Genomic DNA, 54,798 nt, shown 5'->3' with positions numbered 1-54,798 from the left:
CCTGGGTTCATCCTCCGGGACGGCGGGCGGGCTGATCGACATGCCTCGAGGAAGGAGTAGCCGTCGGATGAGCACGATGTACGCCGTGAGAGCTCACACCAGGGGCGGGCCGGAGCAGCTCGTGTACGAGGAGGCGCCGCGGCCTGAGCCGGGGCCTGGTGAGGTGTTGGTGGCCGTGAAGGCTGCTTCCATGACACCCACTGAGCTCACCTGGCCGCAGACTTGGACGTCCAGCTCGGACGGGTCAGGACCTGAGCGCACTCCGATCATCCCGTCGCATGAGTTCTCCGGAGTCGTCGCGGCGTCCGGGGCGGGGGTGGAGAGGCCGGCTGAGGGGGAGGCCGTCTACGGGTTGATCCCTTTCACCCGCGATGGCGCGGCGGCCGAGTACGTCACCGTGCCCGCGGCCGTCCTGGCGGCCAAACCCGCTACCGTTGACCATGACCACGCCGCGGCGCTCCCATTGGCTGCGCTGAGTGCCTGGCAGGCACTGGTGGATCACGCCGACCTGCGGGCCGGCCAGCACGTGCTGGTGCAGGGCGGCGCCGGCGGCGTGGGGATCTTCGTGGTGCAGCTCGCGGCCGGTCTCGGTGGTCGGGTGAGCGCCACGGCGGCGGCGGCCGACCTGGAATTCGTCAAGGGTCTGGGTGCCGAGCAGGTCATCGACTATGCTCACGACCGCTTCGAGGATCATGTTCGCGACGTGGACGTGGTCGTTGATCTTGTCGGAGGAGCGACGCAGTCGCGGTCCTGGTCGGTCCTGAAACCGGGCGGTGTCCTGGTCACCCTCGTCACCCCACCCGACCAGCAGGAAGCAGCCCGGCATGGCGTCCGCGGCGTGTACTTCATCGTCGAGCCCGACCAGAACGCGTTGCGTTCCATCGCCGAACTCGTCGACAACGGCCGGTTGAGGCCGGTGCTGGACCGCGTGCTGCCCCTCACTGAGACGCGCTCCGGTTACGAGGCGCTCGAGACGGCCAAACGCCGCGGCAAAATCGTCATCCACGTCGCCGAGTAGGTGTATCGCCCAGCACCGTTGCTTACGCAGGTGACGGGTGATTTGCCGCCGACTGAGGTGTGGCTGCGGTGGTGGTTGTAGGTCGTATCCAGGCGGGTAGGGCGTCGGCCGGGTGCTGGTTGCTGGTGAACGGCTGGGCGTAGGCCCCATTCGTCACACAGGGTGCGGTGGAAGCGTAAGCGTGCTCAGACGAAACTCCAACGCTGACTGGGCGGGTGGCAACTCCTGGCTGGATGCCCGGACGAAGTGCCGGGCGGACCGGCCGGGTGCGCCGACGTAGTGGTGTGCGCGCATCAGCCCGGATCGGGGTCACTGGCGACAAGGATCCGGCCTTTCACTCCGGCCTGCATCTGGCGATGAGCCTGGGCGGCCGCCGTTAACGGGTAGGTGCCGTTGATTCGCGAGATGAGCTGGTTGGTGGCCAGCAGGTCGTTGATGACGGCGGCCGCCTCCGCGAGGTCCGCGGTCGAGGCGTTGCTGATGACGAACCCCCTGATGCTGGCGTCTCGCGTGTACAGCGCGCCTATCGGCAGCACTGGCCGGGCCGCCATCCCGGCCAGCGCGATGATCCGTCCACCCCGCGTGAGCAGGGGTACGGCAAGGTCCAGGTCGTGGCGTCCCGAGTTGTCCCACCACAGGTCGATCCCCTCCGGTGCGGCCTGGTGCAGCAGTGCGGGTAGGGCAGCCTGGTCGTGGTAGTCGATCAGCAGGTGAGCGCCGCACCGTCGGCACCAGTCGAAGTCTTCTGGCGCCGCCGTGGCAATGACGCGAGCACCCGCCGCCACCGCAAGCTGTACGGCCGCGCTCCCGACTCCGCCCGCCGCCCCGGCGACGAAGACCGTCTGACCGGGTCGCAAGGAGCCGGTCCGGAACCGACCAGGTCGCGACCGATCACGAACGGGAACGGTGTGTGAGTCCGCCGGAGCGTACGAACGTGTCGACGTGGTTGACCGCCAGCTCCGTTCGCACCAGGACGTCGGTGGGGCCCGGAACCGGCACCGGGAGGGGGCCGATCCGGATGCGTTCTGGGCCCCCGAGTTCGGTGAGGTACGCCGCCAGCATCGTGTCAGGCAGACCCGCCATCGGTGTCCATTCCCACCGGACCGGCCGGGTCCTGGCGCATGGCGCAGCGCGCACGCCAGGACTCGACGAGGTCGGTGTCCTCGGCGATGCCGCACGTGTAGGCGGGCAACATGATCGGCAACACCGCTCCACCCTGCTGCCTGGTCAACGACGGCCAGCGTGTGCATTCTCGTGGGAAACATCGGTGGTAACTGCTCGGGCGTGAGGGCGGTCGGCCCGAAGAGCCAGCCGGCGTAGCTGTATGAACCGCCCTAATCCTCACCCCATCGGTATGTTTGCGGCCGCCGTCAACGGGTAGCACGCGCCATGTCTGGCCTGTCACTGGTGCCCCTCGGCGCCAGCCTCGTGCTCGCCGATCCGGCGCAGCTGCTGCCGGCGCGCGAGCAGATGGCCTTCACTCTCGGCTTCCACATCATCCTGGTGCCGTTCGGGGTGGCCTTCACATTCCTGATGCTGATCGCGAACGCCCGCGGCATTCGCCGGAACGACGAGACTGCGCTGCTGCTGGCCCGGCGCTGGTCACAGGTGGCGGCGGTGCTGTTCGCCGTCGGCGCGGTGTCCGGCACGATGCTGTCGTTCGAGCTCGGCCTGCTCTGGCCACGACTGATGGGCAACTACGGCGCGGCGTTCGGCATCCCGTTCGCGATCGAGGGTCTGTTCTTCTTCTTGGAGGCGATCTTCGTCGCCATCTACGTCTACGGGTGGCGGCGGATGCGCCCATGGCCACACTTCTGGACCGGGGTGCCGGTGGTGCTCTCCGGGATCGGCGGCACGCTGTCGGTGGTCGCGGCGAACGCCTGGATGAACCAGCCGGGCGGATTCACCATGCGGGACGGCAAGATCGTGGAGGTCCGCCCACTCGAGGTGATCTTCAACGACGCGTTCTGGTACGAGGCCATCCACATGCTGCTGGCCGCGTACGTGGTCGCCGGGTTCGTCGTCGCCGGCGTGTACGCGGCCGGGATGCTGCGCGGCCGCCGCGACCGGTACCACCGGCTCGGCCTGCTGATACCGCTGACCGTCGCGGCGCTGGCCACCCCGCTGCAGGTCTTCGTCGGCGACATCGCCGCGCGCGAGGTCTACCGGAACGAGCCGGCGAAGTTCGCCACGATCGAGGCCCTCCCGACCACGGGCACCCACGTGCCGGAGGTTCTGGGCGGCTACTACGCGAACGGGAAGGTGCACGGCGGCCTCAAGGTTCCCTCGGGGGCCTCGCTGCTTTCTGGTTACTCACCGTCGACCCGCATCCAGGGCCTGGACGCCATACCCGCCGAGCTGCGGCCGCCGGACCGCCTGGTCACAATCGTTCACCTGAGCTTCGACGTCATGGTCGGTATCGGCTCCGCGCTGCTGGCCCTCTCCACCTGGTACGCGCTGGCCTGGTGGCGCCGCCGTGACCTGCCGCGCAGCAGATGGTTCCTGCGAGCGACCACGATCAGTGGCGTGCTCGCGGTGGTGGCGCTGGAGGCGGGCTGGGTGGTCACCGAGGTCGGCCGGCAGCCGTGGACGGTCGTCGGTCACCTCCTCACCCGGGACGCGGTCACCACCTCCGGCAACCTGTGGCTGTTCTTCGCCGCCACCGTCGCGCTCTATGCCGCGGTCGGCGCCACCACCGTGTACGTCCTGCGGCTGCTGCGCCGCCGCTGGCGCGACCAGGGCGGGGCTACCGAGACGGACGTGCCCTACGGCCCACCCCGGTCCTCGGAGTCCGCGCCCGCGGGAGGGCAGGCGTGAGTACGTTCGCCGCCGTCGTGCTGTTCATCGGCGTCACCGCCTACGCCGTGCTCGGCGGCGCGGACTACGGTGCAGGCTTCTGGGACCTCACCGCCGGTGGTGCGCGACCCGGGCAGACCCCCCGGCACCTGATCGACCACACGCTGGCGCCGGTGTGGGAGGCCAACCACGTATGGCTGATCTTCTGCCTGGTGATGCTCTGGACCGGCTTCCCGTCCGCCTTCGCCGCGATCATGACCACGCTCTACATCCCGCTGGGCCTCACCGCGCTGGGCATCGTGATCCGCGGTTGCGGGTTCGCATTCCGAAAGGTGGTGGTGAAGACCGACCAACAGCGGGCGACCGGCGCGGCGTTCGCCACCTCGTCGGTGATCACACCGTTCTTCCTCGGCACGGTCGTCGGCGGAATCGCCTCCGGGCGGGTGCCCTCGGACGGACACGGCAACCCCGTGACCAGTTGGGTCAACCCGACGTCGCTGCTCGGCGGGGTGCTCGCGGTCGGGGTGTGCGCGTTCGTCGCCGCGGTGTTCCTCACCGCCGAGGCCCGTACCCACGCCGACGCCCACCTGGAGCGCTGGTTCCGCCGTCGAGCCCAGGCCAGCGCCGTGGCGACTGGCGCCGTGGCGCTGGCGGGCATCGCCATCCTGCACGCTGACGCCGGGCGCCTGTTCTCCGGGCTGACCGGCCGCGGCCTGCCCCTGGTGCTGGTCTCCGCGGCATGCGGGCTGGCCAGCATCGCCCTGCTTCACCGGGCCGCGCCCCGGTTGCTGCAGGCGCTCGCCGTCAGCGCGGCCGGCACGGTGGTGGTCGGCTGGGGCGTCGCGCAGTACCCGTACCTTCTAGGCACCCACCTACGCATCGACGAGGCCGCGGCTCCCGACGCCACCCTGGCGTCGCTCACCCTCGTCGCCGCCGCGGCGCTCCTGCTCGTCGTGCCGGCCATGGCGCTGCTGTTCGTCCTGCACCAGCGCGGTCGGCTGGACACCGCCTGACTCCCTTCACGCTGGCGCCGTGCCGGACCGCGGCCGGTTCAAGATTCGTTGGTGGTCTCGCGGACCGGCATTGCGTTAGGGCGACGTAGGCTCCAGCGGATGGAGGAGATGGCGTGTCGGCGTTTGGGGTAGCGCCAGGTGACCTGTTCCTCGTCGGGCACGTGCAGGTGCGTGCCGTCGATAGCCACGGTGCGCAGCCCCGGTAGAACACGCCGGGCTGGCACAGCAGGCCGACGACACCGGCCAGGGTCTCGAACAGCCGGCGCAGCGGCGCCGCTCCGATCCGGCGGCGGGCGCGTGAGAGTGAGGAGACGCTCGGCCGGGTCAGAGACAACTGCGCCAGGGCAGCGGTCAGCTTCCCCCAGGTCGCCCGGTAGGAACACTGCTCGAACAGGGCGAGCGCGAGGACGAAGTACACCACGACCCGAGACGCCAGCAGCCGCAGCCGCTTCTCACGTGTCCCGGTCTCCTCCAACACTGCGTCGACCAGGTCGCTTCAGTCCGCCGTCAGCGACCTTGGCCGCGGCGAGCTCGTCATCAGCCGGGGCTCAGCCCGTGCACGGCCGCCTCCCGGCTTGCCGCCGTCTTCGATGCCACACTGGCACGAGTACACCGGCCACCACCCCCGCAGGACAAGTTGGTCATCAGCGGTCTCCCGGCGGATCGGGAGTTCGTCGCGTTCTCGCTGCGGGAAGGCCCGGTCCAGGCCAGGATGGCGGTGAACACCTGGGACCGGATGGGCGAGCTGAGCGCCCTCATCCGCTCTCGCGACCGGATCTCCGGCGCGGCCCTGGGGAGGTTCGCCGCGTAGGGCTGTCACAAACAGGGAGGCCGTCTTGTCCTTCCTGTGGACAGTCCCTGTTTGGAGGAATACATGAGCGCTGAGCACGCACACCTGCCCCCAGGTGTTGAGGTGATCACGACCCTGCCGGAGGCGGCGGCCCGGATCCCGGCTGGCGCCGAGGCCAGGACCATCCGGGTCACCCTGTCGCCCGGTGACCCCGGCGCGCCGCCGCACCGGCACCCCGGGCCGCTCTTCGGTTACGTGACCCAGGGCGAGATCCTCTTCGAGCTGGAGGGGCAGCCGCCCCGGGTGCTCAAGGCCGGTGACGCCCTGTTCGAGCCCGGGGGCGACGTGATCCACTACCAGGGCGCCAACAACCTTCCGGACGCGCAGTCGCAGCTGGTGGTGACCATGTTCGCGCCGCCGGGTACCCCGATTCTGACCGTGGTCAGCGCGGAGGAGCTGGCCGAACGACGACACCTACGGGTTACCCAGCGATGATGACCACCACAACCGTTGCGTTTGGTGATCGGCGGCTGAGTCAAGGGCCTTGAAGAGGCGAGCGGGACTTCTGATAGATCAGCTTGTGTCGAGCAAGGTGATCATGTGTCAGGAGTCCCGTTGCAGGAGAAGCCTCATGTCTGTCATCACTCGATCGGTCGCGGTGGCCGGCGGTGTGTGCGCGCCCGGACATCTGGGCGAGTTGACCCAGATCATCGACTTCGACCTGGTCGACGCAGTGTTGGAGGAGACCGGGACACGTGAGAAGCCGCTGCGGCTGCTGCCGTCTCGGTTCGTGGACCGCACGATGCTGCTGCTGGTCGACGCAGGCTGCGACGCCGCGCAGTTCCTGCGCGACGTTGCGCCAGCGGCGCCCAGTTCCTGGTGCGCTCATCCGCCCGCCGCTGCCCGACCATCCAGCACCGCCTGCCCGACGGCTCTTACCTGGCCCGCATCGGCTACGGAGTGCTACCCGTCCCGGTCCTGGTACGGGTCATCGAAGCGCAGGTCACCGTCACGCTGGCCGACACCAAGGTGCGCCGCGAGCAGTGGCGGCTGGTCGCCAGCCTGCTCGACCACTCCCGCTATCCCGCCCACGAACTCGTGGACCTCTACCACGAGCGCTGGCAGGCCGAAACCACCTACTCGCTTTCCTGACCCGACCACGCCCACCTTGCAGAGCACTAGCGTACTCAGTGTGACTACCTCTCGTGTGGTAGCTGTCACTCTGTGCGCAGCCGTAGTCATGCCCGCTGTGGCGGTCGTGCCATCAGGGCCGGCGGCAGCCGCGCCGGACGTGGCGTGCCCGAGGGTGACGCCGCCGGTTCCTCCGCCCGCCAAACCGTCGCCACCACCGGTTGACCCCGCCCAGCGGAAGGTCGGGGGGGAGGCGCTGGCCACGGCGGGATTGGCCAGCCCACCGAATGCGCCGACGGCGCCAGCAGTGACCGCCACTTCATGGCAGGTGGCGGACCTCAACAGTGGCGCGGTTCTCGGTGGGTGCGGTCCGCACGAGCGCCGAACGCCGGCCAGTGTGCAGAAGCTGCTGCTGGCCGCGGCCCTGATGCCCCGCCTCGATCCGAAGCAGGTCGTCGAGGTGAAACGGAAAGATCTGGCCGATCTCGACCCGGCCAGTTCGGTGATGGGCCTGGTCGAGGGCGGCCGGTACCCGATCGAGTCCCTGTGGCTGGGCCTTCTCCTGAAGTCGGGCAACGACGCGGCAAACGTGCTGGCCCGCTCCGGCGGGGGCGACAAAGGCAGGCAGGGCGGAGTCGACGCAATGAACGAGGAAGCCCGCCGGCTGCACGCGAACCAGACCCACGCCGCAACGCCCTCGGGCCTGGACGGCCCCGGCCAGTACACCAGCGCGTACGACCTGGCGCTGATCGCCCGGGCCTGCTTCGCCCGCGAGGACTTCCGGCGATACATCGCCACCCGGGTGGCGGAGGTACCGGCACAGCCGGGAAAGCCGGCCTTCCAGATCGTCAACGACAACACTCTGCTGGACCGCGTTCCCGGCATCCTCGGCGGGAAGACCGGCTTCACCTCACTGGCTCGGCAAACGTACGTCGGCGTCGTGGAACGCGACGGGCGACGGCTCGCGGTGACCCTGCTCGGGGCGGAGACCGCCCCGCTGGGGAGCTTGGGGGAGGCGATTGCCCTGCTGGACTGGGGCTTCGCTCTTCCTCCCGACGCCTCCGTCGGTCAACTGGTCACACGCGAAGAGAAGAAGTCATCGTCATTATCATTGTTGACCGGCCTTGGCCTCGGCGCTGCCGCCGGACTGGTAGTCATGATCGTCGCGGTCCTCTGGTGGCGTAGAAGGGGCGTCAAGGACGTCCAGACCATCATCAACAGGCCCAGCGGCTGACGGCACGACGCATGATGGTGCCATGCCATCCCCGCCTACGATGGGAGCTGTCCGCGCTTGCGGCCGATGTGCTGCAGTGTCTCTTGCAGGGCGGCGATCTCCCGAGCCACTGCTCGCCCTTCGCCTCGGCAACCCGGTCGAGGATGTTCACCCTCGATCGCCTCGAGAAGCACCGAGCCAATCGTGATTCGACGCATGGCTCGGATCTCGTCCAGTCATCGGTACCGACCGTCGTAGCGGACTCCGCTCCGGGTATCCGTGAAGCTGACGCCCACCCGCACTCCGTTCTCGATGATCCACCGAACCGTGTACGTCGCCCGATAAGTCGGCGGCCAGAATGAAGCGAAGGTCCCGTCACCCGTAACAGACCACTCGCCAGCTGACGGCAGGCCTCCGTCGACGTAGGTCGTTCGACCCTCCGCCGTGAACGATTGAGTTGCACCGTCTTGGAATACGAACTGTGCAGCGGTGAGGGCGGCGATCATGTCCGCCGCATCGACCGGCTGGCCATCGACAACGTCCCCAACGGAGGGAATAGGGCCCATCGAACGCTCCTGACATCGGGCAAGACACTGGTGGCCGACATCTCGCAGTGGCGACGACATGTCAAATGATCAACTCGGAACAACCTATTAGTCCCACTTCCATGGACGCTATCGTCCATTATAGTCACGCTACAGAAGCATCCGGCCAGACAAGGATGCACCGCCACGACCGTCAGGCGCGCTGCTGCTCCAAACCACTGATGGCCAGTGGAGGCGCTTGCCAGCCAATGCCACGCCAGTCTAGTCTGGACGTGATGGTCCAGTTACTTGACGCCGGATTGCGGGCAACTACGTCCTCACCGCGGAGAATCTCATCACCGGGCACTCGCTAATGATGACGTCATGGGCGGGTACCACATCGACATCCACCGGCCGAGTGGAAGCACGGGTGGCAGCGGGATCGCGGCCGCCTGGCCACATGGGGAGGGGCGCATGGCAGTGATCACACGCGGCTTCGGCGGCCGCAGACGCGACGACACCGACCTTCCGCCCGGCCAGTACCGCACGGACGACTTCCCGGTGCTGTCGGCGGGACCGACACCGCGCATCGGCCTCGACGAGTGGGAGCTCGCCGTCGTCACCGAGACCGGCGAGCGGAGCACGTGGTCATGGGCGGAGTTCACCGCCCTTCCTGCCGACGAGCCGACCGTGGACATCCATTGCGTCACGCACTGGTCGAAGTTCGGCACGAGTTGGCGAGGCGTCTCGGTGGACACGTTGCTGGCCGACGTCGAGACTACGGCCGAGTACGTCGTCGCCCACTCCTACGGCGGCTACACCACGAACGTCCCGCTCGAGGACCTTCTCGACGGCCAGGCCTGGGTGGCGTACGAGTTCGACGGCGAGCCGCTGGTGCCGGTGCACGGCGGGCCAGCTCGTCTCCTCATTCCTCACCTGTACTTCTGGAAGAGCGCGAAATGGCTGCGCGCACTGGAGCTGCGTCTCGACGACGAGCCCGGGTTCTGGGAGACGGCCGGCTACCACAACTACGGTGACCCATGGCGCGAGCGGCGGTACGGGGCAGACTGACCTGGCAGCCGGCGACCGTCGCCGCCACCCGGGCGGAGACTGCGACGGCGCGGACCCTGCTCCTCGACGTCGACGGCTGGACAGGTCACGTGCCGGGCCAGCACGTCGATGTCCGGTTGACGGCTCCCGACGGCTACACGGCGTACCGCAGCTACTCGATCTCGTCCGCCCCGGGGCCCGACCGGCTCGAGGTGACCGTCCAGGCGGTGACCGACGGTGAGGTCTCGCCGTACCTCGTCGACGTGGCAGAGCCGGGTGACCAACTCGAGATCCGTGGGCCGCTCGGCGGCTGGTTCGTACGCCGACCCGCCGATCCGCGCCCGGCGTTGCTGATCGGCGGCGGGTCCGACGTGGCGCCCCTGATGTCGATGGTGCGTGCGGCGACGAATCCCACCAGGCTGCTCTACTCGACCCGATCCCCGTCCGATGCGCTGTTCTCTGCGGAGCTTGCAACTGCAGAAGCCGCAGGCGATGGTCGCGTCGCAGTCACACACACATATACCAGGGTCGCGCCCCCCGGCTGGCCGGCCCCACCCCGACGACTGGACGCGGACGCCCTCGCCCGCGTCGCCTGGCCCCGCGATGCCGACGCTGTGGCGTTCGTCTGCGGGCCCACCGGATTCGTCGAGACCGTTGCCGACCTCCTCGTCGACATCGGCCACGATCCCGCGAACATCCGCACTGAACGTTTCGGACCCACCGGAGGATGACCATGTCGACCACCAACGTCGGAGCCGACGACGCACCCTGGGTGGACGGTAACGCCCTCGCCGGACCGCTCGGCGAGATCATGGGGACCGACCTCACCGTTGCCGAGCTCACCTGCGCCGGGTGCCGGACGCCCCGTCCGCTGGCCGCGATGCGCGTGTTCGACCGAGCGCCCGGCCTCGTCGCCCGATGTCCTAGCTGCGAGGACGTCGTTATGCGCGTGGTGCGCACGGCCGGCCGGGTCCTGGTCGACCTGCGTGGGTCGCTCGTCCTCAGCCTCCCGATGCCGACTGTCTGAGCGCTAAATATCCGGTCAATCGTGGCGCAATCCGGACGATGCCAACGTCTCCGACGTCGGTGGCAATAGTCCGAGGCGGGATACTCCTGCCACTTCATCCGACGTGACTGGGCGCTCCCAGGTCGCTGACCAGACGCGAGATTCAGGAGGCAACATGGCGGGCAACGCCGAGGACATGATCACGTTGACCAGTGCCGAGCAAGATTTGAGTGGCTCGAACCTGTGGGGAGCCACCGCGCCCGACGTCGTGCCGCTCGAGCGCGACCACGTGCGGGTCGGCCGAGCCAGGCCTCGCCGAATTTGCTGGTGGTTTCCCTGAGGGCGCGGGCTGCGGACGCGTACGGGCACGTCCGCAGCCCAGTCGGCGTGATCCCGGCGTTACGTTTCGAGGGTCAGTTGCGGCGGCCATGATGTCGACGTCGGCGATGGCGCCGGTCATCCAGCTCGACTTGTCCGACAGCAGGAACGACACCGCGTTCGTGATGTCCTCCGGGCTGCCGGGAGCTGGTTTCGCCGGGTGCCCACCCGGGTAGCGGACCAGTCCGATGACGTCTTCCGGTACGAGTCGCCCGACCTGGCCACGCCGTTGACGCTGATCCGCAAGGAGGGCCGGACCGCTCGCTGTCCCCGAGTCCTCACGGACGAACGCGGATGATCGTCTTCCCGGTGATCCGCTCGGTCGGGTTGAGAGCGGCGACGGCGTCGTCGAGGGTCGCGACGTTGCCGATGTTCGTCCGCAGCCGACCATCCCTGATCCGCTGGACGATCTCACCGAGTTGGGCGCGATCGGACACGACGACGAAATCGACCGCCAGGCCGTCCGCGGGCCGCGCCTCGGGTGGCCCGACGACGGACACCAGGGTTCCTCCGGCTCGAATCAGGCCTGCGGACCGCTTCCCGATGTCGCCGCCGATGACATCGAAAACCAGATCGACTCCGCCGACGTCTTCGAGGACGTCGTTCTCGAGGTCGACGAACTCCTGCGCGCCGAAGTCGAGCGCCTTCTGACGGTCGGCAGCGCGTCCGGTGCCGATGACATAGGCGCCGGCCTCGCGTGCGAGCTGCGTCACCATCGATCCGACTGCGCCGGCCGCGCCCTGCACGAGGACGCTCTGCCCCGCCTGAAGGCGGCCGTGTTCGAACAGTCCCTGCCACGCGGTCAGGCCCGAGATCGGCAGGCTCGCGCCCACCGTGAAGTCGACGTCGCCGGGCAGCGGCGCGAGGTTGCGTGCCTCGACGGCCACATACTCCGCCAGGGTGCCGTCGCGATTCCAGTCCGTGAGGCCGAACACCCGCTGTCCCACAGACAGTCCCGTCGTGCCATAGCCGAGAGCGGTGACCACTCCAGCCAGCTCGTGCCCGGGAATCGACGGCGTCCGGTCACGGCCGAGGCGATCGGTCCAGGTCGAGGGCCACGCCATCTCAGTCGGGACGAATCCCGACGCATGAACCTGAACGACGACGTCGTTCAGCGCCGGTTCCGGCTCGAGCCGCTCCATCAGCGTCATCCCGGCCGTTCCCGCGGCCTCGTCCGTCACCACAATCGCCTTCATCCGGTACCTCCTTGTATCCAGTCCTCGTTTGCACGGTCACGAGGAGCAAATTTCGTTTCACCAGCATTAGCGGCGCCAGGCCTCGGCGTCTTACCACGCTGATCGGTAGCGGTTGTGGCGCGAGGGTCTCGAGCAACGAGCGCGATAGCGAAGTCGTCGGTAAGACGGCGCCGGGGTCGAGGCCCCGCCGGCGCGATCCCGGCGTTACGTTTCGAGGGTCAGTTGCGGCCGGCCATGATGCCGCCGTCGACGTCGACGATGGCGCCGGTCATCCAGCTCGATTTGTCCGACAGCAGGAACGACACCGCGTTCGCGATGTCCTCCGGGCTGCCGACACGCCCCAGCGGGTGGAAGCTGTCGAAGCTGCCGACGGTTTCATCGAGCTTGTCCGCCGGGACGAAGCCCAGGTACAGGGGTGTCTTCACGACCGCCGGCGCGACCGCGTTGACCCGGATGCTGTGCGGCGCCAGCTCGATCGCGAGGGCCTTAGTGAACGAGTGCAGGCCGCCCTTCTGCACGGAGTAGCCGGAGTGCGGCGTCGCCGCGATGCCCTGGTGCGCCCACATCGAGCCGATGTTGACGATGGCGCCGCCCCGGCCCCCGGCGACCATGCCCGCGACGACGGTCTGCGTTATGAAGAACAGCGCGCGGTTCAGTTCGTTGTACGAGTCGTAGAAGGCTTCGTCGTACTCGCTGAACGCCCTTGGGATGAAGAATCCCGCGGCGTTGACGAGCAGGGTCGCGTCGGCGTGCTCGGCGGCGAGCTGCTTTCGGACCTCGGGCACCTGGTCGCGGTCGGTCAGCTCGGCTGTGATGCCCCACGCCTTTCCGTTCTGCGACAAGGCTTCGACCGCGGCCCCGACCTTTTCCTGGTCTCGGCCCGTGATCACGGCGGTGCCGCCCGCGGCGACGACCTGGTGGGCCGTGGCGAGGCCCATGCCGCTGCTGCCGCCGACGACCACGACCTTACGGCCCTCGAAACTCTCACTCATGACAGTTGTTCCTTCCCCACCGAATCGCGATTTGTGTTGGCAGCACCCGGTTCCCCGGGAGTGGCGCGACGTCCGTAGAACTCGGCGCCGGTGGGCACGTCGGACAGTTCGTCGCTAGCGGAGGCAGCCAGTCGGACGCCCCGAACCTAGTCGCGGTAGAACTGGTCGGTCAAGTCCACTCTTGGGGTCGAGCGGGTGCTACTGGGGCGGCGACGTACCCCAGGCCACGCCCTGTAACGACGGTACCCAGCCGGCCACTTCCGGACATCTTCTCCGGACTTGATGGTCCACAAATGGTAGGGGCGGCGGGAATACAACTGGCCCGTAGGGTGTCTGTACATGTGCGCGTCCAGGTGCGTTTCACCTGGTTCCCCAGCTTGGCGCCGCAAGGCCGGGAAGGGAGAGCTGTGCCCCAGCAGACCCATCACCACAAGAACCGGGAAGCCGTTTCGCGGCTCGACCCGGAGCAGTACCGCGTGACCCAGCAGGACGGCACCGAGCGCCCGTTCGCCAACGCCTACTGGGACAACCACGAGCCCGGCATCTACGTCGACGTCGTGTCCGGCGAGCCGCTGTTCGCATCGGTCGACAAGTACGACAGCAACTCCGGCTGGCCGAGCTTCACGAAGCCGATCGTCAAGACGAACGTCGTCAAGAGCGAAGACTCCAGCCATGGGATGATCCGGACTGAGGCCCGCTCGCTGCACGGGGACAGCCACCTCGGCCACGTCTTCAACGACGGTCCCCCCGACAAGGGTGGACTGCGCTACTGCATCAACTCCGCGTCGTTGCGGTTCATCCACCTCGACGACCTGGAGAACGCAGGGTACGGCGAATACCGCACCCTGTTCACGAGTGACACCAACATTGACACCGACGACAAGTAGGGAGACGACGTGACCACCGAAAAGGCGATCCTCGCCGGCGGCTGCTTCTGGGGCATGGAAGAGCTGTTCCGCCGCCAGCCCGGCGTCGTGTCCACGCGCGTCGGCTACAGCGGCGGCGACGTCCCGAACGCCACCTACCGCAACCACGGCACCCACGCGGAGTCCATCGAGGTCGTCTACGACACCGAGAAGACCGACTTCCGCGCGCTGCTCGAGTTCTTCTTCCAGATCCACGACCCCTCGACGAAGAACCGCCAGGGCAACGACCTCGGCACCAGCTACCGCTCGGCGATCTTCTACACCAGCGACGAGCAGAAGCGGGTCGCCGAGGACACGATCGCCGACGTCGACGCCTCGGGCCTGTGGCCCGGTAAGGTCGTCACCGAGGTCACCCCGGCAGGCGACTTCTGGGAGGCTGAGCCCGAGCACCAGAACTACCTGCAGACCTACCCCAACGGTTACACCTGCCACTTCCCCCGCCCCGGGTGGAAGCTCCCGAAGCGGGCGACGGCCTGACACCTCCGGCGCGCGGACCCCGGGTCCGCGCGCCGGCCCGGGCCGAGGTGGTCGGCCTGGACGAGGAGTCAGCCGAATGGGTGCAGGCTCTTTCCGGCACCGGTGCCGAGCGAGACGTGGCATTCGATCGGCTACACGAGATGCTGGTGCGCGTGGCGTCGCGGGAGGTGCGCCGGCGCGCGACGCGCTCCCCGTCGACCAGGCCCGCGCTGACCGACGTCGCCCACCAGGCAGCGTCCGACGCGATGGTGGCGATCCTCGCCAAGCTCGCGACGTTCCGTGGCGAGAGCCGCTTCACCACCTGGGCGTACCGTTTCGTCGTGCGCTACCCACCTGCGAGCGTCGGTGTGCCGAGGCGTCGCTCTCCCTACCACACGCCGCTCGAGTACCCAGGGTCGCCGTGTGAGCGGCCGTGAGCCGTTGTAAGCGGTCGTGAGTGGGTGGGCACCGAGCCAGGGCAGGTCTTGGGCGTCCCCATGGCGGTGCCAGCAAGGGTGGCCCGAGCGGAGCCGATCGGGACCGACTCGACCTTGATGCGGCGGGTCCGGTCGCCAGTGCGACCGACCTCGCAACGGCAACCTTGCGCATCCGCCTGGCGTCAGTCGTGACGGCTGCCGGGCGTTAGCGGCCCCCGGTCTCAGGACCTGCGTGACGTATCGGTATCAGGACCTGGGTGAACCTCCGCCCTCTGTGGCATCGGCCGATGCTTGGCCAAGGTCGACGAGCTAATCCGATCCAGCGGGGGACGGATGGAAGGAACTCATCGGCCTCGACGTCGCCCGTCCGTGTAACGCGGGCCGCTCGATTCCAGGCCACGGCAGCACGTCCGCAGTCACCACCGCTGTGCGCATGGCAGAATGCGCCCAAACCCGGAGCAGAGCTGGCAGAACGGGCGAGCCGATGACGACGAGCAGAGCGGCCAAGCTGCTGCGGAGAGCCGGGGACCCGCAGCGGGCTACGTTCCTGGAACTCTTCTTCGACCTGGTGTTTGTCGTCGCGCTCGCTCAGCTCTCACGCGGACTGGCCGAGGATCTCGGGTGGAGCGGTGCCTTCCGGACGCTGGTGCTGTTGCTGGCCCTGTGGTGGGTCTGGTCCAGCACCGCGTGGATAACCGACCGGACGAACACGCAACAACCGGCAATCCAGGCACTGGTCATCGCGACCATGGTTGGCAGCCTGGTGATGGCGGCCGCGCTGCCCGAGGCATTCGGCGACACAGGCCTGATCTTCGCGGGAGCCTACGTCGCCGTCCAACTCGGCCGCGGGCTCGTCCTCGCGGTCATCTTTCGTGGCCACGAGCTGCAGCGGCACGCCGTGCGCGGGCTGTTCTGGTACGGCCTGTCGGCGCTGCCGTGGATCGCGGGGGCGCTCGTGCACGGTACGGCGCGTGACGCGTTGTGGGCACTCGCGGTGGTCCTTGACCACACGGCAGGCTCACGCGGCTTCCCCACCCCGGCGGCGGGCCGTACGCCCAGCCAAGACCTTGTGATCTCGGACGAGCACCTGTCCGAGCGCTACCGGCAGCTCTTCATCATCGCGCTCGGCGAGCTGATCCTGGTGACGGGGCTGGCGTTGAGCAGCAGCGGCTTCGCGCCGGGGGTGGTCGCCGCGTTCGCAGTGTCGATGGCGACCACCGTGCTGCTGTGGCGGATCTACATATACCGCGCTGGGGAAGTCCTGGAGGGAGCGATTGCCGCGTCTGCCGAACCGGCGCGCCTCGCCCGATCGGCGTCATACGCCCACCTGGTGATGGTGGCCGGCGTGGTCGTTGCCGCCGTCGGCGCCGAACTCGTCATCGCCCATCCACTCGGGCACACCCCACCGGCCTGGATCGCCGTCATACTCGGCGGACCCGCGCTGTACCTGGTCGGGCGCGCCCACTTCGAGTACGCCGTGTTCGGCCGCGTGTCCCGGTCTCGACCGATCGGCGTGCTTGTCCTGGGCGCCCTGACACCGGCGATGCTCCCCCTTCCGCCACTGCCGGTCGCCACCGCCCCTGCCCTCGTCCTGACCGGGATCGCCATATCCGACGCAGCCCGCGCCCGCGGACGCCCGCCCGAGCCGCCGTCACCACCCAGCTAGCCGGCCTTCAGGCGGCCGACGGTGCGGGGATGTCGACGGTGTCCATCACGTTGTTCAGGAAGTTGGTCACCGAGAACTGCACGGTCAGGGCGACGATCTCGAGAATCTGAGAGTCCTTGTAGCCGGCCTGCCTGACTAGATCGAGGTCGGCGTCGCTCACCTCGCCGTGAGTCTCGATCACCTTCTTGGAAAAGTCACGGCCGCACTGCACCTGGGATCGGTGGCGCGACCCTGCCGGTAGAGGTCCAGTTCCTCAACCGGGATACCGCCGAACTCGACGGCCGCCAACGTGTGGACCGCTTTGCAGTAGCGGCAACCGCCACAGCGAGGACCAAATAGTCCCGGAAAGAATCGCCCTATCGATGATCTCGCGGACATAGCAGCCGTTTAATCAAGCTGGCGGCGCATGCGTTCGTCCTTCACCATCACGCGACATGACGCCGGATGGACTCCAAGGCCCCATCCTCCATGGATTATCTGGCGCGCCGCTGGATACACTTGACCGATGGGCGACGAGCAGGTGGCTCCGCCGTCGAAGCAGCGGAGGATCAGTCAACGGGGCATCGCGACGCGAGAGCGGATCCTCGAGGCGGCGAACCGGCTGATGTTCGTGCGGGGAGTGAACGCGACGACCCTTGACGACGTCCGCGAGGCAAGCCAGACGAGCAAGTCTCAGCTTTACCACCACTTCGCCGACAAGCAGGAGCTCGTGCGCGAGTTGGTCAAATATCGAGGCGCGCTTGTGCTTCAGCGCGAGCGCGGAGGGCTCGAACGGCTGAGATCGTTCTCAGGGCTGGTCCGGTGGCGTAACGCGCTGGTCCAGGCCAACTCGCTGAACAACGGCAAATACGGGTGCGGCCTCGGGTCGATGGCTGTCGAGCTGTCCGATCAAGATGAGCAGGCTCGAGCGATGCTGTCGGAGACGTTTGCGACATGGGGAAAGCTGATCAGTGATGGTCTGCACCGGATGCGGGACAGCGGTGCACTGCGCGAGGACGCCGACCCGGAGAAGTTGGCCACGGGGTTGATGGCAGCTTTGCAAGGCGGCTACTTGCTGGCGAACGCCGCGCACAACGTCGCACCCATGGAAGTTGCTCTGGACATGGCGCTGGAACACATCAAATCGTTCCTCTTGGAGCCGTCCGGCGAGCCGACCCGTTAATTGAGCCCTTCCTATCGTGATCAGGCTGGTCACGGCGGGTGCGAGCAGCCCGGAGATCGATGAGGGCGAGGCTCCAGGCAAGACAGCAGTCAGACCAAGATCCGAGGCCGCTGTCGGGTGAAAATCGACGTTTTCCGGGCGAGGGGCTTGGCGCGACACGATGGCCGACAGTAGGTGCCGGTCGTCTTCACCGCGGTGAGAAAGCTGCCATCGAGTCGTTCCTCGCGTCGTTGGATCGCCTCGTGCTGCGACTGCGGATCACTGAGCATCGATGTTCCTCATGTTGTGCCGATTTGAGTCCACATTCGAGTCACGGGAGGCGACGACGATCGCCGACCTGATGCGTAAACGAGGGCAAATCCTAGCCTTAACGGACTGATAAGTCCATCTCGGGGTTTGGCGTTGAGCGAGTTCAGCTCGGGACGTCTTGGTCCTAACCGCCTCTCGGTGCAGCTTAAAGCACCCCGAGGTGATGGTTCGCGAGGGCCGAGCGGTTCTGGCAACGGGTGATCAATTGGACTATCTAGTCCGCTAAGGCTAGCCTGCGGAGGTACTCGGTCATGGGGTGATACGCCCGGCCGCAGCCCCCGCTCAGACTGCGGCTCGGCTGCTGCTGGATCTGAGCATCTGGACCGTCACTACCAGGATCTACAGGAAGGCACGGCTGATGGAAACCGATCGGGATCGTGTCCTCGCATCCGCCCGAGCTGTCCTTCCGGCCACTGAGCGCCGGCGCACGGACATGGCCACCCGCAGCTTCACGTTCGTCGCCGATGAACCGCACAACGGCGCACTCGGCGAAGGCCCGACGCCGACGGAGTACCTGTTGATGGCGCTCGCGTCGTGCACTGCTCAGACGCTGCGGCAGTACGTCGACTATAAGTACGACACCGCCGGTGACATCACCGTCGAGATCGACTACCACGAACCCGAGCAGGAAGGCGCAGAGCGTTACCTGCAGCGCACGATCACGCTGAGCGAAGAACCTGACCCCGACGACTTGAAGGTGATGCATGACATTGCCGAGAAGTCCCCGGTGACCCTGCTGATTCAGTTCGCATGGAGCGTGAGGACCGAGTTCGTCGGGCCGCGCTGAAATCAGGCCGCTTGCTGCTCGGCGATCACGGCCGGAGCAGCGAGCGGTTGTCGTTCCGCCCCAGGCGGCGATCGGGGATCGGCAGCCCGTGGCGCTGCAATGCCTGGTTCACCCGGGCCCGGACGAGGTCACGGTAATGACGGGGCGTGCGCGAGCCGTGCGCGTAGAGATCGGCGTAGGTGGAGAGCAGTTCGGGATGTTGACGGCGGAGCCAGGCGAAGAACAGGTCTTTGACGCTGCGCTCAGGTACAGCGGTGTCGGGAGAATGTTGCCTGCCCCTGCTTCGGCCAGGGTGCCGATCAACTCGTCGATCTGCTCGGTGCTGTCTGTCAGTTCGGGCGGGATCGGCGCGACGAACACGGTGGGGGTGAGACCGGCGTCGCGCATGGCTCGCAGGGCGATCAGCCGGGGCACGGTGGACGGTGCGCTGGGTTCGAGCGAGCGTTGCAGTGCCTCGTCGAGGAAGGCGATGGACATGCCGAGCTCGACGTTGACGCGCTGAGCTGCGACAGCGAGCTGATTCAGGTCGCGGCCTGGCCGCGCTGATCCTGCTGGCCGGCGCGCTCGGTGACCGCTACGGCCGCAGGCGAATCTTCCTCGCTGATCTAGCTATCCATGCTGGCCCGGCCAGCGCTTCGGAAGGTGACGTGTGACCGAAAGCAAGATGAGCGGCCGAACGATCGGGATGCCGAATCTAGCGGCACCGCTACGAGCCTTTCTGCGAACTGAGTCCGGCAGCGCCGGCGTGCTCGTGGCCGCCATCGTCGCCGCACTGCTCTGGGCCAACATCGACCTCGGCTCCTACGAAGCCGTCTGGCGCACCCAACTGTCCCTGCGCCTCGGTTACCTCGAGCTCTCCCGCGACCTGCACACCTGGATCAACAGCGGCTTGATGACGCTGTTCTTCCTGGTCGTCGGCCTTGAGGCGCGGCGCGAGTTCGACCTCGGCGACTTACGCGACCGGCGACGTTTCGTGCTGCCCAGCGTGGCCGGCGTGATCGGCATGCTGATCCCGGTGCTGATCTTCCTGGTGATCAACCACGGCGGGCCGGGCGCGCATGGCTGGGGCGTGGCTATGTCGACCGACACGGCCCTCGCGTTGGGCCTGCTGGCACTGCTCGGCCGGGGCGTGCCCGACCGGGTCCGGATCTTCCTGCTCACCGTGTTCGTGGTCGACGACTTGATCGCACTCATCGTCATCGCCCTGGTCTACAGCGACGACATCAAGATGATGCCCATCGTGGTGGCCGTAGCGGCGTTCGCGGTCATGCTGGCCATCCGCGCAGCCGGCGTCCGACGTGGCTCGGCGTACCTGCCGGTCGCCATCGTGATGTGGGGCGCGCTGCTGGTCAGCGGAGTCGACCCGGTGGTGGCCGGACTGGCCATCGGGTTGACCGCGTTCGCCTACTCTCCCGGCCGAGCTGAGCTCGAGCAGGTCAGCGGGCTGTTCCGGTCGTTCCGTGAGCAGCCGACGCCCAAGCTCGCGCGTACGGCTTCGATCGGCCTCGCGAATACGCTATCGCCCAACGACCGCCTTCAGCGCATCTACCACCCTTGGTCCAGCTACGTCATCGTGCCGCTGTTCGGCCTGGCCAACGCTGGCATCAGCATCGACGGTCCGTTCCTGGCCCAGGCGTTCGCGTCGCCTGTCACCTGGGGCGTGCTGCTCGGGTATGTCGTCGGCAAGCCGCTCGCCGTGATCGGCACCTCGGCCGGGCTCACCTGGATCTCACACGGCCGCATCCGTCCGGCCGTGGGCTGGGCGGGCGTGCTCGGCAGCGGCACGATCGCCGGTGTCAGCTTCACCGTGTCGCTGCTGATCGCCAGCCTGGCCTTCACCGGCGACCAACTGGCCGAGGCCAAAGTCGGGGTGCTCAGCGCCGCGATCGTATCCTCAGGGCTGACCTGGACCGCGTTCCGCGTCACCAACATGTTGCCCAAGGACAAGCGCACCCGGGCGCTCTTCGGCGACATGACGGAGCTGATCGACCTCATCCCAGAGGTCGACGAGGAGCAGGACCACGTCCGCGGCCCAGCCGGTGCGTCGGTAACGCTGGTGCAGTACGGCGACTTCCAGTGCCCGTACTGCGGGAAGGCCGAGCCAGTCGTCCGGCAGTTGCTGGGCCACGCCGACCTGCGTTTCGTGTGGCGTCACCTGCCTCTGCCAGACGTGCACCCGCAAGCCCGGCTAGCAGCCGAGGCCGCCGAAGCAGCGGCCGCTCAGGGCAAGTTCTGGCAGATGCACGACCTGCTGCTCGACCACCAGGACAAGCTGAACATCACTGATCTAATCAAATACGCCGGCGACCTCGGTCTGGATCAGAAACGCTTCCACGACGATCTGATAAGCCAGGCCCACGCCGGCCGCATCGAAAGCGACATCGACTCGGCCGACAACAGTGGAGTGTCCGGCACCCCGACGTTCTTCATCAACGGCCGCCGCCACTACGGCGCCTACGACATCACGACCTTGACCGCCGCCATTCGTATGGCCCGAGCCCGGGCCCGCCTCGGCCGCGAGGCACCAGCGACCCTCAAGTAAGCGCGTTCCGTTGACTCGACAGGACTCGGTACATCCAAGCACGAGAACGACCCCCGCAGGAGCGAGAAGTACGTCGATGGCTGGGCCTTCACCTCCCGTCGACGACATGCGCCTGGGCGAGTACGACCACCGCTACGACCCGGAAGTGATCTGATGACCATCAATGAAGGCGACACCCCCATGACCGACCCAACCGAGCCGACCCGCTACGCCTTCGAGTACCTCGACGAGGCCGGACACCCCGACGAGAAAGGCACCCTCAGCCAGGACCAGGCCGTCCTCATCGACGAGGTAATCGACGATCCCCACGCCCCCGCGTTCGACTTCCAAGTCGTCAACGACGAAAAACTCGGCATCTACAACGCCATCGTCGGGGACCGAGAGGTGGCTGGGCTGACCTACAACGTCGCCGGAGACGACCGACTCGTGCTGCTGGCCACCTCGGTGTTCCCCGAGTTCCGCAAACAGGGCATCGCCACCGAGCTGATCCGACGCGTCCTGGACGACGTGCGCGTGCAAGGCAAGACGGTCACCACCATGTGCCCGATCGTGCGCACCTTCATCGAGCACAACCCCGAGTACGCCGACCTCATCGACCCCGAGCACCCGGGAGTAACCCAGAGTCACACCCATTTGTCCTAAACCCACCTATTAGCTCCCCGACAGAAAGTGTGACAATGACGATCAATCTCGAGGCCGAGGCGGCCACCCGGGAAGAGAACAACGCGGCGCTCATCGCTGCTCTGAACGAGACAAGTCTCAGCAAGGTGGAATCCAGCTGGGAGCTCGATGTCATCAACGACGCGGAGCGCGGCCGCTGGATCGCCGCCCTCGGCGCCGAAGCGATCGCCGAGCTTTCGTACCGGTTCGTGGGCGGCCGTGTCGTGTTGCTAACGACCTGGGTCGACCCCGCCTACCGACGCAATCGGGTGGCCACGGAGCTCGTCGCTCGCGTGCTGGACGAGATCCGCGAGAGCGGGAAGAAGATCACCGTCATCTGCCCGGTCGTGGGCAAGTTCATTGCCCGCAACCCGGAATACCTCGATCTCATCGACAAGGTCCATCCTGGCGCCGGCGCCTACCCCCAGCACGAACCCGCGGAAGGCGACCACGACGAGGAGCTCACCGCGTTCGAGAACGACATGACGTAGCCGTCCGGCGTTCAGACGTCGTTCGAGTCGTCCAGCGGGTCCGGGATGGGCGACTGCCGGCGCAGTCGGTTCGATGGCGACGCAGCTCGCCCGTCAGGCCGGCGCCTACGTCATCGACACCGGACGTGCCAGCGGCCGGCAGATTGCAGTCGACTTCGGCGCGCACGAGTTCGTCGACCTCGACAACGACACCCTGGAAGACGTCGGCGGAGTCAATCTGGTCTTCGATGTCATCGGCGGTGACATCCAGAAGCGGTCCGCGGGTCTGGTTCGAGCCGGAGGAACGCTGGTGATCGTCACCGGGCCGCCGGAGGCGCGGCCCGCTGACGGCCTGGCGATCGACTTCGTTGTCGTGTCCGACCGAGCCCAGCTGGGTGAGATCGCCCGGCGGTCCGGGACGGACGCGTGCGGACGAACATCGGCACCGTCGCGGCCCTCGACGACGCCGTCGTCGCCCTCAACCCGACCGAGCGGACCAAGGGGAAGACGTTCATCCGCGTTCGTCCATAAGGACTCGGAGGCAGCAACCGGGCCCTCGTGGATCAGCGTCAGCTACGTGGTCAGGGCCGGACGACTCGTAGGGAACACCTCAGCGGACTCGTCAGGTGTCTGGTGCGCACCCACGCGAAGCCTCCAGACTCCGGGGCCGTTCAGAACAAGAGAAAGGCACGCATCGATGCAATACATGGCACCAGCGATCAACCAGGCTCGCCGGCGCAGAACGCTCCGGCTGGCATTCTTATCCGCGGTGGTCTCCCTGGTGGCCTCGTTTGCCGCGTCGGCCGCGCCGATCCCCCTGTTCAACATCTACCGGGCCGAGGACGGGTTCACCAACGCCGGCATCTCGATGGCCGTTGTCACCACCGCCGTCGGCACTATCGCCGCACTGTTGGTGCTGGGGCGACTGTCCAATCATCTCGGCCGACGGCTCACCGCGATCGCCAGCCTCGGCCTGCTCCTGCTGGGCTGTCTGCTGCTGCTGAACGTGCACGACATCGGCACCCTGCTGGCCGGTCGGCTACTGATGGGCTTCGGTACCGGGTTGGCCAGCAGCAGCCTCACCTCCTACATCGTCGACGCCGCACCCACCAGGCCGGAATGGTTGGCCTCCGTCGCCTCCAGCCAGGGACCCATGCTCGGCCTCACCCTCGGCGCCATCGCCTCCGGCGCCCTGGTCCAGTTCGGCCCCTGGCCACGCGACCTCATCTACCTGGTTTGCGCCGGTCTCCTCGTACTATCCGCCGCACTCATCGTCATCAGCCCGGAAACCGCAAAGCCGACGCCGGGCGCTTGGCGATCACTGTTACCCCGGGTCCGCGTACCGGCCCGGGTCAGGCATTTGCTCCCTGTCGCGGCAGCGGTGTTCCTGGCCACCTGGGCGACCGGGGCTTTCTACCAGGCCTTCGTGCCCGCGCTGGTCGAAGATCAGCTCCACACCCACAGCCCGCTCATCCTCGGACTGGTGTTCGCCGCCTACATGGCCCCCAGCGTTCTCGGCGCTCCCCTCGGCGGCCGGTTCACATCCGCGGCGGCCCAACGCGTCGGCATGATCATCTTCCTGACCGGATGGATCGGCATCATCACAGCGATCGCCATCGGCACGCTGGCGTTGTTCATCGCCGCAACCATCGTCGCCGGCGCCGGTCAAGGCATCGCCATCAGCGGCGCCACCCGCGGCCTGCTGCACGACAGCACCCTGGCCGACCGGGCACCGATCTTCAGCGCGATCTACCTCCTCTGCTACAGCGGCGCCGCCTTCCCCAGCCTCATCTCCGGGGAACTCTCGAACACCTTCTCGCTACCGCAGATCGCCCTCGGATACGGCGGACTTGCCATCGTCGCCACCCTGTTCACTGTCCTCGCTGCACGCAACCCGTACACCGACACGACCAGGAACAGGCAGCGTGGTGAGTTAATCAAAGTGATCGATAGGAACATCTGATGACCAACTGGACAACCGACGAGCTCGACTGGATCGGAAGCTCGCCAGTCTGGGCGGATTCAACTGGTCGTCGCAACACCTCGTCGACGGGTGAAGCGATGGCGTCTGGGCCGGGGCAGAAGCGGGTTCGGGAGTATCGGGGTCAGATTCCCTCGCCGGACGACCGACGGTGGCGTGGCGTGAGTCTTGGGCTGCGATCAGTCGTGGTGTGATGACCGAGGACGCGGCCACGGCGGCGGGCGTGTCGTCACCGGTTGGATTCCGGTAGTTCCGCCACTTATCCGCGACCGTTCCCGCATTCATTAGCTCGGTCGATTTCAGCCGTAGATGCCAGACGACTCCGACGGCGACCTCCTCGGTGTGAAGGAACGATCGCGGATCGATAGCCTGCCCGGTCAGCTTCCCAAGCTGGGCGGACCCTCCGTCACCGTCCATGGGCGTCTATTCCTGTTCGCGTCGGGGCCCTTGGAACGAGAAGTCGGCGGCAAGGGGCACGTGGTCAGGTCACCGGCACGGTGGATCCACGCGTCGCAGGACAAGTTCGCGATCGTCTTCGGTTCCATCTGTCATCGCTCTTGGTTGGCCTGCGCCGTGGTGCGGCCATCCCCGCCGTGCACCTCCCGTGATGAAGGTTCGGGAAAGGAGTACGGCCGAGACAGCCACGCACTAGCGTGAGCGCCGACGGCAGTAGCGCGCGGCACACCGACGACATATCGATGGAGTACCCGGCGTGTCGTGGACCGGAACGGGGGGTCAACTTCCATGGTAAAGAAGTTCATCAAAGAGGCGGTGTCGCGCAGCGCGGAGTCGGATGACGATCGACGGAAGCTTGCGTCGATGACCGACCCGACGAATCCCGCCGCGCGATCGCCGGACGACTCGGGGCCGAGTGACGCGACGATCCTGAACTTCGCCCTCAACCTCGAATACCTCGAAGCCGAGTTCTACCTTCGCGCCACCACGGGGCAGGGACTGCCTGACGAGATGACCACCGGTACCGGCACCCGGGGTGAGGTGACCGGTGGGGGCATGGTCAACTTCAGCAACTCGGTAGTGCGCAAGTTCGCACGGGAGATCGCCTCGGACGAGCGGCAGCATGTGGCCTTCCTGCGGTCCGCCCTCGGGGAGCACGCCGTTTCCCGCCCGGCGATCTCTCTTGACACGAGCTTCACCGCGGCGGCCACCGCGGCCGGGCTCATCAAGTCGGGCGAGATGTTCGACCCGTACGCCAATGATCTCAACTTCCTGTTCGCCGCGTTCCTGTTCGAGGACGTCGGCGTCTCCGCTTTCAAAGGAGCGGCACCGCTGCTGTCCAACAAGACGTACCTGGACGCTGCCGCGGGTCTGCTCGCCGCGGAGGCGTACCACGCCGGGATCGTCCGCTCCGCGCTCTACAACGAAGGCATGATCGACGATGCCGTCTTCGCGGGCGTGCAGAAGCTCTCCGACGCCCGCAACAGTCTCGACGGACCGGTCGACGACGACCAGGGTATTGGCACCAGCGCCGAGGCGAACCTCATTCCCACGGACGCCAACGGCATCGCGTACGGCCGCTCGGCCCAGTCGGTCCTGAATATCGTGTACCTCAATGCGAGCCCGGCGAACTCCGGCGGCTTCTATCCCTCCGGCGTCAACGGCGACATCGCGATGAGCGGCGGGGCCGCCAGCTAATCACCTGGCCATCGCCGCGGTCACGGCGCACTGCGGTGCGTGTTCCCGGGCCCGTACCGGACGGCCCTGCGCCCGGCACACAGCCAGCGCCACGACTCCACCCCAAGCGGCACCGGATCGCCTCCTTCGCCCCAAAGGGCAACGACCCGACAGGAAGCACATGATGCACCTCGAACTCGACCCGATCCACCGACGACGGGTTCGACGCGTTGCGGGGCAGGTTCGGCAACACGTTCGAGATGGGCATCGTCGATCCGCTGCGGGTGGCCCGCTCGGCGCTGCAGAACGGCGCCTCGGTCGCCGGCCTGCTGCTGACCACGAACACGCTGGTCGTCGAGGAGCAGACACCGTGGGATGGCAGCCCGGCGCCGATGACCCAGTTCGGGCCGCTCGACCAGGGGCTGCAGCAGCCGTCGCCGGACCCCAGTACGCCGCAATCGCTCGGGCTCGGTCCGTCGGTCGGGTGAGGCATGGGCGCCGTACTCGGTGACGGCCGGCCACCGGCCGTCACCGAGCCCGCCGCACCCGTCACCGAGCTGAGCGCGCTGCAGCTGCTGCGCTCCCGCGGGCGGCTGCGCGGGGTGCTGGCGCTGCTCGGTCCGGCGTTCGTGGCGGCGGTTGCGTACATCGACCCGGGCAACTTCGCCACCAACTTCACCGCCGGCGCGAGGTTCGGGTACACGCTGGCCTGGGTGATCGTGGTGGCCAACCTGATGGCCATGCTGGTGCAGTACCTGTCGGCCAAGGCTGGCGTGGCGACCGGGCGGGACCTGCCGGAGCTGTGCCGCGAGCACCTGCCGCGCCCGGTCTCCCGCGGCCTGTGGGTCCAGGCAGAGGTGATCGCGATGGCGACCGACCTGGCCGAGTTCGTCGGCGCGGCGGTCGGGCTGAACCTGCTGTTCGGGGTGCCGCTGTTCCCGGCCGGGCTGATCACCGCGGTCGTCGCCTTCGGGATCCTCGGCCTGGAGCAGCGCGGCTACCGGCGCTTCGAGCTTGCCATCGTCGGGCTGCTCTGCATCGTGGTTCTCGGTTTCCTCTATGACCTGGCCGTGGTCGGCGCCGACCCGGTCGGTGTCGCCGACGGGATGGTTCCTGGGCTCGCCGGCAACGACAGCCTGCTGCTCGTGGCGGGCATCATCGGCGCGACCGTGATGCCGCACGTGGTGTACCTGCACTCCGCCTTGACGAAGGCCCGGGTGGCCTGCCGGGACGACGCCGAACGCCACGAGCTGCTGCGCTTCCAGCGGCTCGACGTGGTTGTCGGGCTCGGCGCGGCCGGTGTGATCAACCTGTCCATGCTGGTGATCGCGGCCTCGCTGTTCAACCGCACCGGCCATGCCGACGTCGACTCGATCGAGGCCGCACACGCCGGGCTCGGCCACCTCGTCGGTGGCGGCGCGGCCCTCGCGTTCGCCGTGGCCCTGCTCGCCTCCGGACTGTCCTCGTCGAGCGTGGGCACCTACGCCGGGCAGGTCGTCATGCAGGGCTTCATCCGCCGGCGCATCCCGTTGTTCGTCCGGCGCGGGCTGACAATGCTCCCGGCACTGCTGGTGCTGGGGTTGGGCCTGCCGGCCACGGACAGCCTGGTCGTCTCGCAGGTGGTCCTGTCGTTCGGCATCCCCTTCGCTCTGGTCCCGTTGCTGTTGCTCACCCGCCGCGTGGACATCATGGGCTCGTTCGTCAACAGGCGGGCCACCACGGCGGCGGCGGGTGGCATCGCCGCAGTGATCATCGTGTTGAACGTGTACCTGCTGTACGTCACGTTCCTCGGATAGCCCCAGGGCCAGCCCTTCGGCCAGCCCGAGCCCGGTCCGGTTCACAGCGCTGCCATGCCGGCGAGCCCGAGCAGGGTAGCCGCCACGCTGACGAGCAGCACCGTCGCCACGTTGGCGTGCCACCACTCGATTCGCGGGCAGCGCCCTCAGTGCATGTGGCGGGTCGCAGCGGGTAATGGTCGCCAGCACGCCGACCGTCGACACAGCGACTAGGAGCGAGCGATGCGCACACGACACGCCTCGGCCAATGACCTCGCTTCCGTAGGCTTCTCGGTCCTGCGCTCCGCACTGGCGACGAACATCTTGTGGATCGGTGCGCTCAAGTTCAAGCAGTACGAGGTCGAAAACAACGAGCCCCTGGTCACCTCGAGTCCGCTGTTTTCGCGGCTACGCGAGAAGCTGGGCGCACAACAGCTCAACCGACTCATCGGGGTCACGGAGATCACCGTGGGCATTCTGATCGCCGCGAAGCCGTTTGCGCCCAGAGCGTCGGCGATCGGTAGCTTCGGGGCGGTCGGGATGTTCCTCACCACGCTCAGTTTCCTGGCGACGACGCCCGGGGCTCGGCAGGAAGGTCAGGGGATGTTGAGTCTTTCTCAGCTGGGGCAATTCCTGTTGAAGGACACGGTGCTCCTCGGTGCCGCTCTCCTGACAGCTGCCGAGTCGCTGCGCGACCGAGACGCGCGTCGGTGGCGGTGACCGGGTCAGCGCCGCGTGCCGCCGGCCGGCGGCGCGCCGTCGTAATCGAACACCGATGGGTCCAGCGTGCGGAGGCGGGTCGGCTCGGCGATGATGTCGAGCTCGGCGATCCGGCCGTCCACGACGGTCATGGCCATCACTGCGATTGGCTTCCCGTCCCGCGCCACCACGAGCCCGGCCGCCCCGTTGACGAGCGCGAGCCGGGCGAACTCGGCGCGGGCGGAGAACGCCATCGCCTGCTGGGCGACCGAGTCGGCGCCGCGGAAGGTCCGGAGCCCGCCGGGGGCGTCCGCGCGCAGCACGATGTCCGGGTCGAGCAGGGCGACCAGCGCGGTGAAGTCCCCGGCGCGCGCCGCTGCGCGGAAGGCGGCGACGACCTGCCGCTGCCGGCCCCGGTCCGGGTCGGGGACCGGCGCGCTGCTGACCCGTCGGCGGGCCCGGCTGGCCAGTTGACGCGCCGCGGTGGCCGACCGGTCGAGCACGGGTCCGATCTCGTCGAAGGGCACGCCGAACATGTCGTGCAGGACGAAGGCGAGCCGCTCGGCGGGGGTCAACGTGTCGAGCACGACCAGCAGGGCGAAGCCGACCAGGTCGGCCAGGAGCGCCTCGTGTTCCGGGTCGAGGTCGCCGACGACCGGCTCGGGCAGCCGCGCGTCCAGGGACTCCTCGCGACGGGCGGCGCGGGCGCGCAGCATGTCCAGGCAGACCCGCGCGGTGACCGTGGTCAGCCAGCGGCCCGGATGGCGGACCTCGGCGGGATCCGCGCGCTGCGCGCGGATCCAGCTCTCCTGGACCGCGTCCTCGGCCTCGCTGTGCGAGCCGAGCATGCGGTAGGCGACCGCCAGCAGGTGCGGTCGTTGCTCCTCGAACTGCCGGGTCGACCCCGGGCCCGCGTCGACGTGTTCGGTCACGGTCACATCCTCGACTGTTGATCCGTCATATGCCATGACGGCCCACATCAGGCGGACGTGACAGGGAGGGGCCATGGCAGCGATCGTGTCCGCGATCGAGATCGACCGGTCGCCGGCGGCGGTGTTCGCCTACGCGACGGACCCGGCGCGGTTCCCCGAGTGGCAGCCGGACGTGGTCCGGGTAGAGGTCGACGGGAGCGGTGTCGGGGCGCGCTTCACGACGGTACGGCGCATCGCGGGCGTCGAGCGGAGCATGGTGCAGGAGATCACCGAGGACAGCCCGTCCCACCGGTGGGCGGTCCGGGCGGTGGACGGCCTGATCCGGCCGAGCGCGACGGTCACCGTCGAGCCGCTCGACGGGGGGCGGCGCTCCCGGGCGACGTTCACCCTCGACTTCGAGGGGCACGGAATGGGTGACCTCATCGTTCCGCTCGTGCGGCGGACGGCGGCGAAGGCAGCGCCGGCCAGCTACCGCCGTCTCAAGGAACGCCTGGAGAACGACCTCGCCTGAGGTCCCGGTCCGCCGTCGGCCGCCGTACCGCTCGGCGGCCGACGCCCTGCGGCGCGGTTGCCGCCGGGCGGCAGCGGTCTCAGCCGCGCCGCGCCCGCCAGCGACGGAACGCGTAGCGGATCCCGCTGGCCAGGAAGAGCGCCCCGCTGGCGAGCAGCCAGCGGGCCAGGAACGGCTGCTGGTCCTGCCCGGTCGCCGCCAGGTAGGTCTCCCGGCCCTGCCGGAGGATCCCGGGCAGGTAGACGAGGAACAGCAGCGCGGCGGCCAGGGCCGGCACGCGGAGGTGGTTCAGCAGCGACGGCCCGGACGCCGGCCGGGCCCGCCGCTCGCGCACCGCCGTCCGCAGTGCCCAGTCGGCGGCCGCGTACATCGGGAACAGCACGAGGTCGTGGGCGACCACCGCGCCGACGAACCAGAGCAGCATCCGCCCGGCGGTGGCCTCCCCGGCGAGTCGCAGCGCCACCCAGGCGGCGACCGCGAAGCAGCCGACCAGCAGGAGCAGGTGCCACCCGGACGCACCGTACGCGGCCCGGAACCGGGCCCGGAGATCACGCATGGGGACGCCCGCGGAACTCGATCTCCGTCACCCACTTGGTGCAGTGCACCCCGGGCAGCGCGGGCACGATCACCCGAGCCGGATAGCCGTGGTCCGGGGTGAGGTCCGCGCCGTTGACCGTCAGCGCCAGCAGCGAGTCGGGGTCGAGGACCTGGTTCGCCTGCAGCGTCGCCTGGGCGAACAGGCCGGCCTTCTCCAGGGACCGGACGTGGGCGGAGCCGGGCCGGTCCGCCCCGACCAGCGCCGCGAGGTCGCGCAGGCGTACCCCGGTCCAGGTCTGCAGCGTCGACCACCCCTCCACGCAGGCGATCGGCAGTCGCGCGGTGTGCTGCGGCATGGCCAGCAGGGCGGCCCGGTCCAGGCTGGCCTGCCGGCCCTCGGCCCGCAGCGTCAACCGCCAGTCGGGTCCGGTGTCGGCGGCCCCGACACCGGCGGCCGCCGCCGTGCGGTTCACCGGGAAGCCGGTGGGGCCGGTGCCGGGCTGCCGGCCGCGGGGCAGCAGCAGCGCGGTGCGCCGCCACGAACCGTCCAGGCTCTGCCCGACCGTCAGCCCGGCCAGCAGCAGCGACAGGCCACCGACCAGGGCGAGTGCCCCGCGCCGGCTCACCGTGGCCGGGTCCGGGTGGCTCGCCACCAGCCCGTCCGGGTCCGGCGGCTCCGGTCGGGTGCCCGCCCGGGGGACGGCCAGCTCGGCGCGCGCCGGCCGGGACCGCAGCGCGGTGCGTAGCCGGGACAGCCGCAGCGCCACGTGCACGACGAGCGCGGCGACGAAGACCCAGGCGCCGAAGTAGTGCGCGGTGTAGAAGTCGAAGCCGAACAGGTAGGCGTACTGGATGTTCAGCAGGCCGGTGGCGATCTCGAAGAGGATCCCGCCGACCAGCAGCAGCAGCGAGAGCCGCTCCAGCACCTGGGCCAGCGAACGGGCCGGCGGCCAGTCGAACAGCTTCGGGATGACCGACCAGAGCTTGCCCAGCACCACCGGGACCAGCGTGATCCCGAGGGCCACGTGCAGACCCTGGGTGACCCGGAACAGCCAGGACGGCCGGGTCGGCCAGTCGAACTGCGGCAACCGCAGCCAGCCGACGTCCCGCGGGAACGCCTGGCCGAACTGCGGGCCGTAGGCGAGATAGTCCAGCAGTCCGGTGAGGAACACCAGCGGCAGGCCGACGAGCAGCACCAGGCCGAACACCGAGGTGAGCCAGGGGCCGCGCAGCGGGCTGCGCCAGCGTTCGCCGACGCCGCGCAGGCCGGGCGGGGGATGGTCGGCCAGCGCCGCCCAGCCGCGCCGGGGGTAGCCGTACCCCGGGCGGTCGGGGGTGGCGTCGGGCCGGCCCGGGCGGTCCCCGTCGGAGGGCGTACGGTCGGCGCTCACGGTCCTCCTCCGGGCGGTCGACGGGCCGGGCCACCAGCGGCCGGCTCCACTTCGGCAGGCTACGGGCGGCGCGGGAGGCCCGGCGCGACTTGCCCGATTACGGAAGGCTTACCGGCGCGGGCGCCACCGGGACGGCAGATGTTGTGGAATGACTACGGCTGCGGCAACCCGGCCCGCCACGCCGGCCCGCCGCCCTACGCTGGCCGGCATGCGCGTACTCGTCACCGGCGCGGCCGGTTTCGTCGGATCACAGGTCGCCGACCTGCTCGTCGCCGAGGGGCACGAGGTGGTGGCGCTGGACGCCCTGCTGCCCCAGGCGCACGGGGGCGAGCTGCCGGAGTGGTCGCGGCGGCACGAGCCGGTGATCGGTGACGTCCGCGACGGTGGCCTGCTCGACCGGCTGCTGCCGGGCGTCGACGCGGTGTGCCACCAGGCCGCGATGGTCGGGCACGGGCTGGACCCGTCGGACGCGCCGGCGTACGCCGGCCACAACGACTACGGCACCGCGGTGCTGCTGGCCGCGATGCACCGGGCCGGCGTGACCCGGTTGGTGCTGGCCAGCTCGATGGTCGTCTACGGCGAGGGGCGCTACGAGTGCGCCCGGCACGGCGGGGTCCGCCCCGCCCCGCGCCGGGCCGCCGACCTGGCCGCCGGCCGGTACGACCCGACCTGCCCGCACTGCGCGGTCACCCTCACCCCGGCCCTGGTGCCCGAGGACGCCCCGCTGGAGCCGCGCAGCACGTACGCCGCCACCAAGGTGGCCCAGGAGCACCTGGCCGCCGCCTGGGCGCGGCAGACCGGTGGCGGGGTCTGGGCCCTGCGCTACCACAACGTCTACGGCCCGCGGATGCCCCGCGACACCCCGTACGCCGGGGTGGCCTCCATCTTCCGCTCGGTGCTGGCCGCCGGCCGCCCGCCGCGGGTGCTGGAGGACGGCCGGCAGCGGCGGGACTTCGTGCACGTCACCGACGTGGCCCGGGCCAACCTGTTGGCGCTGACCACACCGCCGCCGGAGCCCCTGACGCCGGTCAACGTCTGCTCCGGCGAGCCGCACACCGTGGGCGAGTTGGCCGCCACCCTGGCCGCCGCGATGGCCGGGCCGGTGCCGTTGGTCGTCGGTGGCGCCCGCTCCGCCGACGTGCGGCACGTCGTCGCCGACCCGCGGCGGGCCACCGACCTGCTCAGCTACACCGCCCGGGTCGGGTTCGCCGACGGGATCACCGCCTTCGCCACCGACCCGCTGCGCGAGCCGGCCGCCGTGCCGATCTGACCCGTCCCGCCGGTGGTGGGACCGGCGGACCGCCGGCCCGGCCGGCTCAGGAGACCGTCCACAGCAGGTGGTTGACCGCGAGCGCGGTCGCCGCCTGCCCCGCGAACCACCAGCGGCGGGTCGCCGGCGGCAGGTGGGCGGTGGCGACCAGCAGCCACACCGCGAACGGCAGCCAGATCCGCTCCACCTCCGCCTTGCTCAGCCCCGACAGGTCACCGGCGAGCACCGCCACCGCCGCGGCCACCGGCAGCAGCACGGTCGGCGCGGGTGGGCGCCGGAGCAGCGCCCAGGTGCCCGGGGCGGGCCCCGACGGTGGCACCGGGGCGTACCCGCCCCGGCGGAGCGTCGCCACCGCCCGGCGCAGGGCCGGCCCGAGCACCGGGCCCGCCGAGAGCAGCAGCGCCGCGACGTTGGCCCACACCCAGTAGCCGTACGGGCGGTCGGCCGCCCAACCCTGGTGGTAGCGCTCCACCACCAGGTCGTACCCGTCCCACCAGCGGAAGCCGGCCACCGTGACGGCCGCCACCACCGCCGCCACGCCGGCCGCGGCGGCGAGCAGCGCGGCGACCCGGCCGGCCGGCCGCAGCGCCAGCACCGCCAGCGCCAGCACCCCGACCAGCACGAAGCCGTACGACAGGTACAGCGCGCCGCCGAGCAGCAGCCCACCGGCGGCCGGCGCGACCCGCCCGCGCACCGCGAGCAGGGCCAGGCCCGCCGCGACCACACCGGTGAAGAGTCCGTCGGCGGAGGCACCCACCCAGACCGCGCCGGGCAGCAGCACCAGGAACGGCAGCACGGCCCGGGCGGCGTCGGCCGCGCCGAGCGCCCGCAGCGCCACCGGTACCGAGATCGTGACGCTCGCCCCGACCAGCACGCAGGCCAGCGCGGCGGCCGCCCCGCCACCCAGTCCGACCCGGTCCAGCCCGACGAAGACCAGCAGCGCCCCGGGTGGGTGACCGGCGGTGTGGGTGGACCACGAGTCCGGTTGGAAGTCCAGGATCCGGCCGGTGAACCCCGCCAGCGTCGCGCCGACGTCGGTGACCCGGGGCACCTCGTACAGGTACTCCGCCTGCGTGGTGAGCCGGTCGGCGAACCCGGTCGACCAACCGTCGACCAGGGCCAGCGACAGCGTCCACGCCACCGACGTCAGATAGCCGGCGGCGAGCAGCGCGGCCCAGCCGGCGGTACGGGTCCATCGCCCCCCGACCGCGATCACCGCGCCCGCGACCAGCAGCGCGGCCGGGGTGCCCCAGCCGAGGTGCGGCCGCCAGGTCGCGTACAGCGGGGCGGCGTCGGCGTGCAGGCCGACCCCGCGCGCGTTGAGCGCCGCGCCGACCACCACGGCGAGGACGAGCAGCGCCGCCTCGGCGCCCAGCGCGACCAGGTCGGCCCGACGGCGGTGGACCGGCCCCCGGACGGCGGGCAGCGTGGTCGCTTCCATGTCGACCGGACGGTACGGCCCGCGCGCCGCGGCCGGAGGCGGAACGGCGCAACGTCACCGGCCCGTGGGAACGTCCACCGGCGTACGCCCGATCCGTCCCCCTTCGGACGGGTCGGGTCCTAGCGTCGGCGGTATGCGGACGCAGATCGACGTGGTGCTGCCGTGCCTCGACGAGGCCGCCGCCCTACCGGGGGTGCTCGCCGCGTTCCCGCCCGGATACCGGGCGATCGTGGTCGACAACGGCTCCCGGGACGGTTCACCCGAGGTCGCCGCCCGGCACGGCGCCCTGGTGGTGCGTGAGCCCCGCCGGGGCTACGGCGCGGCCGTCCACACCGGCCTGGAGGCCGCCGACGCGGAACTGGTCGCCGTGCTCGACGCCGACGGCTCGTTCGACCCGGCCGAGCTGCCGGCCCTGGTCGCCCCGGTGGCCGATGGCGACGCCGACCTGACGGTGGGCCGGCGGCGACCGGTGCGGGCCGGCGTCTGGCCGTGGCACGCCCGCGCCGGCACCGCCCTCGTCGCGGCGCTGCTGCGGCACCGGGGCGTACCGCTGTGGGACCTCAGCCCGATCCGGGTGGCCCGCCGCGCCGCACTGCTCGACCTGGGCGTCACCGACCGCGCCTTCGGCTACCCCCTCGAACTGCTGATCCGTGCCGCCGCCGCCGGCTGGCGGATCCGCGAGCTGGACGTGCGCTACGCCCCGCGGGCCGCGGGCACCCGGTCGAAGGTCTCCGGCTCGGTCCGCGGCACCCTGCGCGCCACCCGCGACTTCGCCGGCGTGCTGCGCAGCGTCCGATGACCGTCCTGCTGGTGATGGCCAAGGCGCCGGTGGCCGGGACCGTGAAGACGCGGCTCTGCCCACCGGCCACCCCGGTGCAGGCCGCCCGGATCGCCGCGGCCGCGCTCGCGGACACGCTGAACGCGGTCCGCGGCACGCCCGGCACGACCCCCGTGCTGGCGGTGAGCGGACGGTTCGAGGACGCCGAGCAGGGTGCCGCGCTGGCCGCGGTCCTCACCGGCTGGACCGTCCTGCCGCAGCGCGGGGACGGGCTCGGCGACCGGCTCGCCCACGCGCACGCCGACGTGGCCGCCGCCTGGCCGGGTCTTCCGGTCCTGCAGATCGGCATGGACACCCCGCAACTGACCCCGGCGCGCCTGCGGGCGGCCGTCCGCCGGCTGGCCGGGGCCGACGCCGTGCTCGGCCGGGCGGTCGATGGCGGCTGGTGGGCCCTCGGGCTGCGCGACCCCCGGCACGCCGAGGTGCTCCGGGCGGTGCCGATGTCCAGCAGGCGGACCGGGTGGCGCACCTGGGTGGCCCTGGGGGAGCGGGGCCTGCGGACCGCGCCGCTGGCCCGGCTGCGCGACGTCGACGAATGGTCCGACGCGCTCGCGGTCGCCGCGCAGGTACCGCAGAGCCGGTTCGCGCGAGCGGTCGCGGAGTTGCGACCCACCCACCTGGATGGGCGACCGTGACCATCGGGACCCGCGCCACCGGCCCGCACCCTCTCGGCGGCCGGACGACGGTGGTCCCCGGCGCGCTCGACGCACCGGTGGCCGGCCGCGTCGAGCCGGCGGCGGACGACTTCGCCGCCGTGCTCGACCACCGGCCGGGCCGGCACTGGCTGCTGCACAGCGACGGCCGGCGCAGCCCGCTGCCGGTCGGTCGCTGGCACGGCCCGCCCGAACCGGCGACCAGGGCGATCGTCGCCCGGTGCGCGGGCCCCACCCTCGACGTCGGGTGCGGCCCCGGCCGGCTTACCCTCGCCCTCACCCGGGCTGGGCACACCGCCGTCGGTGTCGACGTCTCCGCCCATGCGGTACGCCTCACCCGCCGGCGCGGCGCAGTCGCCATCCACCGGGACGTCTTCGCCCCGCTGCCCGGCGAGGGACGCTGGGCGCACGTCCTGCTCATGGACGGCAACATCGGCATCGGCGGCGACCCCGTCGCCCTCCTCGCCCGGTGCCGTGAGCTGATCCGTCGCGACGGCACCGTCATCGTGGAGGTGGAGCCGCCCGGGCCCGGCCTCTGGCGCGGGCACGCCCGGCTCGCCACCCTCGCCGCCGACGGTGCGCTGCGCCGGGGTGGCGTGTTCCGCTGGGCCCGACTGGACGCGGTCGCGGCGTACGACGTGGCGGCCGCCGCAGGGCTGGTGGTGCCGGAGGTGTTCAGGTCCGGTCGTCGCTGGTTCGGCGAGTTCGCCGTCCCGGCCCGGCGGGGGTGAGCGCAGCCGGCGGGTGGTCCGCCGCGTCTGGCGGGACGGGGCACGGGCCGGACTAGTCGGGCGGGTACCGGGTAGGAGGGGCCGTGGACTGGCCCACGCGCTCCGGCCGGCCCGGGGACGGGCCGTCAGCGGCCTGGCCGCTGCGGCGGGCCGGGAGGTTCGCGGAGCGTACGAGCGGCTGCGGACCTACTTCATCGTCGCCCTCCAGGCCGGCGTGGCCGCCGGGCAGTCCTCGTTCATCGCCGGCACCGTGCTGGAGAACCCACAGCCGCTCTTCGCGCCCGCCGCGGCCGTCGGCACCATCGCCGCCGCGATCGGCAACCGGATCCGCCGCACCGCGGAGTTGCTGGCGGGGGTGATCCTCGGCGTGCTCGCCGGCGACCTGATCATCGAGGTGATCGGCGCGGGGCCCGTGCAGACCGGTCTCGTGGTGGCCCTGGCCATCTCCGTCGCGGTGATCTTCCGCGGTGGCGGCGCGGTGATGGTGCAGGCCGGCAGCACGGCCGTGCTGCTGGGCACCGTCTCCCCGGCCGGGCCGGACATCGCCGTGCCCCGGACGGTCAACGCCCTCGTCGGCGGCGGCGTGGCCGTCGCGGTGGCGCTGCTGATCCTGCCGCTCAACCCGGTCCGCACGGTGTACCGGGCGGCCGGCCCCACCCTGGACCTCTTCGCCAACCAGCTCACCGTCGCCGCGCGGGCGGTGGCGGAGCGGGACGGCGACCGCGCCGACGCGGCGATGCAGCGGCTCGAGGCAGCCGAGGTGGAACGCCGGCAGACCACCGAGATCGTCGCGGCGGCGCGCGAGGTGGCGGTGCTGTCGCCGTGGCGCTGGCGGCGGCGCGCGGTGTTGCGCCGCTACGAGCACGCCGCCGAACACCTGGAGCTGGCGTTCACCAACAGCCGCAACATGGTGCGGCGGACGGTCGCCCTGCTCGACGCCGGGGAGCCGGTCCCGGACGAGCTGCCGGCCGCGATCGAGCACTTCGGGCAGTCGTTGCGCCTGCTGCACCGGGACTTCCTGGCCGGCCGTACGCCCGAGATCGCCCGGTCCCGGGCGGGCCTCGCCGCGGCGGAGGCCCGGCAGGCGCGGGCGGCCGGCCTCGGCTTCTCCGGCATGATCGTCGCCTCCCAGCTGTGTGTGGTGGTGAGCGAGCTGCTCCAGGCGTCCGGGCTGGCGAAGGCCGAGGCGGATCGGCTGGCGGGCATCTAGGCCGGGTCCTGCCGACCTGGTCCGTCCGCCGGCCGGAGGGGCGGGTCGGCCACCGGGGCGATCGCGATGTCGAGGGCGGTCTCCAGGTAGCTGACGAGCCTGATTATCCCTTTTATCCATCGTCCGTTCGGTTGATACAGCCACGTACTTTGGTCTAGCGTGACTCCTGCGCTCGGCGCTGTTGCAGTGCCGCGCCGACGCCGGACAGGAGGACAGGATGATCACCACGACCACCGCGCCGACGACGACCCACGCCCGCCGCGGCGCGCTCCACGGTGACGAGTCCCGCGCCGGCGAGCTGATCGCCACCCTCGCCGCCCTGCCGCCGGACCACCTCGGCCGGCCAGCCCTGCGCGAGCAGGTGATCGAGGCATGGCTGCCCCTCGCCAACCACCTCGCGCTGCGCTACAGCGGCCGGGGCGAACCGACCGGAGACCTGGCCCAGACCGCCGCGCTCGGCCTCATCAAGGCAGTCGACCGGTTCCACGCCTCGCGCGGGGTGGACTTCGCCGGCTTCGCCATCCCGACGATCCTCGGCGAGATCAAGCGCCACTTCCGCGACCGCACCTGGAACATCCGGGTTCCGCGCCGGCTGCAGGAGCTGCGGTTGCGCATCTCCGAGGCCAACGGCGCACTGGCGCAGACGCTGAACCGGGCACCCACGGTCGCCGACATCGCCGCCCACCTCGACCTCACCGAGGAAGAGGTGCTGGAGGGCCTGGAAGGCGCTCGCGCCTACCACGCCGTCTCGCTGTCGACGCCGGTCGGCGACGGTGCCAGCGCGACCGAGCTGGCCGACACCCTCGGCGCGGAGGACGGCGAGTACGAGCTGGCGGAGCTGCGGGTCGCGCTCGGTCCGGCGCTGGCCACCCTCGACGAGCGGGAGCAGAAGATCCTCACCCTCCGCTTCTACGGAAACCTGACCCAGAGCGAGATCGCTGCGCAGGTCGGGGTGTCCCAGATGCACGTCTCCCGGCTGCTCGCCCGGGCGCTGACCAAGCTGCGCGGCCAGCTCACCGAGGCATGAGTCCGGGCGGGGCCTGACGAGCGGGCCGCGCCGCCGTCTCGAGCAGGCCGTGCGCGGCGGTGACGCCGGGTCGCGGGGGCGACCGCTGGCCACCGCCGCGTCAGTGGTCCGCTGTGCCGCCAACTTCCCGGCGGGTCGCCGGCTCCCGGTCGCCCCACGGGTGGAACCTGTACATACTTTCGCAGTTGACGTTGCTCCGGACGGGCCGCCGTCCGGCTGTTTCCTAATGAGGCGGTAGTGGTGGTCGAACAGACGGTCCCGCGGCGACGCGACGCGGCTCCCGGCGCCAGCGGGCCGATGGCCGACCCCGGCCTGCGGCAGTTGCTGGCGGGACTGACGGCGGTCCGCGACGGCGACTTCGGTACTCGACTGCCGGAGGACGCCGACGGTCTGCTCGGCGAGATCGCCACCGTCTTCAACGGCATGGTCGACCAGCTGTCCCTGTTCACCTCCGAGGTCACCCGGGTCGCCCGGGAGGTGGGCACCGAGGGGCAGCTCGGCGGCCAGGCGGAGGTGCCCGGGGTGTCGGGCACTTGGAAGGACCTCACCGACTCGGTGAACGCCATGGCCGGCAACCTCACCGACCAGGTCCGGGACATCGCCGAGGTGGCTACGGCGGTGGCGCGGGGCGACCTGTCGCAGAAGATCACCGTCGACGTGCGGGGCGAGATCCTGGAGCTGAAGATCACCATCAACACGATGGTGGACCAGCTGTCGTCGTTCGCCGACGAGGTGACCCGGGTGGCCCGGGAGGTGGGCAGCGAGGGTCGACTGGGCGGCCAGGCCGAGGTGCCCGGCGTCGCCGGCACCTGGCGGGACCTCACCGACTCGGTGAACTTCATGGCCGGCAACTTGACCAGCCAGGTCCGCAACATCGCCCAGGTGACCACCGCGGTGGCCCGGGGCGACCTGTCGCAGAAGATCACCGTCGACGCGCGCGGCGAGATCCTGGAGCTCAAGAGCACCATCAACACGATGGTGGACCAGCTGTCGTCGTTCGCCGACGAGGTAACCCGGGTGGCCCGGGAGGTCGGCACCGACGGCCGACTCGGCGGTCAGGCCCAGGTCAGCGGCGTCGCCGGCACCTGGCGCGACCTCACCGACTCGGTCAACTCGATGGCCGGCAACCTGACCGACCAGGTCCGCAGCATCGCCCAGGTGGCCACCGCGGTGGCGCGGGGCGACCTGTCGCAGAAGATCACGGTCACCGCGCACGGCGAGATCCTGGAGCTCAAGAGCACCATCAACACGATGGTGGACCAGCTGTCGTCGTTCGCCGACGAGGTGACCCGGGTGGCCCGCGAGGTGGGCACCGAGGGGCGCCTCGGTGGCCAGGCCGACGTCAAGGGTGTCTCCGGCACCTGGAAGGACCTCACCGAGTCGGTGAACGTCATGGCGGACAACCTCACCGCCCAGGTGCGCAGCATCGCCGAGGTCACCACCGCGGTGGCCAAGGGCGACCTGACCCAGAAGATCCGGGTCGACGCCCGCGGCGAGATCCTCGCCCTGAAGGAGACCATCAACACGATGGTCGACCAGCTCTCCGCGTTCGCCGACGAGGTGACCCGGGTGGCCCGCGAGGTGGGCACCGAGGGTCGCCTCGGCGGTCAGGCCCGGGTCTCCAACGTCGGCGGCACCTGGAAGGACCTGACCGACAACGTCAACGAGATGGCGAACAACCTCACCAACCAGGTGCGCTCCATCGCACTGGTCGCCACCGCCGTGGCCCAGGGCGACCTGAGCCGGCAGATCACCGTCGAGGCCAAGGGCGAGGTCGCCGTGCTCGCCCAGACCATCAACACGATGGTCGGCACCCTCGGGGCGTTCGCCGACGAGGTGACCCGGGTGGCCCGCGAGGTGGGCACCGAGGGCCGCCTCGGCGGTCAGGCCCGGGTGCCCAACGTGGCCGGCACCTGGAAGGACCTGACCGACAACGTCAACTCGATGGCGAACAACCTGACCGGTCAGGTCCGCAACATCGCCCAGGTCACCACGGCCGTGGCCCAGGGCGACCTGACCAAGAAGATCGACGTCGACGCGCGGGGCGAGATCCTCGAACTGAAGACCACCATCAACACGATGGTCGACCAGCTCTCCAGCTTCGCCGCCGAGGTCACCCGGGTGGCCAGGGAGGTGGGCAGCGAGGGCCGGCTCGGCGGCCAGGCCGAGGTCGAGGGCGTCTCCGGTACGTGGAAGCGGCTCACCGAGAACGTCAACGAGCTGGCCGGCAACCTCACCCGCCAGGTGCGCGCCATCGCCGAGGTGACCAGCGCCGTGGCCACCGGCGACCTCACCCGCTCCATCACCGTCGACGCCCCCGGCGAGGTCGGCGAGCTGAAGGACAACATCAACTCCATGGTGGAGTCACTGCGCGAGACCACCCGCACCAACCAGGAACAGGACTGGCTCAAGACCAACCTGGCCCGCATCTCCGGGCTCATGCAGGGCCACCGCGACCTCGAGGTCGTCGCCGGCCTGGTGATGAACGAGCTCGCCCCGCTGGTCGCCGCGCAGCTCGGCACGTTCCTGCTGGTCGACGAGACCGCCCACGGCGCCGGCCTGCGGGTCGTCGGCGGCTACGGGCACGACGCCACCCGCCGCCGGTACGCCCTGGGCGACTCCCTCGTCGGGCAGGCCGCGCTGAGCAAGCGCGCGATCGTGGTGGACGCCGTCCCGGCCGACTACGTCACCGTCTCGTCGAGTCTGGGTGCCGCCGCGCCGCTGCACCTGGTGGTGCTGCCCGTGCTCTTCGAGGACCAGGTCCTCGGGGTGATCGAGCTGGCCAGCATGAGCCGCTTCACCGAGGTCCAGCGGGACTTCCTCGACCAGCTCACCGAGACCATCGGCGTCAACGTCAACACCATCGTCGCCAACGCCCGTACCGACGTGCTGCTCACCGAGTCCCAGCGGCTCGCCGCCGAGCTGCGCGCCCGCTCGGAGGAGCTGCAGGCCCGCTCGGAGGAACTGCAGCGGTCCAACGCCGAGCTGGAGGAGAAGGCGGCCCTGCTGGCGCGGCAGAACCACGACATCGAGACGAAGAACTCCGAGATCGAGCAGGCCCGCCAGGAGCTGGAGGCCCGGGCCCAGCAGCTGGCCCTCGCCTCGAAGTACAAGTCGGAGTTCCTGGCCAACATGAGCCACGAGCTGCGTACGCCCCTGAACTCGCTGCTCATCCTGGCCCAGCTGCTGGCCCAGAACCCGAACCGGAACCTGACCGGCAAGCAGGTGGAGTACGCCACCGTCATCCACTCCGCCGGCACCGACCTGCTCCAGCTCATCAACGACATCCTCGACCTGTCGAAGGTCGAGGCCGGCAAGATGGACATCAACCCGGAGACTTTCGACCTGTCGGTGCTGCGCGACTACGTCGACGCCACCTTCCGCCCGCTGACCACCCCGCGCGGCCTGGAGCTGGACATCGTCACCGGTCCGGGCGTCCCCACCCAGCTGCACACCGACGAGCAGCGGCTGCGCCAGGTGCTGCGCAACCTGGTCTCCAACGCGGTGAAGTTCACCGAGCAGGGCCGGGTGCAGCTGCGCATCGAGCGGGCCCGCCCGGACGAGCTGCCCGGCGGCATCGAGCTGGGGAAGGAGCCGATCATCGCGTTCCGGGTCATCGACACCGGCATCGGCATCGCCGAGCAGCATCTGTCCGCCATCTTCGACGCCTTCCAGCAGGCCGACGGTACCACCAGCCGACGGTACGGCGGCACCGGCCTGGGCCTGTCGATCAGCCGGGAGATCGCCCAGTTGCTCGGCGGTCAGATCACCGCGCAGAGCGCCCTGGGCCAGGGCAGCACCTTCACCCTCTACCTGCCGGCCACCGCTACCGGGCCGCTCGCTTCCGACGGCGCCCCACTCGCGGTCGCCGGCCCGCCGCCGGCGTCGGCGTCGGCGGAGAACCACCGGCGGCCGGAGCCCCGCCGGCTGCTGGTGCTCGAACCGCACGACAAGGGGCTGCTCACGCTGCTGGCCCAGGGCGTCGCCGCCGATACCGGGGCCACGGTGGAGGTGTCGACGGCGGTGGACGCCGCCTCGGCGATGGAGGCTCTGACCGCGCACCGCCACCGGCTCCTGGTGCTGCGGCTGGACGCGGCCGACGACAGCGCCACCGGCCTGCTGAGGGCGTTGACCGACAACCCCGACCTGCGGGGCCTGCCCGTCCTGACGTACCACGGACAGCCGCTGACCTCCGCGCAGGAAGGCCTGTTGCAGGCGCTGGCCAACGACCGGCCGATGGAGCTGCTGCGCAGCCTCGACGAGCTGCGCGAGCGGATCGCCCTGCACCTGACGGCGGACACGCCGGAGCGCGTCGTGCCGTTCCCGTCGCCGGTCGCGGACCGGACCACCGTCAGCGACCCGCTCGCCACGGCGCTGACCGGCCGCAAGGTCCTCGTGGTCGACGACGACGCCCGCAACGTCTTCGCGCTGACCAACATCCTGGAGCTGCACGGTATCGAGGTCGTCTACGCCGAGGACGGCCGCAAGGGCATCGAGACGCTGATGCGCCACGACGACATCGACCTCGTCCTGATGGACGTGATGATGCCGGAGATGGACGGGTACGCGGCCACCGCCGCGATCCGCGCCATGCCGCGCTACGCCGACCTGCCGATCATCGCGGTCACCGCGAAGGCCATGCACGGTGACCGGGAGAAGAGCATCTCCTCCGGGGCCAGCGACTACGTCACCAAGCCGGTCGACGCCGACGATCTGTTGCACTGCATCCACCGGTGGCTCGACAGCTGAGCCGGCGGGTCGACCACCCGGGCGGCGCCGGGTGCCGGCGGGCGTTCAGTTCGGGCGGTCGGCGGGACAGGAGTCGTCGGGGTCGACGGCCCGCATGACGCGGCGACCGATTTCCCGCAGCTGCCGCTGCTGCGCCCTGGTCAGCGGGTCGAAGACCAGCCGGCGGACCTCCGCGACGTGGCCGGGGGCGGCCTCGACGACCTTGGCCCAGCCCGGCTCGGTGAGGATCGCCAGGGTGTAGCGGCCGTCGGTGGGGTCCGGGGTGCGCCGTACCCAGCCGCGCTTCTCCAGCCTCCCGACGACCTGGGAGAGCCGGGACAGCGAGCCCTCGGCGAAGATCGCCAGTTCGCTCATCCGCATGGTGCGTTCGGCGGACATCGAGAGGCCGGCGAGCACCTGGTACTCGAAGTGGCTGACTCCCGCCTCGCGCTGCAGTTGGGTGTCGAGCGCCCCCGGCAGTCGGACCAGCATGCTGAGCAGGGCCAGCCAGGTCTCCTGCTCCTCGGCGTCCAGCCAGCGCGGCTCCCGCGACGTCTCCATGGTTCGAGCATAACTTCACGCCTGAAGTGACGCCTGGCACCAATTACTTGAAGGTTGAAGTAACGGCGCGTACGGTTCGCTCAACGCTTGAAGTCATAACCGGTGGGAGCCGTCATGAACATCGTCCTGTGGGTCATCGCCGCCGTGCTCGCCGCCGCCTTTCTCGGCGCCGGGCTGCTCAAGCTCACCCAGCCCAGGGAGAAGCTGGTCGCCTCCGGGATGGGCTGGGCCGAGGGCTTCAGCGCCGGGACGGTCAAGCTGATCGGCGGGCTGGAGATCCTCGCCGCCGTCGGGCTGATCCTGCCGGCGCTGCTGGACATCGCGCCGGTCCTGGTGCCGCTGGCCGCGCTCGGCCTCGTCCTGATGATGATCGGCGCGGCGATCACCCACGCCCGCCGCAAGGAGTACCAGGCGATCGGGATCACCGTGGTCCTGCTGATCCTGGCCGCCGTCGTGATCTGGGGCCGGTTCGGCCCGTACTCCTTCTGAGCAGCGCACGCGGGCGCCGGTCACCGCTGGCCCGGGTCTGCGGCGACCGGCCCGGCGGCGTCCGATCGCTCCCTAGAATCGCTGCATGCCACGGATCGTGCAGTTGCTGGCCTCGCCCGTGCACCGCTACGTGGGCCGACCCGCGGACGGCCCGGCGCCGGCGCCCCCGGGGGAGCTGGTGTCGGAGGTCCACATCCGGGCGGGCCTCGGCATCGTCGGCGACCGGTACTTCGGCAAGCCGGCGCACCGCGACGCCAGCGTGACGGTGATCGCGCAGGAGTCGCTGCCGGCCGGCGTGGACCTGACCCAGGTCCGCCGCAACGTGCTCACCACCGGCATCGCCGTGGACGAGCTGGTCGGCTCCGTGCTGACCCTGGATTCCGGACAGGGGCCGGTCAGCCTGCGAATCCGCCGGCCGGCGAACCCGTGCGCCTGGATGGACACGGCCATCGGGCCGGGCGCCTGGCGAGCGCTGCGGCGCCGGGGCGGCGTGCGTTGCGTCCCGCTGAACGACGGCACGCTGCGCGTCGGCGCGGTCCAGGTGAGCGTCAGCGACGGTGCAGCCCACCCCGGCGTCCTCCCGCAGGGGTGACCGCGGGCCGCGAGGCCGCCGGCGCGCTGCGCGGACCGCCCGGCGCGCGGGCGGCAGCGGCGCCGGACACCTCTCGACCTGCCCGTAGTTGCCTTTTGGCAACGGTCGCGAAGTTTCTGATGATGTGTAGCCTCCAACCGTGACCGAGGACCCCGTGGCAGCCGAGCCGAGTCATCCGACTCCGGTGCCGGCCACGGTTCCGCTACTGTCGCAGGACTTCACCGGCCCCACCGTCACCGCCCTGCGGCACCGGCTGGCGGCAGCGGTGGCCGGCGCGGGACTGGTCGGCGACGCCGGCTACGACTTCGTCCTCGCCGTGCACGAGCTGGTCACCAACGCGGTACGCCACGGCGGCGGAGCCGGCCACCTCGACCTGCGCCGCCAGGACGACGTGCTGATCTGCGAGGTCAGCGACCACGGCGCCGCCCCTGGCAGCCTGCCGGTGCGGCTGCCGGCCGTCGACGTCGCCGGCGGACGTGGCCTGTGGCTCGCCCACCAGATGGCCGATGGGCTGATCCTGGCCAGCGGGCTGCACGGGATGACCGCCAGCGTCACCGTCTGCCTGTCGCCCGCCGACGGCCCGGAGGGCGTCACCGCCGCACCAGCTCACGCCGATCCGGCGGAGGACGACGAGCGGTGACGCAGCCGCCGGCCTGATCCGCCACGGCCGGCGGGGCAGCGTGCCCGGCGTCGCGGGTGTAAATTTGGCGAGCCGGCTCAGGCGGTTCCCCCCGTGATCGCCTGAGCCGGCCCTGACATCCCCGTCGACGCGCTGTGCCCAGCCGCCGCTGCGCCGCACCTGCTCCCGGTAGCGGCCGTCGTACTCGTGCAGTGCCAGCCAGGACCGCCAGCCGGCCGCCGCGTTGTCGACCCGCTCGGCGTCCAGCGGCACGCCGTGGCGCGGCGCGGGCAGTCCCGCGATCGGCGCATCCGCCAGCCCGCCGCACCGGCCCCGGATTGGACGTGTCGAGGGTGGGAACGCGGCACGCCGGTGGTCCGCAGTACGAGGAGGAGACATGACCGACTCCGACGACCGTCACCAGCGGGCCCTGGACACCGCGGCGCAGCTTCTCGGCACGCCGCTGGTGCTTCCCCTCGGCGCCGGCGAGTCGGCCGTCGGGGCGGACTTCCGGCGACTGGCCACCATGCAGACCTTTGGCGACTCGTGGCCGCGTCCCGGGCTGGACACCCGCAGCCGCGCGCTGATCTCCGTCGCCGTCGCGGCGACCCTCGGCACCCACGAACCGCTGCGCGGGCAGCTGCGCATCGCACTGAACTCCGGCGTGACCAAGGAGGAGATCGTCGAGCTCTTCATCCACCTGGCCGCGTACGCGGGGGCGGCCCGGGCGTTCGACGGTTACCAGATCGCGGTGGCGGTGTTCGCCGAGAGCGCTTGAGCCGGCGGTAACATCGGGTCGCGGCGCCCGGCGGCCGGGTCAACGCGGCGGTTCGTGGCGGAGGTCGTCCAGGTGGTCGCGGCGACGGCGCGGTCGGCCCGTCCACCCGTCGGACTCCGGTGACTACGCTGCTGTCATGTCAGACGCTGGGGTTGGGGGAGGGCGCGCCGCGGCCCCGGCGGCTCCGCCGATCGCGCCGGTCGTGCAGGAGATCCTGTCCGCGATACCCGCCGGTTGTTCGTGGCTGCTGCCGCTGATCGCCGATGACGGGCGGGTCGTCGACTTCCGGGTCGCGGCGACCAGCGGGCAGGCACACGACCTTTACGGTCGGGGTGCCGCCCGGATCGGTGCGCGGCTCAGCGAGCTCTATCCGAGCATGGTCGACGGACCGCTCTGGCGGACGTACGAGCGGGTGCTCGCCGACGGTGGGCCCGAGCGGGTGCCGGACTTCCGGTACGCGGAGAAGCGGGCGGGGATCGTCGCGGACTCGCTGTTCGACGTGAGCGTGCACCGGGTGCTCGGCGGGCTGCTGGTCTCGTGGCAGCGGCTGGACGAGGACGAGCGCCGGATGGCGCGCCTGGAGCTGCTGGGCAGCCTCGGCTGGGCCGAGTACGACGTGGCCACCGGGCAGAGCCGCTGGTCGCCCGGCATGTACCGGATCTTCGAGCGCGACCCGGCGCTGGGGCCGATGTCCCGGGCGGAGCAGTCCGCGGCCATCGTGCCCGAGGACCACGGCCTGCGGGAGGCCGCCTGGCAGACGCTGGACAGCGGGGCGACGTCCGACGTGACGGTGCGGTTCCAGCCGGGTGCGTCGGTGAAGTACCTGCGGATCCTCTCGGACGTGGCGCGCGACGCCGACGGTGCGCCGTTGAAGATCTACGCCGTCGTGCAGGACGTCACCGCCCGGGTGGGCTCGCGTACCGAGATCGAGCGGCTCGGCGACCAGTTGCGGACCCGCGAGATGACCGCGCTGGCCGAGCACCGGCTCGCCGGGCAGTTGCAGAACCTGATCCAGCCGGTGCCCCGGGAACCGTTCCGGCTGGCGGGGCTGGAGGCGACGGTCGACTACCTGCCGGCGGAGAGCGCCCTGCAGGTCGGCGGCGACTGGTACCACGCGCAGACACTGCCGGGTGGGCAGGTGGTGCTGGCCGTCGGCGACGTCGCCGGTCACGGTCTGGAGGCGGCCAGCGGAATGGCGCACCTGAGGTTCGGGCTGGTCGCGTGGCTGTCGATCGGGGTCCGCGATCCGGCCGCGCTGCTCGGGCATCTGAACCAGCTCTGCTGGCAGCTGAAAATCACCGGGACTGCCGTGGTCGCCGTCTTCGACCCGGCGACGAAGGTGCTGTCCTGGGGGCGCGCCGGGCATCCGGTGCCGCTGCTGGCCCGGGCCGGCCGGGCCTGGCAGCTCGACCGGCCCGAGGGCATGCTGCTCGGCGCCGTCGAGGCGGCCAGCTATCCCCTCGCGAGTCCTCGGCTGCACCCCGACGACCTGGTGCTCTTCTACACCGACGGGCTGGTGGAACGGCGGGTGGGCGGGGTCGACCTGCTGGGCCAGGTGACGCGGACCCTGGCGGAGCTGTCGGCGCACGTCGACGAGGAGGTGTTGACGCGGTTGCCGGGCAAGCTGCACCGGGCCAGCCCCGACGACGACACCTGCACCGTGGCGGTCCGGGTGCTGGCCTGACCGGATCCGTCAGAGCGCGAGCCGGATCCGCACCACGGTGCCGCTCGGGCCCCCCGAGACGCTGACCTCGTCGCAGATCCTCTCGACGATCGCCAGCCCTCGCCCGCGTACCGCGTCGGCCGCTGGCATGCTGCGTCCCAACGCGCGTACCGGCCCCTGGTCGACGACCTCGCAGACGAGCCGGCCCGTCTCCGCCCACAGGCGTACCCAGCCGCCGCCGGTGCAGTGCTGCAGCGTGTTGGTGGCCAGCTCGCTGACCGCCAGCGCCAGCAGCTCCACCCGGTGCGTCGGCAGGCCGCGCGCCAGCGCCCGCGAGCAGACGAACGCGCGCACCGCCTTCAGGTCGGTCGGTTCGGCGTACGAGATGATCTCCGGCGTGGTGGACGGTGCCGGCGGATCCGGCTCGGCGGTGGCCCCGGGGCGGTCGACGGCCATCAGCTCTGCGGGCGGTCGTCGTCGATCGGGGGCCGCAGCAGGTCGCCGACGCCGGTCAGCTCCAGCACGTTCGCGACCGCCCCGGTGGCGTTGACCAGGTGCAGCCGGCCGCCCTCGCGGCGGGCGGCGTGGTAGGCGGTGACCAGGCCGTGCAGGCCCGTCGAGTCCAGGAAGGTCAGCCCGCCCGCGTCGACCACGACCACCGGACGGCTGGCCACGGCGGCCGTCAGGGCGGCGGTCAGCGCGTCCCGGACGGCCAGGTCACACTCCCCGTTCAGCACCACGACCACCTGCCCGGCCTCGACGGAGGTCCGGGTCTCGAAGCGCGTCATTCGTCAGCAGCACCCTTCCCGACGGGGGCGTCAGCTACCCAGGGCACATCATGTCACCTACCGGCATTCGCGCCACCGCTCACCGCCGCACGGCATGGGCCTCCGGCCCGTGCCCGCCCCCGGGTCCGCCGCAGTAACCGGTGGTCCACTGTGGGACCGGATCTTGTCCGTCCCCTGTAGATTGCCCCGGTTCTAGCCGCGGGTGCAGCCGGCCCGGTTGTTGTAGTTGTTGCGGTAGTGGTAGATGAGCCCTGCGTCGATTGCCCGTTGTTCCGGACGGACAGCAGGTTCGACGTCAGTGCCCACGAGCACCGGACGTTGCCGTTGGCCCAGTCCGGGCGGTCGCGACGAGGTCCCGCACGAGATGTGTCGCCGCGTCCGCCGCCGCGGCCGGGTCGACGCGGCCGGCGCTGCCGTAGAGGCCCTCCACGATCAGCCAGACGCGGTTGGCGAGCTGATCGGGCTCGGTGACGCCGAGGCGGGCGACCAGCCGGTCGATCTCGGCCCGGCTGTCGCGCAGGTAGTCGCGGGCCACCCGGGCGGGCTCGCCCTCGTCCTCCGGGAACTCGGTGAGGTACATCCGGAACGGGCAACCCCGGAACTCCGGTCGCCCGACCGTGGTGGCGATCTCACCGACCAGGGCGAGCAGTGGCGCAGCCGGGTCGTCGCCGGACACCCGGTCGGCTGCCGCGGCCGCGGACCGCTCCCGGTCCCGCCGCCGCGCCTGCAGGTAGGCGGCCACCAGGTCGTCCTTGCTGGGGAAGTGCGTGTAGAGCAGGTTCTTGCCGCACCCGGCGGCGTCGATGACCTGGTTCATGCCCACGGCACGGACGCCGTACCGGTAGAACAGGGCCGCGGCCGTGTCGAGGATGCGTTCCCGGCTGCCCGGGGCCGCCGTGCGGGCCATGGTTCCCTCCCTGTCGCTGGCGTTGTGTCGAGGATAACGGACCGGTCGGTCCGCAAACAGTTGACGGCTTGTGTCGTACGGCGCAGTATCGGACCGGTCAGTCCCGGACCGATCGGTCCGGAACGGGTCGTCAACCGGGAGGCAGCGGTGCGGGACGCGGTCATCGTCGAGGCGGTACGGACCCCGCTGGCCAGGGGCAAGCGGGGCGGCGCCTACACCGGGATCCATCCGGTGGACCTGCACGCGCACGCGCTGCGCAGTCTGGTCGCCCGAATGCCGGGGCTCGACCCCGCGGAGATCGACGACGTGATCGGCGGCACCGTCGCCCAGGTCGGCGAGCAGAGCACCAACACCACCCGGCTCGCCGCCCTCGCCGCCGGTCTGCCCGAGTCCGTGCCGGGCGTGACCGTCGACCGGCAGTGCGGCAGCAGCCAGCAGGCGTTGAGCTTCGCCGCCCAGGGACTCGTCGCGGGCGCCTACGACGTCGTCATCGCGTCGGGCGTCGAGTCGATGAGCCGGGTCCCGATCGGCAGCGCGGCGGTGGTCGATGGCGTCCGGACCGACTTCGCCGGTCCGATGGTCGCCGAGCGCTACCCCGGCGGCCTCATTCCGCAGGGGGTCAGCGCCGAACTGATCGCCCGCAAGTGGGCGCTGTCCCGCAGCCAGCTCGACGAGTTCGCCGCCACCAGCCACCACCGCGCCGCCGAGGCCTGGCGGGAGGGCCGGTTCGCGACCCAGGTCGCGCCACTGCCCGGGGCGGAGCTCGCCATCGACGAGACGATCCGTCCCGACACGACCGTCGAGCGGCTCGCCGGGCTGCCGGTGGCGTTCGCAGACCAGCGCTGGACCCGGCGGTTCGGTCGGCTCGACTGGGCGGTGACGGCGGGCAACTCCAGCCCGCTCAACGACGGTTCTGCGGCCCTCCTGCTCACCACGAGCGAGATCGCCCGGCAGCGGGGCTGGCGTCCCCGGGCCCGCGTGCACACCGCCACGGTCGTCGGTGACGACCCGATCCTGATGCTGACCGGCATCGTTCCGGCCACCGCCCGGGTGCTCGCCCGCGCCGGCCTGACCATCGCCGACATCGACGCCTTCGAGGTCAACGAGGCCTTCTCGTCGGTCGTGCTGGCCTGGCTGGCGGAGACCGGCGCCGATCCGGCGAAGGTCAACGTCGACGGCGGCGCCATCGCCATCGGACACCCGCTCGGGGCCAGTGGAGCCCGACTCGCCACCACCCTCCTGCACGTGCTCGAACGCACCGGCGGCCGGTACGGCCTCCAGACGATGTGCGAGGCCGGTGGCACCGCCAACGCGACCATCATCGAGCGGCTCGACGCCTGAGCCGCCCGGTCCCACCCACCAGCAAACAGCCCGACCCAGCAAAGGCAGGCGATGACCACACCGACGTACGAGGCCACGGACCGGCCGGCCGGATCCACCCCGCCGGCCACCCGGCGTACCGCCACCCGGGGAGTGCCCACGGCCGGCGGCGAGCCGCCGACGGTCGGGGGATCGGCCCTGCTCGGGGTCTTCGCGATTCCGCTCGGTCTCGCCGGACTCGGCGGCGTGTGGCAGGCCCTGCGGACGATCGCGTCGGCGCCTTCCTGGCCCGCCGAGGTGCTGTTCGCGGCCAGCACCGCGATCTGGCTCGCGCTCACCGTCGTCTACGTCGGCCGCGGGGTCCGCCGCGCCGGCACCTTCACCGCGCACCGCCAGCACGCCGTGCACGGGCCGTTCGCCGCCTACCTCCCGGTCATCGGAATCCTGTTGTCCGCGCACTACATCCCGTACCTGCACGACGTCGCCCGCGGTGCCGTGCTCGTCTTCGTGCTCGCCCTCGGCGTGCTCGCGGCGCAGCTCGTGGCCCACTGGCTGCTGGGCAATCTCCCGGTCCAGACCTTCCACCCGGGCTACTTCCTCCCGACGGTCGCGGGTGCCTTCATCGCGAGCATCGGCCTGCACGCCAGTGGCTGGCACCAGGCCGCCGTGTCCGCCTTCGGCGTCGGCATCCTGTTCTGGCTGATCATCGGCACCCTCGTCTTCGGGCGCCTCTTCACCGGCGCTCCCCTGCCGGACGCCGTCAAGCCGTCCCTGGCGGTGCTCGTCTCGCCGCCAGCGGTCGCCGGTATCGCCTGGCTCGCCATCGCCGGCGGCCGGATGGACAGCGTCGGGTACCTGCTGCTCGGCATCCTGCTGATGATGCTGCTGGTCCAGGTGATGTTTTTGCCGGACTACCGGGTGCTGACCTTCAACCCGAACTTCTGGGCCTTCACCTTCCCGGTCGCCGCGTCGAGCAACTTCGCCATCCGGTGGCTCACCTCGGCCGAACTCCCCGGCGGGCACACCTGGTCCTGGGCGCTCGCGGCGCTCGCGACCGCCTTCGTCGGTGCCATCGCCGCGGCCACGGTGGTCACCAGCTACCGGCAGCAGATCGCCGGGCGACGTTGACCGCCCGTGCGTGCTGGCCAGCGCGAGTTTCCCGCCGACAACCGGGCCGCAACGGCGTAACGGGGATCCCTTGTGCGGGGACGGCACCCTGACCCGTAGAGTCGCGCCGTGATCGAGATCGACATCGCGGTCGACCTATCCCATCCCGCCCATCTGGTCTGGCGCGCGTTGACCGACCGGGAGCTGGTCGCGCGCTGGTTCACCGAGGTCGAGGCGGTGGCCGAGGGAGAGGCACGGCTGCTGTTCCACACGGCCGAGCTGGCCGGCTACGACGCCTCGGTCGACGCCGAGGTGACCGAGCGGCGGGAGCCGGAGCTGCTCGCGCTGCGGTGCGACGAGGCGGGCCGGGTCACCCGGTTGACCTGCGCCATCATCCCCACCGCCGCGGGCTGCCGATTGGCGGTGCGCGAGGTCCTCGAGCACGGCCGGTGGCCGGCGGAACAGCGGGCCGGCCGCGAGCAGTACTACGACCAGACGCTCACCGGGCGGCTGCCGGCCATCCTGGACTGGTTGGCCTTCCAGCAGGTCGACCTGCGCAGCGCCGAGCCGGCGGCGACCGCCGAGCTGCCGGTCACCGTGCTCCCCGCCGGCGGGGCGGCGCGGGCCGGCCGGATCCGTCGGCCGGTGCTGCTCGCGGTGCTGGCCGGCGCGGTCCTCGCCACCGGGCTCGGGGTGTGGGCCGTGCTGCCGGCCGAGCGGCCCGACGCCGCCGCGACGGACCCGGCGCCGCTGAAGATGCCGACCGTCGCATCCGCTACGGCCCGCCCGCCCCGGGCGGCCGTTCCCGCGCGTCCCACGCCGACCGCCGGCACCCGCAGCGCCCGCCCGAGCGCGACCGCCACGGCGGCGCCGTCGCGGGTGACCGCCGCGCCACCGCCGGCCGCCACCGCGACCGCCCGCTACCGCACCGTCTCGACCCGGATCTTCGGCTACACCGGCGAGGTGGTGGTCGACAACGCGGGCACCGCGGCGGTGAAGGACTGGACGGTGGTCGTCACGCTGTCGAAGGGCGGCACGATCGCCAGCGCCACCGGTGCCGACTGGCAGCAGGACGGGCAGGACGTCACCTTCACCGGGCCGCCCGTGGCGGCCGGCCGGTCGCGGACGTTCACCTTCGACGTCCGCGATCCCGACCCGCTCAGCAAGGCGCCCGAGGCCTGCACGATGGGCGACGCCCCCTGCGCGGGTGCCACCCCGGCCGCCTGAGGTTAGGCCACCGGGTCGGGGTCCGCCGCCGCGGCGGCCTGGGCCCGGGCGGCGCGGTGGATGTCCAGCAGGTGGTGCACGCCCTCGTGGACGGTGTGCTGGCCGAGCCAGAGCAGCGTCCGGACCTCCGGTTGCGGCCAGGAGTACACGCCGGTGCGGGCGAGCTCCGCGGGGCCCAGCACGCCGAACCGGGCGGCCAGCTCGTCGCCGGCCCCGGCCAGCTCGGCGAGCACGACCGCCGGATCCTGGTCGTTGTACGCCTCGGCGACGGCGCGTTCGTCGCGGCCCATCGGGACGAATTCCGGTTCCTCGACGGCCAGCGCCAGCGCGAGCCGCTCGCCCTGGACCCGGAGCACGTCCCGGACGTGGCAGGTGTACTCCAGCGGCGACCAGACCCCTTCGGCCGGCCGCCGCCGCGGGTCGCGTACCTCAGTCAGGGCGGCCGCGTACCGGTCGGCGAGGCCGCGCAGGAGCTGCGGCACCTCCGCGGCGGGCGCACTGGCGTAGACGAAGGCGCATTCGTCGCAACGATTCACGGCGCCAGGGTAGCGGGGCCCCGATCAATTGACAGTGACCAACCACAGGCCGGGAAGCGTCTCTGGTTCCCTGTGCGATCCTCGGCAAGCCGGACATCCGGCTGGCGCTACCGTCCCGGTTGGTTACGGGGGTGGCATGCACGTGGCGGTGGAAGCCGCGGCCGAGGGCTGCCCCGCGGACCCGGTGAGGGTGTCGCGGAGCGGTGGTGGGAACCGTGTGCGGCACCTGGCTGACCGGCCCTGACGGGTTGGTTTCCTGGGGTGTCCGTCCCGCCGGACGCTGACCGGAAGATCCCGACGGGGATTCTGCCGGGGCGGGAACCTGCCGTCGCA

59 protein-coding genes and 2 pseudogenes are annotated in these 54,798 nt (G+C 70.7%); 44 read left to right on the top strand and 17 right to left on the bottom strand.

All coding sequences use genetic code 11. From position 1 onward, the window contains the following. Positions 1 to 67: 67 nt before the first annotated feature. On the top strand, positions 68 to 1,018 hold the full coding sequence (locus I8N68_RS21505) for an NADP-dependent oxidoreductase (protein WP_200213194.1): 951 nt from the start codon (positions 68 to 70) through the stop codon (positions 1,016 to 1,018). 293 nt (positions 1,019 to 1,311) lie between these two features. On the opposite strand, the gene I8N68_RS21500 is transcribed toward I8N68_RS21505, so the two are convergent. Together I8N68_RS21500 and I8N68_RS21495 are read right to left on the bottom strand one after the other, a co-directional pair. Next, the gene (locus I8N68_RS21500) at positions 1,312 to 1,875 is read right to left on the bottom strand and encodes a zinc-binding dehydrogenase (protein WP_200213193.1); all 564 of its coding nucleotides are present in this window, start codon (positions 1,873 to 1,875) and stop codon (positions 1,312 to 1,314) included. A gap of 209 nt (positions 1,876 to 2,084) precedes the next feature. Further along, positions 2,085 to 2,225, bottom strand: a complete 141-nt coding sequence (locus tag I8N68_RS21495; RefSeq protein ID WP_200213188.1) for a hypothetical protein — start codon at positions 2,223 to 2,225, stop codon at positions 2,085 to 2,087. A 182-nt stretch (positions 2,226 to 2,407) separates the two neighbouring features. On the opposite strand from I8N68_RS21495, the gene I8N68_RS21490 reads away from it, so the two are divergent. Then, a complete protein-coding gene (locus tag I8N68_RS21490) occupies positions 2,408 to 3,835 on the top strand; it encodes a cytochrome ubiquinol oxidase subunit I (RefSeq protein WP_200213181.1) in 1,428 nt (475 codons plus the stop codon). Beyond that, entirely contained in the window at positions 3,832 to 4,827 is a 996-nt protein-coding gene (locus I8N68_RS21485) for a cytochrome d ubiquinol oxidase subunit II (protein ID WP_200213175.1), read from the top strand. Before I8N68_RS21490 ends, I8N68_RS21485 begins: the two co-directional genes overlap by 4 nt. On the opposite strand, the gene I8N68_RS34305 is transcribed toward I8N68_RS21485, so the two are convergent. Further along, entirely contained in the window at positions 4,733 to 5,317 is a 585-nt protein-coding gene (locus tag I8N68_RS34305; protein ID WP_372433791.1) for a transposase domain-containing protein, read from the bottom strand. The two genes, I8N68_RS21485 and I8N68_RS34305, sit on opposite strands and share 95 nt — an antisense overlap. 147 nt (positions 5,318 to 5,464) lie before the next feature. Here I8N68_RS34305 and I8N68_RS21475 point away from each other — a divergent pair, with 147 nt between their 5' ends. The 10 genes and pseudogenes from I8N68_RS21475 (at position 5,465) to I8N68_RS21440 (ending at position 10,881) form a co-directional block, all read left to right on the top strand. Beyond that, positions 5,465 to 5,638, top strand: a complete 174-nt coding sequence (locus I8N68_RS21475) for a hypothetical protein (protein ID WP_200213157.1) — start codon at positions 5,465 to 5,467, stop codon at positions 5,636 to 5,638. Positions 5,639 to 5,701: 63 nt separating this feature from the next. Continuing rightward, a complete protein-coding gene (locus tag I8N68_RS21470) occupies positions 5,702 to 6,112 on the top strand; it encodes a cupin domain-containing protein (protein WP_200213154.1) in 411 nt (136 codons plus the stop codon). Between the two features lie 103 nt (positions 6,113 to 6,215). Then, a pseudogene (locus I8N68_RS34300) lies at positions 6,216 to 6,401 on the top strand (transposase domain-containing protein); the annotation flags it as partial. Positions 6,402 to 6,496: 95 nt separating this feature from the next. Then, entirely contained in the window at positions 6,497 to 6,769 is a 273-nt protein-coding gene (locus I8N68_RS33025) for a transposase (protein WP_307812915.1), read from the top strand. Positions 6,770 to 6,809: 40 nt separating this feature from the next. Next, positions 6,810 to 7,982 carry a D-alanyl-D-alanine carboxypeptidase family protein gene (locus I8N68_RS33020; RefSeq protein ID WP_307812914.1) on the top strand — a complete coding sequence of 391 codons (1,173 nt, stop codon included), beginning with the start codon at positions 6,810 to 6,812 and terminating at the stop codon, positions 7,980 to 7,982. Positions 7,983 to 8,428: 446 nt separating this feature from the next. Further along, entirely contained in the window at positions 8,429 to 8,596 is a 168-nt protein-coding gene (locus tag I8N68_RS21460) for a hypothetical protein (RefSeq protein ID WP_200213133.1), read from the top strand. 363 nt (positions 8,597 to 8,959) lie between these two features. Beyond that, entirely contained in the window at positions 8,960 to 9,556 is a 597-nt protein-coding gene (locus tag I8N68_RS21455; protein WP_200213130.1) for a molybdopterin-dependent oxidoreductase, read from the top strand. Next, positions 9,526 to 10,266, top strand: coding sequence for a ferredoxin reductase (locus I8N68_RS21450; RefSeq protein ID WP_200213124.1), 741 nt, complete (start codon positions 9,526 to 9,528; stop codon positions 10,264 to 10,266). Before I8N68_RS21455 ends, I8N68_RS21450 begins: the two co-directional genes overlap by 31 nt. Positions 10,267 to 10,268: 2 nt before the next feature. After that, complete coding sequence (locus I8N68_RS21445; RefSeq protein WP_200213119.1) at positions 10,269 to 10,562, top strand: DUF6510 family protein; 294 nt, start codon at positions 10,269 to 10,271, stop codon at positions 10,560 to 10,562. A gap of 154 nt (positions 10,563 to 10,716) precedes the next feature. Continuing rightward, the gene (locus I8N68_RS21440; protein WP_200213112.1) at positions 10,717 to 10,881 is read left to right on the top strand and encodes a hypothetical protein; all 165 of its coding nucleotides are present in this window, start codon (positions 10,717 to 10,719) and stop codon (positions 10,879 to 10,881) included. Between the two features lie 316 nt (positions 10,882 to 11,197). On the opposite strand, the gene I8N68_RS21435 is transcribed toward I8N68_RS21440, so the two are convergent. Both I8N68_RS21435 and I8N68_RS21430 read right to left on the bottom strand, forming a co-directional pair. Next, a complete protein-coding gene (locus tag I8N68_RS21435; protein WP_200213107.1) occupies positions 11,198 to 12,115 on the bottom strand; it encodes an NADP-dependent oxidoreductase in 918 nt (305 codons plus the stop codon). A 218-nt stretch (positions 12,116 to 12,333) separates the two neighbouring features. Next, the gene (locus tag I8N68_RS21430) at positions 12,334 to 13,077 is read right to left on the bottom strand and encodes an SDR family NAD(P)-dependent oxidoreductase (protein ID WP_307812913.1); all 744 of its coding nucleotides are present in this window, start codon (positions 13,075 to 13,077) and stop codon (positions 12,334 to 12,336) included. Positions 13,078 to 13,514: 437 nt separating this feature from the next. Between I8N68_RS21430 and msrB the strand changes: the two genes are divergently transcribed. From msrB to I8N68_RS21410, 4 genes are all read left to right on the top strand, one after another. Continuing rightward, positions 13,515 to 13,994, top strand: coding sequence for a peptide-methionine (R)-S-oxide reductase MsrB (gene msrB / locus I8N68_RS21425; RefSeq protein WP_307812912.1), 480 nt, complete (start codon positions 13,515 to 13,517; stop codon positions 13,992 to 13,994). Positions 13,995 to 14,003: 9 nt separating this feature from the next. Next, a complete protein-coding gene (gene msrA / locus I8N68_RS21420) occupies positions 14,004 to 14,510 on the top strand; it encodes a peptide-methionine (S)-S-oxide reductase MsrA (protein WP_200213087.1) in 507 nt (168 codons plus the stop codon). Further along, positions 14,480 to 14,926, top strand: coding sequence for a sigma-70 RNA polymerase sigma factor region 4 domain-containing protein (locus I8N68_RS21415; RefSeq protein WP_200213074.1), 447 nt, complete (start codon positions 14,480 to 14,482; stop codon positions 14,924 to 14,926). The genes msrA and I8N68_RS21415 overlap by 31 nt, the downstream gene beginning before the upstream one ends. A gap of 484 nt (positions 14,927 to 15,410) precedes the next feature. Beyond that, complete coding sequence (locus I8N68_RS21410; RefSeq protein WP_200213068.1) at positions 15,411 to 16,592, top strand: low temperature requirement protein A; 1,182 nt, start codon at positions 15,411 to 15,413, stop codon at positions 16,590 to 16,592. Positions 16,593 to 16,599: 7 nt separating this feature from the next. Here I8N68_RS21410 and I8N68_RS21405 read toward each other — a convergent pair whose 3' ends face one another. Next, positions 16,600 to 16,773, bottom strand: coding sequence for a carboxymuconolactone decarboxylase family protein (locus I8N68_RS21405; RefSeq protein ID WP_200213062.1), 174 nt, complete (start codon positions 16,771 to 16,773; stop codon positions 16,600 to 16,602). A 324-nt stretch (positions 16,774 to 17,097) separates the two neighbouring features. Here I8N68_RS21405 and I8N68_RS21400 point away from each other — a divergent pair, with 324 nt between their 5' ends. Then, positions 17,098 to 17,754, top strand: a complete 657-nt coding sequence (locus tag I8N68_RS21400) for a TetR/AcrR family transcriptional regulator (protein ID WP_200213061.1) — start codon at positions 17,098 to 17,100, stop codon at positions 17,752 to 17,754. A gap of 89 nt (positions 17,755 to 17,843) precedes the next feature. On the opposite strand, the gene I8N68_RS34295 is transcribed toward I8N68_RS21400, so the two are convergent. Continuing rightward, positions 17,844 to 18,023 carry an Ada metal-binding domain-containing protein gene (locus I8N68_RS34295; RefSeq protein WP_200213058.1) on the bottom strand — a complete coding sequence of 60 codons (180 nt, stop codon included), beginning with the start codon at positions 18,021 to 18,023 and terminating at the stop codon, positions 17,844 to 17,846. A 398-nt stretch (positions 18,024 to 18,421) separates the two neighbouring features. Here I8N68_RS34295 and I8N68_RS21390 point away from each other — a divergent pair, with 398 nt between their 5' ends. Then, positions 18,422 to 18,850 carry an OsmC family protein gene (locus I8N68_RS21390; RefSeq protein WP_200213055.1) on the top strand — a complete coding sequence of 143 codons (429 nt, stop codon included), beginning with the start codon at positions 18,422 to 18,424 and terminating at the stop codon, positions 18,848 to 18,850. A gap of 108 nt (positions 18,851 to 18,958) precedes the next feature. Here I8N68_RS21390 and I8N68_RS21385 read toward each other — a convergent pair whose 3' ends face one another. Then, a complete protein-coding gene (locus I8N68_RS21385) occupies positions 18,959 to 19,327 on the bottom strand; it encodes a radical SAM family protein (protein WP_200213041.1) in 369 nt (122 codons plus the stop codon). A 172-nt stretch (positions 19,328 to 19,499) separates the two neighbouring features. Here I8N68_RS21385 and nhaA point away from each other — a divergent pair, with 172 nt between their 5' ends. The 9 genes and pseudogenes from nhaA (at position 19,500) to I8N68_RS21340 (ending at position 28,630) form a co-directional block, all read left to right on the top strand. Then, positions 19,500 to 21,392: a Na+/H+ antiporter NhaA gene (gene nhaA / locus I8N68_RS21380; protein WP_307812911.1), complete on the top strand. Its 1,893-nt coding sequence runs from the start codon at positions 19,500 to 19,502 to the stop codon at positions 21,390 to 21,392. A 153-nt stretch (positions 21,393 to 21,545) separates the two neighbouring features. Continuing rightward, positions 21,546 to 22,034, top strand: a complete 489-nt coding sequence (locus tag I8N68_RS21375) for a GNAT family N-acetyltransferase (RefSeq protein ID WP_200213034.1) — start codon at positions 21,546 to 21,548, stop codon at positions 22,032 to 22,034. 35 nt (positions 22,035 to 22,069) lie between these two features. Next, positions 22,070 to 22,543, top strand: coding sequence for a GNAT family N-acetyltransferase (locus I8N68_RS21370; protein WP_200213028.1), 474 nt, complete (start codon positions 22,070 to 22,072; stop codon positions 22,541 to 22,543). Between the two features lie 73 nt (positions 22,544 to 22,616). Continuing rightward, entirely contained in the window at positions 22,617 to 24,485 is a 1,869-nt protein-coding gene (locus I8N68_RS21360; protein WP_234040323.1) for an MFS transporter, read from the top strand. Between the two features lie 98 nt (positions 24,486 to 24,583). Next, positions 24,584 to 24,750: pseudogene (locus I8N68_RS34505) on the top strand (IS30 family transposase); the annotation flags it as partial. Positions 24,751 to 25,247: 497 nt separating this feature from the next. Next, entirely contained in the window at positions 25,248 to 26,156 is a 909-nt protein-coding gene (locus I8N68_RS21355; protein WP_200213015.1) for a ferritin-like domain-containing protein, read from the top strand. Positions 26,157 to 26,395: 239 nt separating this feature from the next. Beyond that, the gene (locus tag I8N68_RS21350; protein WP_200213014.1) at positions 26,396 to 26,623 is read left to right on the top strand and encodes a hypothetical protein; all 228 of its coding nucleotides are present in this window, start codon (positions 26,396 to 26,398) and stop codon (positions 26,621 to 26,623) included. Between the two features lie 3 nt (positions 26,624 to 26,626). After that, complete coding sequence (locus I8N68_RS21345; RefSeq protein WP_200213008.1) at positions 26,627 to 27,931, top strand: Nramp family divalent metal transporter; 1,305 nt, start codon at positions 26,627 to 26,629, stop codon at positions 27,929 to 27,931. A 222-nt stretch (positions 27,932 to 28,153) separates the two neighbouring features. Beyond that, positions 28,154 to 28,630: a YkgB family protein gene (locus I8N68_RS21340; RefSeq protein ID WP_200213002.1), complete on the top strand. Its 477-nt coding sequence runs from the start codon at positions 28,154 to 28,156 to the stop codon at positions 28,628 to 28,630. 5 nt (positions 28,631 to 28,635) lie between these two features. Here I8N68_RS21340 and I8N68_RS21335 read toward each other — a convergent pair whose 3' ends face one another. Beyond that, entirely contained in the window at positions 28,636 to 29,541 is a 906-nt protein-coding gene (locus tag I8N68_RS21335) for a sigma-70 family RNA polymerase sigma factor (RefSeq protein WP_307812910.1), read from the bottom strand. A 73-nt stretch (positions 29,542 to 29,614) separates the two neighbouring features. Here I8N68_RS21335 and I8N68_RS21330 point away from each other — a divergent pair, with 73 nt between their 5' ends. Continuing rightward, positions 29,615 to 30,052 (top strand): SRPBCC family protein, encoded by a 438-nt coding sequence (locus I8N68_RS21330; protein ID WP_200212989.1) that lies wholly within the window; start codon positions 29,615 to 29,617, stop codon positions 30,050 to 30,052. A gap of 79 nt (positions 30,053 to 30,131) precedes the next feature. On the opposite strand, the gene I8N68_RS21325 is transcribed toward I8N68_RS21330, so the two are convergent. Further along, entirely contained in the window at positions 30,132 to 30,608 is a 477-nt protein-coding gene (locus I8N68_RS21325; RefSeq protein ID WP_200212981.1) for a hypothetical protein, read from the bottom strand. After that, positions 30,601 to 31,980: a molybdopterin-dependent oxidoreductase gene (locus I8N68_RS21320; protein ID WP_200212974.1), complete on the bottom strand. Its 1,380-nt coding sequence runs from the start codon at positions 31,978 to 31,980 to the stop codon at positions 30,601 to 30,603. The genes I8N68_RS21325 and I8N68_RS21320 overlap by 8 nt, the downstream gene beginning before the upstream one ends. A 208-nt stretch (positions 31,981 to 32,188) precedes the next feature. Between I8N68_RS21320 and I8N68_RS21315 the strand changes: the two genes are divergently transcribed. After that, positions 32,189 to 33,250: an NAD-dependent epimerase/dehydratase family protein gene (locus I8N68_RS21315; protein ID WP_200212967.1), complete on the top strand. Its 1,062-nt coding sequence runs from the start codon at positions 32,189 to 32,191 to the stop codon at positions 33,248 to 33,250. Between the two features lie 46 nt (positions 33,251 to 33,296). Here the strand turns inward: I8N68_RS21315 and I8N68_RS21310 are convergent, their stop codons facing one another. Beyond that, positions 33,297 to 34,691, bottom strand: coding sequence for a hypothetical protein (locus tag I8N68_RS21310; RefSeq protein ID WP_200212954.1), 1,395 nt, complete (start codon positions 34,689 to 34,691; stop codon positions 33,297 to 33,299). A 133-nt stretch (positions 34,692 to 34,824) separates the two neighbouring features. Here I8N68_RS21310 and I8N68_RS21305 point away from each other — a divergent pair, with 133 nt between their 5' ends. The 6 genes from I8N68_RS21305 to I8N68_RS21280 all read left to right on the top strand — a co-directional run bounded on the left by I8N68_RS21305 (position 34,825) and on the right by I8N68_RS21280 (position 43,899). Next, on the top strand, positions 34,825 to 35,490 hold the full coding sequence (locus I8N68_RS21305) for a glycosyltransferase family 2 protein (RefSeq protein WP_200212947.1): 666 nt from the start codon (positions 34,825 to 34,827) through the stop codon (positions 35,488 to 35,490). Next, positions 35,487 to 36,164, top strand: coding sequence for a TIGR04282 family arsenosugar biosynthesis glycosyltransferase (locus I8N68_RS21300; RefSeq protein ID WP_200212941.1), 678 nt, complete (start codon positions 35,487 to 35,489; stop codon positions 36,162 to 36,164). Before I8N68_RS21305 ends, I8N68_RS21300 begins: the two co-directional genes overlap by 4 nt. Beyond that, positions 36,161 to 36,913, top strand: coding sequence for a class I SAM-dependent methyltransferase (locus I8N68_RS21295; RefSeq protein ID WP_372433786.1), 753 nt, complete (start codon positions 36,161 to 36,163; stop codon positions 36,911 to 36,913). The genes I8N68_RS21300 and I8N68_RS21295 overlap by 4 nt, the downstream gene beginning before the upstream one ends. A gap of 13 nt (positions 36,914 to 36,926) precedes the next feature. Next, positions 36,927 to 38,123 (top strand): FUSC family protein, encoded by a 1,197-nt coding sequence (locus I8N68_RS21290; RefSeq protein WP_307812909.1) that lies wholly within the window; start codon positions 36,927 to 36,929, stop codon positions 38,121 to 38,123. Between the two features lie 217 nt (positions 38,124 to 38,340). After that, positions 38,341 to 39,150, top strand: a complete 810-nt coding sequence (locus tag I8N68_RS21285) for a SigB/SigF/SigG family RNA polymerase sigma factor (protein WP_200212932.1) — start codon at positions 38,341 to 38,343, stop codon at positions 39,148 to 39,150. Positions 39,151 to 39,447: 297 nt separating this feature from the next. After that, positions 39,448 to 43,899, top strand: coding sequence for a HAMP domain-containing protein (locus I8N68_RS21280; RefSeq protein ID WP_200213414.1), 4,452 nt, complete (start codon positions 39,448 to 39,450; stop codon positions 43,897 to 43,899). Positions 43,900 to 43,944: 45 nt separating this feature from the next. Here I8N68_RS21280 and I8N68_RS21275 read toward each other — a convergent pair whose 3' ends face one another. Continuing rightward, positions 43,945 to 44,439 (bottom strand): MarR family winged helix-turn-helix transcriptional regulator, encoded by a 495-nt coding sequence (locus I8N68_RS21275; RefSeq protein ID WP_200212929.1) that lies wholly within the window; start codon positions 44,437 to 44,439, stop codon positions 43,945 to 43,947. Between the two features lie 114 nt (positions 44,440 to 44,553). On the opposite strand from I8N68_RS21275, the gene I8N68_RS21270 reads away from it, so the two are divergent. The 5 genes from I8N68_RS21270 to I8N68_RS21250 all read left to right on the top strand — a co-directional run bounded on the left by I8N68_RS21270 (position 44,554) and on the right by I8N68_RS21250 (position 48,601). Beyond that, positions 44,554 to 44,928: a DoxX family protein gene (locus I8N68_RS21270; RefSeq protein WP_200212915.1), complete on the top strand. Its 375-nt coding sequence runs from the start codon at positions 44,554 to 44,556 to the stop codon at positions 44,926 to 44,928. Positions 44,929 to 45,013: 85 nt separating this feature from the next. Further along, positions 45,014 to 45,520 carry a molybdenum cofactor biosysynthesis protein gene (locus I8N68_RS21265; RefSeq protein ID WP_200212909.1) on the top strand — a complete coding sequence of 169 codons (507 nt, stop codon included), beginning with the start codon at positions 45,014 to 45,016 and terminating at the stop codon, positions 45,518 to 45,520. A gap of 139 nt (positions 45,521 to 45,659) precedes the next feature. Next, entirely contained in the window at positions 45,660 to 46,160 is a 501-nt protein-coding gene (locus I8N68_RS21260; RefSeq protein WP_200212903.1) for an ATP-binding protein, read from the top strand. A gap of 376 nt (positions 46,161 to 46,536) precedes the next feature. Further along, a complete protein-coding gene (locus I8N68_RS21255) occupies positions 46,537 to 46,917 on the top strand; it encodes a carboxymuconolactone decarboxylase family protein (RefSeq protein WP_200212896.1) in 381 nt (126 codons plus the stop codon). 136 nt (positions 46,918 to 47,053) lie between these two features. Beyond that, a complete protein-coding gene (locus I8N68_RS21250; protein WP_200212881.1) occupies positions 47,054 to 48,601 on the top strand; it encodes a PP2C family protein-serine/threonine phosphatase in 1,548 nt (515 codons plus the stop codon). Between the two features lie 9 nt (positions 48,602 to 48,610). Here the strand turns inward: I8N68_RS21250 and I8N68_RS21245 are convergent, their stop codons facing one another. The 3 genes from I8N68_RS21245 to I8N68_RS21235 form a co-directional block, all read right to left on the bottom strand. Next, positions 48,611 to 49,036, bottom strand: coding sequence for an ATP-binding protein (locus tag I8N68_RS21245; protein ID WP_200212866.1), 426 nt, complete (start codon positions 49,034 to 49,036; stop codon positions 48,611 to 48,613). Then, a complete protein-coding gene (locus I8N68_RS21240; RefSeq protein ID WP_200212860.1) occupies positions 49,036 to 49,368 on the bottom strand; it encodes an STAS domain-containing protein in 333 nt (110 codons plus the stop codon). The genes I8N68_RS21245 and I8N68_RS21240 overlap by 1 nt, the downstream gene beginning before the upstream one ends. A 295-nt stretch (positions 49,369 to 49,663) precedes the next feature. Continuing rightward, a complete protein-coding gene (locus I8N68_RS21235) occupies positions 49,664 to 50,275 on the bottom strand; it encodes a TetR/AcrR family transcriptional regulator (protein ID WP_200212856.1) in 612 nt (203 codons plus the stop codon). A gap of 147 nt (positions 50,276 to 50,422) precedes the next feature. Between I8N68_RS21235 and I8N68_RS21230 the strand changes: the two genes are divergently transcribed. From I8N68_RS21230 to I8N68_RS21220, 3 genes are all read left to right on the top strand, one after another. After that, positions 50,423 to 51,616, top strand: coding sequence for a thiolase family protein (locus I8N68_RS21230; RefSeq protein ID WP_200212854.1), 1,194 nt, complete (start codon positions 50,423 to 50,425; stop codon positions 51,614 to 51,616). Between the two features lie 51 nt (positions 51,617 to 51,667). Continuing rightward, a complete protein-coding gene (locus I8N68_RS21225) occupies positions 51,668 to 52,723 on the top strand; it encodes an SLAC1 family transporter (protein WP_200212852.1) in 1,056 nt (351 codons plus the stop codon). A gap of 108 nt (positions 52,724 to 52,831) precedes the next feature. Continuing rightward, positions 52,832 to 53,929 (top strand): cellulose binding domain-containing protein, encoded by a 1,098-nt coding sequence (locus tag I8N68_RS21220; protein WP_200212850.1) that lies wholly within the window; start codon positions 52,832 to 52,834, stop codon positions 53,927 to 53,929. 2 nt (positions 53,930 to 53,931) lie between these two features. On the opposite strand, the gene I8N68_RS21215 is transcribed toward I8N68_RS21220, so the two are convergent. Beyond that, positions 53,932 to 54,465: a DinB family protein gene (locus I8N68_RS21215; RefSeq protein ID WP_200212848.1), complete on the bottom strand. Its 534-nt coding sequence runs from the start codon at positions 54,463 to 54,465 to the stop codon at positions 53,932 to 53,934. Between the last annotated feature and the right edge of the window lie 333 nt (positions 54,466 to 54,798).

Origin of the sequence: Micromonospora coerulea (assembly GCF_016598485.1) — a bacterium.
Classification (GTDB): domain Bacteria; phylum Actinomycetota; class Actinomycetes; order Mycobacteriales; family Micromonosporaceae; genus Micromonospora; species Micromonospora coerulea.
This window is presented reverse-complemented; position numbering and strand designations above follow the sequence as displayed.

Bases quoted from the DNA above. Each gene is read 5' to 3' on its own strand.
- I8N68_RS21505 (WP_200213194.1), top strand. From the start codon at position 68: ATGAGCACGATGTACGCCGTGAGAGCTCACACCAGGGGCGGGCCGGAG.
- I8N68_RS21490 (WP_200213181.1), top strand. From the start codon at position 2,408: ATGTCTGGCCTGTCACTGGTGCCCCTCGGCGCCAGCCTCGTGCTCGCC.
- I8N68_RS21470 (WP_200213154.1), top strand. From the start codon at position 5,702: ATGAGCGCTGAGCACGCACACCTGCCCCCAGGTGTTGAGGTGATCACG.
- I8N68_RS21455 (WP_200213130.1), top strand. From the start codon at position 8,960: ATGGCAGTGATCACACGCGGCTTCGGCGGCCGCAGACGCGACGACACC.
- I8N68_RS21450 (WP_200213124.1), top strand. From the start codon at position 9,526: ATGGCGCGAGCGGCGGTACGGGGCAGACTGACCTGGCAGCCGGCGACC.
- I8N68_RS21445 (WP_200213119.1), top strand. From the start codon at position 10,269: ATGTCGACCACCAACGTCGGAGCCGACGACGCACCCTGGGTGGACGGT.
- I8N68_RS21440 (WP_200213112.1), top strand. From the start codon at position 10,717: ATGGCGGGCAACGCCGAGGACATGATCACGTTGACCAGTGCCGAGCAA.
- I8N68_RS21435 (WP_200213107.1), bottom strand. From the start codon at position 12,115: ATGAAGGCGATTGTGGTGACGGACGAGGCCGCGGGAACGGCCGGGATG.
- I8N68_RS21410 (WP_200213068.1), top strand. From the start codon at position 15,411: ATGACGACGAGCAGAGCGGCCAAGCTGCTGCGGAGAGCCGGGGACCCG.
- I8N68_RS21400 (WP_200213061.1), top strand. From the start codon at position 17,098: ATGGGCGACGAGCAGGTGGCTCCGCCGTCGAAGCAGCGGAGGATCAGT.
- I8N68_RS34295 (WP_200213058.1), bottom strand. From the start codon at position 18,023: ATGCTCAGTGATCCGCAGTCGCAGCACGAGGCGATCCAACGACGCGAG.
- I8N68_RS21390 (WP_200213055.1), top strand. From the start codon at position 18,422: ATGGAAACCGATCGGGATCGTGTCCTCGCATCCGCCCGAGCTGTCCTT.
- I8N68_RS21385 (WP_200213041.1), bottom strand. From the start codon at position 19,327: ATGTCCATCGCCTTCCTCGACGAGGCACTGCAACGCTCGCTCGAACCC.
- I8N68_RS21375 (WP_200213034.1), top strand. From the start codon at position 21,546: ATGACCATCAATGAAGGCGACACCCCCATGACCGACCCAACCGAGCCG.
- I8N68_RS21370 (WP_200213028.1), top strand. From the start codon at position 22,070: ATGACGATCAATCTCGAGGCCGAGGCGGCCACCCGGGAAGAGAACAAC.
- I8N68_RS21360 (WP_234040323.1), top strand. From the start codon at position 22,617: ATGGCGACGCAGCTCGCCCGTCAGGCCGGCGCCTACGTCATCGACACC.
- I8N68_RS21355 (WP_200213015.1), top strand. From the start codon at position 25,248: ATGGTAAAGAAGTTCATCAAAGAGGCGGTGTCGCGCAGCGCGGAGTCG.
- I8N68_RS21350 (WP_200213014.1), top strand. From the start codon at position 26,396: ATGGGCATCGTCGATCCGCTGCGGGTGGCCCGCTCGGCGCTGCAGAAC.
- I8N68_RS21345 (WP_200213008.1), top strand. From the start codon at position 26,627: ATGGGCGCCGTACTCGGTGACGGCCGGCCACCGGCCGTCACCGAGCCC.
- I8N68_RS21340 (WP_200213002.1), top strand. From the start codon at position 28,154: ATGCGCACACGACACGCCTCGGCCAATGACCTCGCTTCCGTAGGCTTC.
- I8N68_RS21330 (WP_200212989.1), top strand. From the start codon at position 29,615: ATGGCAGCGATCGTGTCCGCGATCGAGATCGACCGGTCGCCGGCGGCG.
- I8N68_RS21325 (WP_200212981.1), bottom strand. From the start codon at position 30,608: ATGCGTGATCTCCGGGCCCGGTTCCGGGCCGCGTACGGTGCGTCCGGG.
- I8N68_RS21315 (WP_200212967.1), top strand. From the start codon at position 32,189: ATGCGCGTACTCGTCACCGGCGCGGCCGGTTTCGTCGGATCACAGGTC.
- I8N68_RS21310 (WP_200212954.1), bottom strand. From the start codon at position 34,691: ATGGAAGCGACCACGCTGCCCGCCGTCCGGGGGCCGGTCCACCGCCGT.
- I8N68_RS21305 (WP_200212947.1), top strand. From the start codon at position 34,825: ATGCGGACGCAGATCGACGTGGTGCTGCCGTGCCTCGACGAGGCCGCC.
- I8N68_RS21300 (WP_200212941.1), top strand. From the start codon at position 35,487: ATGACCGTCCTGCTGGTGATGGCCAAGGCGCCGGTGGCCGGGACCGTG.
- I8N68_RS21285 (WP_200212932.1), top strand. From the start codon at position 38,341: ATGATCACCACGACCACCGCGCCGACGACGACCCACGCCCGCCGCGGC.
- I8N68_RS21280 (WP_200213414.1), top strand. From the start codon at position 39,448: ATGGCCGACCCCGGCCTGCGGCAGTTGCTGGCGGGACTGACGGCGGTC.
- I8N68_RS21275 (WP_200212929.1), bottom strand. From the start codon at position 44,439: ATGGAGACGTCGCGGGAGCCGCGCTGGCTGGACGCCGAGGAGCAGGAG.
- I8N68_RS21270 (WP_200212915.1), top strand. From the start codon at position 44,554: ATGAACATCGTCCTGTGGGTCATCGCCGCCGTGCTCGCCGCCGCCTTT.
- I8N68_RS21265 (WP_200212909.1), top strand. From the start codon at position 45,014: ATGCCACGGATCGTGCAGTTGCTGGCCTCGCCCGTGCACCGCTACGTG.
- I8N68_RS21255 (WP_200212896.1), top strand. From the start codon at position 46,537: ATGACCGACTCCGACGACCGTCACCAGCGGGCCCTGGACACCGCGGCG.
- I8N68_RS21250 (WP_200212881.1), top strand. From the start codon at position 47,054: ATGTCAGACGCTGGGGTTGGGGGAGGGCGCGCCGCGGCCCCGGCGGCT.
- I8N68_RS21245 (WP_200212866.1), bottom strand. From the start codon at position 49,036: ATGGCCGTCGACCGCCCCGGGGCCACCGCCGAGCCGGATCCGCCGGCA.
- I8N68_RS21240 (WP_200212860.1), bottom strand. From the start codon at position 49,368: ATGACGCGCTTCGAGACCCGGACCTCCGTCGAGGCCGGGCAGGTGGTC.
- I8N68_RS21235 (WP_200212856.1), bottom strand. From the start codon at position 50,275: ATGGCCCGCACGGCGGCCCCGGGCAGCCGGGAACGCATCCTCGACACG.
- I8N68_RS21225 (WP_200212852.1), top strand. From the start codon at position 51,668: ATGACCACACCGACGTACGAGGCCACGGACCGGCCGGCCGGATCCACC.